The following is a 57,671-nucleotide window of genomic DNA, read 5'->3' as shown; positions in this document are numbered from 1 at the left end:
CAGAGCCTTCTAGGTACATATCTGCCGGGAAGCTTAAGTCTTCGCGTTGACGCAAGACTGCTTCATGAGATGACCCAGAGTCAAACCAAACATCCATGATATCCGTTTCTTTTGTGAATTGACCATTTGGTGAACCTGGATGAGTAAATCCTGCTGGTAAAAGTTCTTTGGCTTCACGTTCAAACCATACATTTGAACCAAATTCTCCAAATAATTGTGCCACGTGTTCAATGGTTTCTGGCGTTAAAATTGCTTCACCGTTCTCAGCGTAAAATACTGGTAATGGTACACCCCAGGCACGTTGTCTTGAGATGACCCAGTCACCTCTATCGCGAATCATATTATGCAAGCGCGTTTTACCCCAAGGAATAATCCAATTCACTTTGTCAACTTCGTCCAAAATATCTTGACGGAATTTATCTATCGATGCAAACCATTGTGGTGTCGCACGGAAAATTACTGGTTTTTTCGTACGCCAGTCATGTGGGTAACTATGGGTGAAGAAGTCTAATTTCAACAGGGAGCCTGTTTCTTTTAGTTTTTCTGTGACGATTGGATTCGCTTTTTCGTAAAACAATCCTTCAAAGCCAGGTGCTTCATCTGTATAACAGCCACGACTATCGATTGGTGATAGAATATCCAAATGATATTTTTTTCCAATAATAAAGTCATCTTCCCCATGTCCAGGAGCAGTATGCACCAGACCAGTACCGGCATCAAGCGTCACATGATCTCCAACCATAACAAGAGAAGTACGATCGTATAATGGATGCTTAGCGGTCATTAGATCCATGTCTTTTCCGGCAACTTCTTTTAATACAGTAACTGATTCCCAGCCGATTTCATTTGTAACGGCTTCTAATAAATCTTTTGCGACAACAAATTTGCGTCCGTCCGCTTCAATTTGGACATATGTGTATTTTGGATTGACAGAAATACCTAAGTTAGCAGGAATGGTCCAAGGAGTAGTTGTCCAAATAACCAATGCAGTATCAGTATCCAAAATCCCTTTGCCGTCAACAACATCAAAAGCGACATAGATTGATGGTGATTTTACATCTTTGTATTCAATTTCTGCTTCTGCTAATGAAGACTCACTAGATGGCGACCAATAGATTGGCTTCAATCCTTTATAGATGTAGCCTTTTTCAGCCATTTTCCCAAAGACGCGAATCTCAGCAGCTTCATAATCAGGAGTTAGTGTCACATATGGATGGTTCCAGTCTCCGGAAACACCTAGACGCTTAAAGTCATTTCTTTGTTTGTCGACTTGTGTTAATGCGTAGTCGTAACACTTTTGGCGGTATTCAGCCAATGACATTTCTTTTCTTTTGATTCCTTTATTTGTTAATACTTGTTCAATTGGCAGACCATGCGTATCCCATCCGGGTACATAAGGTGCGCGGAACCCAGACATTGATTTCGAACGAACGATGATGTCCTTACTGATTTTATTTAATGAATGGCCTAAATGGATATTTCCATTTGCATACGGCGGTCCATCATGCAAAACAAAGGTTGGTTTGCCCTCATTTTTTTCTTGTCGTAAACGATATAAATCTTTTTCTTCCCATTCTTTTTGCCAATCAACTTCACGATTTGGCAAATTACCACGCATTGGAAAAGCAGTTTTTCCAAGATGCAGAGTTTCTTTCATTTTCATTTCGTTCGCTCCTATCTTTTTCTGAATAAAAAAGTCCCTTCATACAAAGTATGAAGGGACGAATCAATCGTGGTACCACCCAAATTTCCAAATAGACACACCTATTTGCTTTCATGATTGATAACGAAATCACTCGTTGCTTCTTACTTTATTCTGAAGCAAAACAAATAGATGATTACTTTAGATACAGGGTTTACTAGTCTCTCACCATCACTAGCTCGCTAAAAAATTGAATCTAAACTACTGTTCTATTCTAGCTTTAGTTATTCTCTGGTCCAGGGATATCGATAATTTTTTCAGTAGCATCGACAACAACAATCGGTTCTTCGGCAACTGCTTCTTCAGTCACTTCGATAGCCGGTGTTTGTTGTGAGTTTACTGCATTTTCTTTTTCGCTGTCAAGTTCTTTTGATAAAACTTCACGAATAACAGAATGACTATCTTGTACGTAGCTAGAGAATGGTTTTAAGATTTCTTCCCATTCTGGACTTTTTACTTGTTCTAACTGAGATTCCAACATAAGTGATAAATTGCTGTGGAAGACGCGCGTCTTTTTCTTTAAGTCATTTGTTTCTGTGACAAGCTGACGGGCATTTTCAGTTGCTTCAGTTAAGATTTCTTTTGCTTTGTCCTCTGCAGCTGTCGTTAAAGCATGCGCACGTTTCTCCGCATTGGAAACTAGTTCATCGGCACGATTTTGAGCAGCAGTAACTAGTACTTCCGACTCTTTGCTTGCGCTTGATTTTACTTTATCAGCTGTGTCTTGTGCCACAATAATTGATTGATTCAATGCATCTTTTAATTCATTGAAGTATTCAAGTTTTTCTTCAGCATGTTTCAATGCTTTTTCTAGTTCACGATTTTTTTGAACCGCTGTTTCGTAATCACGTACGACTAAATCTAAAAAGTCATCTACTTCACTTTTTTCATAGCCACGCATTTTACTCGGAAAGCTCTTATTTTGAATATCTAATGGAGTTAATGCCATTTTTTACACCTCTTTATTTTTATTTGCGCAATACATCGATTGCCAAACGGATCTTTTCTTTTTTAGTTGTACCACCTTGTCGCTGAATTTGCAAACGACCAAATCCACGAATGGATACAATATCTAACAATTCTAGCATAAAGTCAGGTCTTTGTGCGACACGCCAATTTACTTTAACTTTTCCCGCCTCAATCAATTGTTTTGAACGTTGACGTGAAATGGAAAAAACATTGGCTATCACTGTATCTAAGCGCATAGAACTCACCGTCGTCGCCTCTTCAAGCCAAGCATCTTTAGGTGAAACTAAGTCGATATACTCTTTTACAAGTAAGCGTACATTGACTGAACCAATTTTCGTTACTTGCATTTGAATATAATTTTGGACTTCTTTGGCGACCAACACTTGCCACCGACTACCATCTGAGATAATATCGCCGAAATATTCACGCTTAAGACCCGAGTTCACGAGCGTTCCCAAGATTTTACCATGTGAAAGCTGCGTAAATTTTTCCGGATAATTTATTTCAAAAAGGACAATGTCAAATTCTTCTTGCGTTGGAGTATAGTAATCGGGAAAAATCAGGCATCTGGTTCGCTCTGCTTGCTCATATCCACCGTAGAACTCAAATTTTAAATCTGATTGTTGTCTGACAATCGTTTCTAAAATATATGCTTGTCGTGGATCCAAAAACTCGGTTAAGTACGGAGCATACTGCATTTGGACTTTTTCAATCCAATCTTGAACAGCATCAATAAATGGACGTTCATCGCTTCTAAAATGCTGATAAATATTTGCGTCCACCGGAATATGCTCCTTTCTAGATTAACATCATCAATAAAATTGTTAGACCTTTGCCTGCCAAATCTAATAAAATAATGGCTACCGCAATTGTAAAGTCAATCGGACCTATCTGTAAGCGCAAATGGTCAAACATGCTGAGATATGGCTCACATATTTTTCTTAAAAGCTTTCCCAAAAAACTTTGGTAGGCTCCAGGAAACCAGGAAAGTAAGGCATAAATAACTAACAAAATTGAATAGAAGTAGATTGCCTTATTTATTAATGAAACAAGTTGTATGATTAAAATATGATGCACCTCCCTTATAGATCAAATAGTTTATTATCAACGAGAGATTGTGCAGTTCCATCGATTTCAATACCTTTTGGTGTACATAAAAAGATTTCATCGGCTACTCGTTTAATATCGCCATCTTCAGCATACACGGCACCTGTCAGAAAATCAACAATTCTACGAGCTTGTGGTTCATCAATTAAGTGAAAATTAACTAATACCGATTCCCCACTGATGACATGCTTAGCGATAATCATTGCTTCAGAATAGGCTTTTGGCTCAACAATCATAATTTTATTTGAGTGAGAGACCGCTTTTTCTCTCATCGTACTTTTTTGCGTTGAAGAATGTTGCATGGTCACAACTTTTTTCGAAGGAACCGTGGTCTTATCTTCATACACTTTAGATTGTCTAGTTTCTTGTCTTGTCACTGGTCTCTTCGGTGTGTATTGTTTATTAGCTGTATGGATGGTAGCTGTTTTTTTGGATTTTGGTAAAGGCTCAATGGATTGTTTTGGCTGAGAGTTTTTAGGCTTCATCGTTGGCGATTCATTGAAGTACGGATCTTCATCCATATAATTTTCATCATCCAGACCAAAAAAATTGGTGATTTTCAATTTTAAGGACACAAACTTTCCTCCTTTTCTATTCTTTCACTAAGGCAGTTCCAACCCGAATAAATGTGGCACCTTCTTCAATCGCAACGGTATAATCATTGCTCATCCCCATGCTTAGTTCATGGCAAGGTGCGTACGTAAGTTGTTGGGCTTCGATACTCTTTTGCAAATTCCGTAATTGCAAAAAAACATCGCGTTGTTCTGATTTTGTTGATTGAAATGGCGCCATCGTCATTAAACCGACGATTTCAACCTTATCAAATTCACTAAGTTGTTCGACAAATGATGATAATTCAGATGGTTTAATGCCCTGCTTTGATTCTTCGCCAGAAACATTAACCTCAATGAAGCAACGTATTTTTTTTGTTGCTCTTTTTTGAATTTCATTTGCCAACGATAGGCTCTCTAACGCATGAAAATAGTCGACTTCATTGATAACATGCTTTACTTTTCTTCGTTGTAAATTCCCGATGAAATGCCAAGTCACATTCAAGTCTTTCATCGCTTCTTTTTTGGCTAAAAAAGGTTCTACGCGGTTTTCTGCGCAGTCTGTCACGCCATTTGTGACGACTTCAATCGTTGTTTCTAAATCGACTGTTTTAGTTACGGCTACAATCGTGACACTTTCTCTTTGACGTGAAGCAAGAGCACATGCTTTCTGTACCTCTTGCTCCACCTTCCGCAAGTTCTCAGAAATCATGTGCTCTTCCTCCTTATCTTTTACGACGGAAAAATGGGGGTGTACTTAATTCGTCGTCCGAGTTCTTTTGTTCATCACGAGAAAATGTATCAAATTCTTTTTTTTCAATCGTATCAAACTGTGTTTCGTCAACTTTAGGGCGTACAGTTTGTTCTTTACGAATATCCCAATCACCAAATGCTGTTTCTTCTTCAGCTGGCGTTGGTTGTGCTTGATCTAATTCGATTGTTGGTTTTTGTGCTTTGGGTTGGATCTGACTCGTTCTTGAAGAACGGGCAGATCGACTATCCTTTTTTGTTGGGTCAATACCTGTCGCAATGACCGTCACGCGGATTTCATCACCCATATCTTCATTGATTGATGTACCTAAGATAATATTTACATCGCCACTTGCAGCGCTTGACACAATATCAGAAGCATCTTGTGCTTCAAATAAAGTCATATCTAGCCCACCAGTAATATTTAATAACACTTGCTCTGCACCATCAATTGACGTTTCAAGTAATGGTGATGAGATTGCTTTTTTCGTTGCTTCAATCACACGTTCTTCACCACTAGCAACACCGATACCCATTAAAGCAGTACCTTGGTTAGCCATTACTGTTTTCACATCAGCAAAGTCAAGATTTACGTAACCTGGAGCTGTAATCAAATCAGAAATACCTTGTACTCCTTGACGCAATACATTATCTGCTTCACGGAATGCTTCTAACATTGGTGTCTTTTTGTCAACAACTTCTAATAGACGATTGTTTGAAATAATCAGTAAAGTATCAACATTTTCTTTTAATTTTGCAATTCCTTCCGCAGCAAAGCGGCCACGTTTTGGTCCTTCAAAAGTAAATGGACGAGTAACTACGCCGACTGTTAATGCGCCAATTTCTTTTGCAATACTTGCTACGATTGGAGCAGCACCAGTACCCGTTCCACCGCCCATACCTGCAGTGATAAATACCATATCCGCGCCTTCTAATGCTTCACGGATTAATTGTTCACTTTCTTCCGCTGCTTTTTCACCTACTTCAGGTTGAGAACCAGCGCCAAGACCTCTTGTATATTTAGGGCCTAATTGAATAACTGTTTCAGCTTTTGAATTTTTTAAGGCTTGCACATCTGTATTGACTGCGATGAATTCAACACCTTTTACATTTTCTTCGATCATACGGTTTACGGCGTTACCACCGCCACCGCCGACACCGATAACTTTGATTACAGCGCCTTCGTTTACATTATTGTCAATTGAGAATTCCATAATTTGTATTCCTCCTGCTTAATCAAAAATATTTGAAAAGAAGCCTTTCACTTTATCTGTCAAACTTTCGCCTGATTGAGATTCTTCTGGTTCTTGGTAATCTAACTCATCACTTTCTTCATAAGCGGTAGTTGGTGCTTCTGAAGTTTGGCGAATAGGTACTGTTTGGTACGATTGCGTCGGTGTGACTTTTTCACCAGTCACGGCACTTTCTGCAATCCGGTAAACATCATTTACATTTGCTGCAAAATTAACCAAACTAATGACATTCGTGAATACTGGATTGCGTAGGCCCATGTGACTTGGTACATAAAGCTTAACAGATGTTCCAAATACTTCTTGTGCTAATTCAACTACGCCTGGTAAGCTAGCCGCTCCACCAGTCAACACCACTCCACCAGGAAGTTCTAATGCTTCAATGCTGTCCAAAACTTCTTTGGACTTAGTGAAGATTTGTTCCATTCTCGCTTCAATGATCTCAGCCAAATATTTTTCACTAACTTTCACTGGATCCGTTTTACCAATCACATCTACCGGAAATTCTTCTGCTTCTGATGTGCGCTCTGGATAAGCATCTCCATAATTAATTTTTAACGCTTCTGCATTGTTAAATGAAGTGTTTAAAACAGTCGAGATATCTTTTGTAACAAACTCGCCGCCTTCTTGATTAACTTGCGTAAATTTCAATTGTTTGTCATGCATCACGGCTGTCGTCGTTTGACCTCCACCAATATCGATTACGGTCGTACCAAAATCTTTTTCACCATCAGATAAAATCATTTCAGTTAATGCTAGTGGCGTGATGATTAATTCATCTAAAATCAATCCTGCATTTGCCACACATTTTTTGATGTTATGGACAATGGTCTTAGGACCTGTATACACAAGACCAAACATTTCCATACGCACACCAATCATCCCGCGTGGATCTTTGATTCCTTCAAAGCCATCAACCGTAAATTCTTGTGGAATAATAGCCACAATTTGTCTTTCAGGTGGAATCGATCTAACCAAAGCAGCAGATGTTACATTTCGGACATCTTCATCCGTGATTTCTTTGGACTCACCGTTTACGGCAATCATCCCTTGGCAATTTTCAACTTCTAATAAGTTTGCTGGTAATCCAACGCTGACATTGCGAATTTGAATGCCCGCTTTTTCCTCTGCTTGACCAATCGCACGATGAATTGCATTCACTGTTTTTTCGATATCTACGACGATACCGCGATTGATTCCTTCTGATTTGGCATTTCCTACGCCAATAATATTCATTTGGTTATCGATATATTCAGCAACTACTACTTTTACTGATGATGTACCGATATCCAAGCCCACATAAATTCCTGATTTTGCCATGGATGGGATTCCCTCCTAATTGTATCTATATCTTATTCACTCAATCGCCAAATAAAATGGAATTTTCTTTCATTTCTACCAATTTTACCATATTTCATAGAGGATGAGAAAGGCGTTGGGATAAATAATATACAATTTTTTATTTTAAATTGCTAAATTTGCCTAATTATTCTCCTGACTAGAATCTGATGGTACTGAGTCCTCACTCGAAGAAGTGGTATCACTTGTATTGGTTGTATCAGAAGTGGAAGTCGTTGAACTTTCATATGGCGCATAAAAAATACCAACTTCCATATCAATTGTCCCTTTTTCTGTTAAATCTTTTGCTATTTGTGGATAATACTTCATTTGACTTGCTAAATTATCGATATTTACAATCACTGTATTGCCATCATTCATATACAAGTGGAGTAATTGGTCATTTGCTTTAGTAGCTTCATAAGAAATTTGCGAGATGGCACTTTGTAGTTCACTAGATAATTTTTTGTATTGGGTAATTGTTGCCAAAATTTGCTCATTATTCGTAAATTTTTCCAAAATAACTTCTTGCTTACTCGCCTCTTTACGCGTTTCAGCCAGTACTTTTCCGCTAGCTAAAATAGGAGAATAGGTACCATTTTTTGATAATTGGGCGATTTCTTCATACTCAGTGACGGATAGTTTCAATTGATTGATTCCAGTCATTTTAATGGCAACAGACTTAATACGTGGGTACTTCGTCTCAATTTTTTTTGCCGCTTGCGAGCGGTCTTGATATTGTTGCCAAAAATTTTCGTCTAGTTGTAGCTTTGATGCGGCAATAATCTCTTGTGTTGTTACTACTTGATTGCCTGATACTTCAATTTTTCCTAAGCGACTATAAGGTGAAATAAAATACCCACAAATGATTAAAGGAATTGTTAAAAGACCTAGGATGAAGGAGACACGTCGGATTAATTGCTTATTATGGTAAGAATGCAAATTTGGTAACTTGTCCATAAAAGAAACTCGTTCGCTTGCTCTATTTAATTGAATATCTTCATCATCATATGAGTCACTTTTCTCTTTTTTTTCATCAGCAACACTTACTTGATCATCGGTTTGCCCTTTTTCTTCTTCATTCTTTTTTTGAAGGTATCGGGCATGCTCCTCTTGCCATGGTGTAAGGGGCGTTTCTTCGGATTGAGATTCTTTCTTAGTCATGTGACTTCCTCCTCTCAATCTCGCATAATCGATTGGGACAATTGATACAATCTCTCTGAGGCATCTGGTATCCCCTCTTTTTTGGATGCTACCGCCATGTTTTGGCGAAGTTGCTCATCGTTCATAATTTTATCAATTGCAAAAACAAGTGATTCTGCATCTAATTCTGCATCACGAATCATGTCCACAGCACCAACCTGAACAAGGCTTTGCGCATTCTTGGTCTGGTGATCATTCGTCACATAAGGACTAGGAATTAAAATGGCTGGCAATCCCAGTGCAGTAAACTCGGCGATGGATGTTGCGCCCGCACGACCAATTAGTAACTCGCAATTAACCATTACCTCATCCATTTTAGTAATATATGGTTGGATGCTGATATTTTTAAACGCATCTTTGGTCATGCCAATTGATTCTTCGATTTCTTGGAAATATCGCTCACCTGAGGCATAAAGCACTTGATAGCTTTTTTTAGCAAGTGTAGGGAGGGCATCAATGACTGCTTGATTGATTTTTAGTGCCCCTTGACTGCCACCAAAAATTAATACAGTCGGAATACCCGGTGTTAAATTGTATTGACTCAAGATTTCAGATTTTTTTACACCTGCTACTTCTTGAGCTCTCGGGTTACCGACTAACACTGTTTTCTCTTTTGGAAAGTAGGCGGCCGCATCCTGAAAAGCTATGGCGATACGATCCACGTATCGTGCCAAAAACTTATTGGTCACTCCTGGAACACTATTTTGCTCATGGATGATTGTCGGTACGTGTAATTTTGCCGCTGCATAAACGACTGCTCCGGACACATAACCACCAGTACCGATCACGATATCTGGTTGAAATTCTTTGATGATTTTTTTCGCTTGACGAATACTGGTTAAAAATAGTTGCACTGTTTTGATGTTATCAAACGAAAGGCTTCTTTTAAAGCCTTGTATTTCTAACGTTTTAAATTCAATGCTTAGTGGAGGAACAATTTTATTCTCCAGTCCTCTTTTAGCACCAACATACATAAATTGGGCGTTGGGATCGAGTTGCTTTACATAGTTTACAAATGCTAAAGCAGGATAAATATGTCCCCCAGTTCCACCACCTGTTACAAGTACTTTCATCTTTTTCTCTCATTTCTTCCTATTTTAGCTGTTGCATCGCTTGAACAAAGCGATCGCCACGTACTTCAAAGTTAGGGTATTGATCCCAGCTGGCATTGGCTGGAGATAGTAAAATCGTGTCACCAGGTTCACTAAGCGTAAATGCCAATGGAACAGCCGATTCCACATTTTCACTAAATTTAATAATCGGTATACCTGCCTTTTGGGCCGCATCTGCCAATTTATCTTTCGTTTGACCAAACAATACAATTGCCTTAATCCCTTTTAAATCAGGAATTAATTCATCGAAAGAATTGCCTCGATCTAAACCACCAGCGAGTAATACCAATTTTTGATGATCAAATCCACCTAAAGCCATTCTTGTCGCTAGACTATTTGTCGCTTTGGAGTCATTAAAGAAACGGACATCGCCATGTGTCCCTACATATTGCGTACGATGGGGCACACCGGTAAATTGACTAAGTGCTGCTTTAATTGCTTCAGGACGGACCTGTTTTAAGCTTGCAACAGCAATCGCTGCTAAAGCATTTTCCACATTGTGCTGGCCCGGTACACCTAGTTCATCTACTGACATAATCAATTGTCCTTTAAAGAACAATTGGCCGTCTATCTCATAGGCTCCGTCGACTTGTCCTTCTGTACTAAAAGGTACAACTGTCGCTTTGGTTGATTTTGCTAATTCTCGTAATTCCGTTTGATTCCAATTGATGACCAAATAATCTTTGTCAGTCATATTTTTTTGAATGCGCCACTTTGCTTGAACATATTCTGGGCGGCTACCATGGTAGTCAATATGGGCTTCATAAATATTAGTGATAACGGCAATTTCTGGATGAAAGTCGGTAATGCCCATTAATTGAAAACTAGAAAGTTCCATTACTAATTCATCATCTGCGATTGCTTCTTGTGCAACAGAGCTAGCTGGGTAACCAATATTACCGGCTAGTCGAGCGACTGAATTGCTGCGCTCTTGATTTAGTACATGGCCAATCATCGTCGTTGTTGTCGTCTTACCATTTGTTCCAGTAATTCCAATGATTGGTGCATCAGCTATTTCATAAGCCAATTCAACTTCGGTAATAATCGGAATATTTCTTGATAAGGCTTCTTGAACAAATGGATGGGTGTATGGAATTCCGGGATTTTTTACAATTAATGTGAACCCTTCGTCTAGTAATTCTAATGGATGACTACCTGTGATAACTGTAATCCCTTCTGATAACAATTCCTGAGCATCTTTATTTTCTTCAAATACTTTTCCGTCATTAACGGTAACAAGTGCGCCCAAATGATGAAGCAATTTGGCCGCACTAAATCCGCTTTTGGCTAATCCTAGCACTAAAACTTTTTGATTTTCATATGTCTTGATTGTTTTCATGTCCATCGTCTCCTATAAGATAATCCATAGCGTTAGCATAGAACAAATTAACCCAATTGTCCAAAAGACACCATTAATTTTCCATTCAGACCAACCAAGCATTTCAAAATGATGGTGAATCGGTGACATTTTAAACAATCTTTTACCTGTCAGTTTAAAGTATCCTACTTGTAAAATAACGCTAAGTGTTTCGCACACATACACAAAGCCGATTAATAACAGTGTCCATTCTTGATGTAGGAGAATCGATACCGCTGCTAATATCCCGCCAAGAGACAACGCGCCGACATCACCCATAAAAATTTTAGCGGGCTTGTGATTGTATACAAAAAAGCCGATTAATCCACCAATCACACTTAGACACAAAATTAAAATATCTGTTTGATTTTGTGCATAGGCGATGATTGCATAGGTTGCAAAGGAAATCGTCCCTAGGCCAGCAACTAAGCCATCAATCCCATCTGCCAAATTCACCGCATTGGAAAATCCGACTAACCAGATAATGACAAACAGTCCATACAGATAACCCAGAGGAATGGTAAAACCTAATATGGCGAGTTGATTAACATTTCCATCATATAGATACACACCGTAAAAGATCAAGGCTCCGATGATTTGCCCTAGTAATTTTTGTAGCGAGTTCAGTCCTAGATTTCTTTTTTTAAAAATCTTGATGAAGTCATCTAAAAAACCAATCATGCCGTAAAGTGCAAGAATGAATAATAAAATTGCAAGCGTTGCTGTAACTTGGTTTTGCCAAAGTCCTACCCAAAGCGATGTAATAACTGTCGCCAACAAAAAGACAACGCCACCCATTGTCGGCGTACCTGCTTTCTTCTGGTGCCACTTTGGTCCTTCTTCACGTATTTCTTGCCCGTATTTTTTCATTTGAAAATAGCCAATAAACAGTGGCATGAATGCCACTGTTATCCCAAATCCACTTGCTAACGGTAAAAACATTTTTTCCCAATCCATCTTTTGCACCCCTATTACTAGTTTTCTTTTAAAACAATTGTTAATTTTTGATTGCGGATGGTTGCATATGCTTCTATGCTCTGTGAAGTAGCATATCCTTCCCCTTCAAAGGTAACATCAATATTTAATAGATCGGCTAATTTTACTATATCTGTTTTTGACCAACCTGTAATATCTGGCATCGTAACTGCATCATCATTGGTTAGTAATAGCAATTTTTCACCCGGTAATACTGTCTTGCCGACATCAATCGATTGTGATTTCACTTTGCTTCCTTCACCTAGTACAACTGGGTCAAGCCCACTTTTTTGAGCAGCCGTTGCGGCGGTCGTGGTCGATAAATTACGATAGTCGTCAACGGTAATTTTTTCAGTCGATATCTCTGTCGATTCACCATCAGTCGTTGCATCAGAACTCGTTAAGTCCATCGCTCTTTTTAAAATGGCATTGGTGATATCTGATAACGCATTGTAATCATAATTTTTCGGTTGTTTAATCGTCAAATAGAAAATATATTCAGGATTTTCAGAAGGAACAATGGAAACAGCGGAATAAATATAATCATTTGCGCCAGTTAAATATGCGCCATTTTCTGATATTTGAGCCGTCCCGGTCTTCACACTGACGTGGTAACCAGGGACACTGTACTTACCATATGCAATCCCATATTCCTCATTTTCAGTGGTATCTCGCATGTATTCTCTTACTTGTTCTGTCGATTCTTTGGTAACCGGATTTCCGACTACTTCAGGCTCCATCACGGTTATCTTGTTTGTATTTGGATTAACAATTTTGGTTATATATTGCGGTTTTAGCATCGTACCATTGTTGGCAATTGCGGTAAAAGCTTGCATCATTTGAAAATTGGTTACCCCGATACTTTGTCCGAATGAACTCATCGCAGTATCGACAATATTCGTCGAAGGGAGCGTACCTGATTTTTCATTTGCTAACCCTGAATACGTACTTTGACCAAATCCAAATTTTTTCAAATATTGACGCCATGCATCTGGCATTTTTTGTTCTAAGATGACCATTCCTTTATTACTAGACCAAGACAAGGCTTGGCGCATCGTTAACGTACCTTTTTCCCCATGGTCCCAGTCATCGATTGTCGCATCTGCAATTTCAATTTTCCCACCTTGATATGTCTCGTTGGGATCATATACGCCTTGAGTAATTGCCGCTGCGGTGGTCAAAATTTTCATTGTAGATCCCGGCTCATACGGATCTTCAACTAATGTATTCGCCCAGTTAAAGTTTGAATCGTAGTCAGTGCCTAGTCCTTTTTTGGTTTCAGGATCAAATGACGGCTGCTGGTCAAGTGCTAAAATCTCACCAGTATTTGCTTTGACAAGCATGGCAGTCATACTTTTTGCACCTAATTTTTCATAATATTCTTTCATATACTTCTCTAGATAGACTTGCAAGCGACTATCTAACGTCGTATAAATATCTTTTCCATCTTTGGCAGCCACGGATTCAGATACAGTACCAGGAAGTGGATTTTGATAATTGTCTCGTTGGTAGACAATTTTTCCATTGGTTCCCTTAAGAATATCGTCATAGGCGGATTCAATTCCCATTTTGCCGACAAGTTCTTTTTCTCCAGATTTATTTTCTACCAAATCAGTATACCCAATTAAGTGAGAAGCAAACTCTCCATTTGGATACATTCTAGCTTGGCTTTCATTAAAATAAATGCCGACTAAATTTTCTGCTTTCAAATCTGCTTCAATTGCTGTTCGTTGCTTCAAGGTTAAGTTTTTTGCTTGACTAAATTCTACTAACCAAAGATTTTCTTTGGCACCATTTTTTAAAGCAGTCAAAGCTTTTTTTTCGTCAAATCCACTAACTTCTTTGGCTAAGATTGCGACGAGTTTTTCAAAGTCTTTTTCTTGGGCATATAGTTTTTTATTTCCACTCGTATAGGTCTTTGATAGTGTTGCGTATGCCGAATAGGAAGTCGCATCCTCAGCAATGGCAATACCATTTCGATCATAAATAGTTCCTCGCTTAGCCTTGACAACGGTACTTCCTTGATACAATTGTTTTGTTTTTTCTGCTAGTGATACATTATTGACTTTCCCTATAACGGCGATTTTTGACAGCTGAATAACAAATAAAAAGAACATCACAAATGTCATGGAAAATAAAATAATTCCCACAATTTTGCGATTGTTCTTTGGTGATTTGTTTTTCTTATTGAAATATCGCTTCATCTTTTTTTTTAAACTCATTTACTTCACATTCCTTAAATTATCCTCTTTGATTGACAATCCTTTTTCTTCAGCGATTTTTTGAATTCTCTCGGTTTTTGACAACTCATTTTTTTCTTGTTGCAAATCTGTTTTCGTTGTATTTGCATCATCAATTTTGTTTTGAATCGTCGTAATTGTATTTTCAACTGAGCTAATTTGTGTCCGTAAATTGATTGCCAAAAGTCCCAAAGCAATCGCTCCAAAAATGATAGCAGATGTCAACCATTTTTCAAGTTTGCTTAGTTTTGCTAATCTTGTGAATGGAGAAGTTGGTACATGGATCACTTCTGGGCGATGAATTTCTTCATAGACTTTCTGTTGATCTGGCTGAAGATTGGTATCATATAATTGTGTATGTAAGTCTTTGATTTTCAATTCAGCCATACCTTAACTCTCTCCCTCTTTTACTTTTTCGACAATTCGTAGCTTGGCACTACGAGACCGATTATTTTCTTCTAGCTCCAATTCACTTGCCGTGATTGGCTTACGATTAATTACTGTCAGCATTGGTTGATATTCATCAGGAATAACGGGCAAACCAGGCGGTAACTCCTTGACTTGACTGTATTCTTTAAACATATTTTTTACTAAGCGATCTTCCAATGAGTGAAAGGTAATAACACTAATGCGGCCATGGATTGCAAGCAATTCTATGGCCTGCTCTAGTGACTCTTCAACTGCACCTAGTTCATCATTCACAGCAATCCGTATTGCTTGGAAAATCCTTTTAGCTGGATGTCCACCCTTGCGTCTAGCTGGAGCCGGTATAGCTGTCTTAATAATTTCCACTAACTCAGATGTTGTCTCAATTGGTTGATTTGCCCGTACTCGTTCAATTTCACGAGCAATTTGTTTTGAAAATTTTTCTTCTCCATAGCGGAAAAAGATTTTAACTAACTCGTTGTAGGAATATGTATTCACCAAATCATGAGCTGAGAAACTCGCTGATTGATCCATTCGCATATCTAATGGCGCATCTTGATGGTAACTAAATCCCCGTTCAGCTTCATCTAATTGTGGTGACGATACACCTAAATCGTATAAAATACCATCGACTTTCATAACGTCTAATTCGGCTAGTTTTGATTTCAACTCACGAAAATTACTCTTAATAAAGGTCACTTGACCTTTATCGACAAAGCTTTGTAGACGTTGTTTAGCAAAATCCAGCGCTTTTTGATCTTGATCAAAGGCGTATAAATGTCCATCTGGTCCTAATTGGCTTAATAGATATTCACTATGGCCCGCACCTCCTAGTGTGCAATCCACATAAATGCCATCTGGTTTAATAGCTAATCCTTCTACTGTCTCTTTCTTTAAGACCGTATAGTGCTGAAATTCCAATGCTTTTCCTCTTTCTACAACCCAAAATCAATCATGGTTTCTGCTATTTCATCAAAGTTTTCTTCCGCTTCTTCAGAGAAAGCGTGCCATTTTTCTTCATCCCAAATTTCAATACGATTGGCTACCCCAATAATTACACAAGCTTTTGTCAATTTTGCATGCTCTCGCAACGTCGTGGGGATATTGATTCTTCCTTGTTTATCTATTTCACATTCAGTAGCTGCAGAATAAAAGAAACGAACGAATGTCCGCGCATCTTTCTTTGCAAGGGGCATTTCACTTAGCTTTGCTTCAAGCTGATTCCATTCACTCAACGGATAGCCAAATAGACACCCATCTAGTCCTCGCGTCACAATAAACTTCTCACCGAGCTGTTCACGTAATTTTGCAGGGACTATTAGGCGACCTTTTGCATCAATCGAATGTTGAAATTCACCCATCAACATCGCTAGGACCCCCTATCTACCACTTGATAAATAAAGTCTACCACAATCCCCCACTTTCTACCACAAAATATCTGAAAAGTTAAGACTTTTTTTGACTTATTTTTACCTTTTAAGTTTGAGCTATTTTTCTAATCCAAAATGAACCAAACTTAAGCAACTAAAGCGAAAATATTCCAGCATAACAGGACACCATATAAAAAAATTGTAAGCAAAAATGTCATTCGCCAATACATTTTAAATAGTCGCCCATAATGTACTTCGTCAAAAAAATAAGCGTGAATCAATACTAAGCCCATCCCTAATAAAATAATGGAAATAAAATAATACGCAATCACACTTCTTCCTAGTGCTGCAGTCGAGAAGAAATACAGACCAATCATCAACAGAGGTGTCGCGATATCCGGTGCTTTCAATTGATATTTTTGATTTAAGTGAAAAAAGGAAACGATGAATTTAGCCCCGATAATTGCTATAATAGGGTAAATGTACCAAACAAGTAAATCTAGAGTAAAAGGTTTCATTAGGATAAATCCTTTCTATTGTATTAGCTATACTATACTTCATTTTGTTTACACGAGTATTTCATTTTGTTAAAAATTCCAACTATTTCGAAACTATTTAGGAGGTTACTATGATTCATTATTACGCTCTTAATCAAGATCAGTTAAAAAAACAGGATGCTGACACGAAAGAAGTTTTTTGGTTACATATTGAGAATCCGACTTCCGACGAGTTGACGACAATTTCTACAAATTACCATTTACCTATGGATTATCTAACTGCGATCTTAGACGATGCCGAAAATTCTCGGTATGAAGGATTGGAGCAGACGATTTTTGAACGAGCAGCATTATTGCTGTTACAATACCCGCATGCCTTAACAAGTCCCAATGGCTATCCTCAATACGAAACCTATCCATTGGCAATCATCTTTACACCTGAAAAAAAAGTCCTAACCGTCTCAAAATATCCGCCGATTTTTTTCGATGAATTGCCCGACGTCTATCTTCAACAAAATGATATGTCTGTCGAAATGAATTTGGTCCTTCAAATTTTATGGAAGCTTGTTTTGTCTTTTAACCGTTATCTGAAAAAAATAAAGTTGCAATTATCAGAGCTAGAAGGCCAAATCAAAGTATCCACTGAAAATAAGCAATTGTATCAAATGTTAGACATTCAAAAAAGTTTGGTATTAATTGAATCAGCTACAAAAAACAACTTAGCAACTCTATCTGATTTCTCGGAGATTGCTTTACTGAAAAAAAATCATGCCGTACACAATCACTTACAAGATGTCCTAATAGAAACAAAGCAAGCAGTAACCTCTGCTACAATTCATCTGCGTTTAGTCAGCCAAATTACCGATACCTTCTCAGCGATTGTTTCAAATAATTTGAATAACGTCATGAAAATCCTCACTTCGTTAACACTAGTCTTAACCATTCCTACGATAATCGGAGGAATATACGGAATGAATGTCTCTCTTCCATTTGCCAACTCAAAGGGAGCTTTTTGGCTCATTGCTGGCGGAACTGTTTTGCTTTGCGTCCTTGCCATGCGCTATCTTAAAAAGAAAAATCTTTTGTAATTCTCCCCTCTGGCTTGAGTTATCGTATAGAAGGTTGTAAAATGACTCTAATGACAAAAAAAGGATGAATACAATGAGCGAAAAAAAGAAAAAAAGTAGATTTGCTAAAATTACGATGGTGGTTGTTTGGACCATGTTAATTCTTACAATTGGATCGATTGTTCTGGGTGCTATTACAAGTATTCAATAAAAGAGAAGCTGAAACGATGGCAAAAAAATCGTTTCAGCTTCTTTTTTTATCTCTCAATCGGCTAAAATTTGCTATCTGTTACTTTTTTGAGCTAATCGTAAGAGCTCTTTTGCATGCTCTTTTGTTAACGTCGTGACTTCAGCACCCGCTAACATGCGGGCAATTTCTTCCACGCGTTCCTCTTTCGTCAGTTCAACGACGGTGGTCTTGGTTCGATTATTCTGAACCGTCTTTGAGATAAAATATTGAAAATCAGCAAAAGCCGCAACTTGAGGCAAATGCGTAATACATAGAACTTGCGAGCGGCGACCAATTTGCGAAATTTTTTCAGCAATTGCTTGGGCTACTCGTCCACTCACACCAGTATCTACTTCATCAAAGACAATACTTGTTAATTCCTGACTGGTTGAAAAGACCGTCTTTAAGGCTAGTAAAATCCTAGATATCTCACCACCACTAGCTACTTTTTCTAGTGGGCGCAACGGCTCACCTGGATTAGCAGATAAATAAAACAAAACGTCATCTTTTCCAAATTCGTTGTATCCTTGAGATAGCGCCTCAAAACGGACGGCAAATTGCGTATGCTCCATGTACAGTTCACGTAACTCGTTCATGATTGCTTTTTCTAAACGACGCGCAATTTCTTTACGATTTTCATGCAGGATTGCTGCTTTTTTCGCTACCTGCTCCTCTTTCTCTTTTAATAGCGATTCAAGCTGATCAAGCTGCCCATCAGATTGTGCGGTCTCTAATAGTTCAAGGGAAATCTTCTCATAGTACGCTAAAATAAATTCTACTGACTCACCATACTTTCTTTTAAGCTGATGAATGATCTCCAGTCTATCCTCGATTTGATGCAAGCGTTGCTCATCAAACTCAAGTATGTCCATTTGACGGGACAAATCAGCTGCAACATCTTGTAGTTGATAATAAACAGTCGTTAGTGACTCTGACAATAATTCATACTCTTTCCCAAACGACGCTACGCTTTCTAATTCATTCGCTGCCAGACTCACATTGTCTAAGACACCATGATCATCAGTACTAAGTAGCTGATGTACACTTGCAAATGCATCAACTATTTTTTGAAAGTTTAGTAATTTGTCACGTTCTTCAGTTAAAGACTCTTCCTCACCAGAAACCAATTCTGCCTGCTCAATTTCATCAACTTGATACCGTAACATATCCAATCTTTGAACATAAGACTGTTCATTTTTCTTGCGAGAAAGTACTGTTTTGGCTAATGCTTGCCATTCTTTATACAAGGCTTTGTATTCTGTGAGAGCAAGCTGAAAGTCACTACCACCAAATTCATCTAACAAGCGCTGGTGTTGATCGGCCTGCAAGAGTGATTGATGTTCATTTTGACCTTGTATATCCACCAAAAAACGACCAATGCGTTTTAAATTGGCTAATGTCATGACATGGCCGTTGACACGACAAATTGACTTACCATTCAGCGCAATGTCGCGCTGTACGACCAGATAGTCTTCTTCTTGATTCACTAGTAGTTCTTGCATGAGTGCAAAAAATTGTGGGTTTTTCGGCCAGTCAAAGACGCCTTCTAGATGGCAGCGATCTGCCCCCTGACGAATCACATCGACCGAAGCACGGCTACCTGCTAAAAGACCTAGCGCATCAATAATAATTGATTTTCCTGCACCTGTTTCACCTGTCAATGTCGTCATGCCTTCATGAAAAGAAAGCGTCAACGACTCGATAATCGCAAAATTTTCAATCGTCATTTCGACTAACATTTGCTCACCAACCTTTTAGTGCTCGTATTGTTTTAACCATGTAAACAAGTCATTACATGCCTCTTGTGAGTTTGAAATCATCAATACTTTGTCATCATCTGTTAAAATACCAAATAACTCATCGTTGTATTGACGATCAATTAGTGGTGCAATGGCTACTGCATTACCTGGAATTGTCTGTAACAGAACAAATTTGTCCATCTTTTTAACATGAATAAAGGCGTTTTTTAATAATTTATCTAATTTCATCGCCTGTTCTTCTTCATTTTGAGCAGGAAGACTATAGCGGTACCCACCCAATTCTGAAGGGACTTTGACTAATTTTAATTCTTTTATATCTCTTGAGACAGTTGCTTGCGTCACATGAATGCCACGTTCTTGCAACACTTGCACAAACTGTTCTTGTTTTTGGATGTCCATCTCTAGCAACAGTCGCGTAATTAGACGATGCCGTTCTTTTTTTTTCATCCGCATCCCTCCTTCTATTTCTCACTTATGATAGCGTATTTTTTACTTATTGAAAAGGTCTATTAGAAAGCATGAAAGAAAACTAATTGTTCGTGATTTTTGGGAAAAAGAAAAAATACATATCACAAATGGCTTCATCCATTTTACTCAAATGGTTTTACCTTTCGTGTAACATGTATTTTCACTTCTTTAAGTTAATTGATTGTGTGCTTCAGTAACGACAGCGTCAATGGAAACAGTTGGAGCTAATTGGCCTTTTTGGCTAGCTTTTTTCAAATGAATCAAAAACTCAATGTTGCCTTCCCCACCTGTAATTGGTGAATAGGACAAATTTTCTACATCAAAGCATTCATTCGTGGCAAACGAAACAATCATCTCAATCACTGCTCGATGCGTCTGCGGATCGCGGACTATTCCGTGCTTCCCTACAGCTTCACGGCCAGCTTCAAATTGAGGCTTAATCAATGCCATCACATCACCTCTATCAAGCAAAATCTGATGCAACTTCGGCAAGATTAATTTTAATGAAATAAATGATACATCAATTGTAGCGACTTCTGGCGTACCAAATTGAAAATCCGCAGGTGTTGCATAGCGAAAATTCATGCGCTCCATGACAACGACGCGTTCATCTTGACGCAACTTCCATGCCAATTGGTTGTATCCTACATCCAAAGCATAACTTAATACAGCCCCATTTTGCAATGCTACATCCGTAAAGCCCCCGGTCGAGGCGCCGATATCAAGAACGCGCTTGTCCTTCACTGAGAAATCAAATTGTTTTAAGGCCTTCTCCAACTTTAAGCCACCTCTTGAAACATATGGTAACTTTTTGCCTTTTATTTCAAGAATTGTTTGATTGTCGATCTTCTCGCCTGGTTTATCAAGACGTTCTTTATTTTTTTCGATATAGACTAGCCCCGCCATAACACCTCGTTTGGCTTGCTCTCGTGTTTCAAATAACCCTTGTTGAACAGCTAAAACATCTACCCGTTCTTTCTTCATCGTTTTCCTCTTTCTATCATAAAGTGAACTTTTCCATCATTGCTTCTAATGCATCCGTCTGATAGCCTTTTTCAGCAAAGTCTTGTACAATCGACCGTGCCTCGTTCACTTGCTTAGTTAACTCGTCTTTTGCTTTTTGGACACCCAATAATTGCGGATAGGTACTTTTTTGTAAGACACTGTCTCGACGGGCTGTCTTTCCAAGTTCTTCAGTGGTAGCTAAGACATCTAACAAATCATCTTTAATTTGAAAAGCCAATCCTAGTTTACGTGCAAAACTATCTAACTGCGCTTGCTCTTTGGCTGAAGCCCCACCGATAATGCCTCCAGCGATTACCGAAAAACGAATCAACTCGCCTGTTTTTCGTGCATGAATTCCTTGCAATTGTTCAAGTGACAGTTGTTTTCCTTCTGCTTCAATGTCCGCAGCCTGACCTGCCACCATTCCCAATGTTCCGGCCGTTTGAGCAAGCAAAGTCAGACAGGCAACTTTCTTGTCATCGGCTAGTTCCGCTTGGCCTAACACTTGAAAGGCTAAAGTCAATAGTCCATCACCTGCTAAAATCGCTAGTGCTTCACCAAACACTTTATGATTGGTTGGTTTTCCTCTTCTTAAGTCATCATTATCCATTGCTGGCAGATCATCATGAATTAATGAGTACGTATGAACCAATTCAACCGCCGCAGCAACTTGGCACACCGCCTGCGACACATTTTTTTGATACAACGCATATGTACTAGCCAAAAGAAGTGGTCGAATTCGTTTCCCACCAGCCTCAACTGAATAACGCATACTTTCAGCCAATTGTTCCTCATTGGTTTGTTCACTAATTGCAGTAAGCATCGTCATTTCGACGGACTCTAAGAAGGCTTGCTTTTCGATCATTTAGCATCGCCTTCTTCAAAAGGAACTTCTTCGTTGTTATCCGTCATTAGTTTTGTTAATGTTTTTTCTGCATTTTCCAATGTTTCCTTGCATTGTTTGCTTAAAACCATCCCTTGCTGAAAAACATCCAGTGCTTCTTCTAATGGCACATCACCTTGCTCAAGGCGTGCGACAATTTTTTCTAATTCTGCTAATGATTCTTCAAATGTTGCGGTCATTCTTTCCCCTCCTCATGCGTTGCCACTACGGTCGTTTGGATTGTGCCATCACTTAGATGAATAGTTAATAAATCATCTACAGCAATATCTACTACCGATTTGACGATTTCGTCATCTTTAGAAACATAGCTATAGCCTCGGTTCATAATCTTCAACGGACTAACCAAATCAAGCGATTGAATGGCATGATTGACTCGTTGTGTGTGAGCTAAATACGCTTGATTCATTGCTTTTTTTAAGCGTTCATCCAAATACCGTTGTTCTTGTACCTCACGCTCATACACACGCATCAATGGTTGATAGGACAAGCGATTCATCACTACAGTCGCCGATTGTTTTTTTGCGAAAAACACGCTTTGCATTTGCTGACTAAGGCGTTGCGAAGCTATATCTAACTGTTGTGCCTTAGATTCGTACAGACGATTTGGTTGCCGAAAAACATAGGAATGAATGGCTTTTGCGTAGCGTTGTTTTTGTCTTTCTAGCTGATACAAAAAGGCTTGCTGCACCCTCATTTTTATTTCTTCTACTCTCAGTAGCTCCTGACTTAAAACAGGTACGGCTAGTTCAGCTGCCGCAGTCGGTGTCGCAGCACGGACATCAGCAACCAAATCAGCAATTGTCGTATCCGTCTCGTGACCCACTGATGAGATAATTGGCGTCTTGGCCGCTACGATGGTGCGAGCCAAGTGTTCATCGTTAAATGGCCATAAGTCCTCAATCGATCCACCACCACGACCAATAATCATCGTATCAAACTGTCCATCCTCTTCCACCCGCTGAATATTCTTGATCAATTCACCGGCAGCTTTTTCCCCTTGAACCACTGTCGGATATAACACAAGCTGCACAATTGGGTAACGTCGGCGCACTGTCGTAATAATATCCCGGATGACTGCCCCACTAGGTGAAGTCAAAATCGCAATTCGCTTCGGATAGGCTGGTAGGGTTTGCTTAGGCAGTTGAAACAAGCCTTCTTTGGCCAATTTCTCTTTTAATTGTGCGTAAGCTTGATACAATGCTCCCACGCCATCTGGCTCCATGTGTTCAATATACAGTTGATAACTCCCACTCGACTCAAATAAAGATATGCGGCCAATGACCAATACCTTCATCCCTTCCTCTGGTTGGAAGGACAACTTCTGAAATGCTCCCTTAAACATGACCGCTGAGAGTTTTGCATGTTCATCTTTAAGGCTAAAATACTGATGATTGGGTCTTAAACGAAAATTAGAAATTTCACCCGTCAGATACACACGTTCTAAGTAAGGATCTGCATCAAATTTACGCTTTAAGTAGGCGGTCATCGCGGTAATACTTAAATATTGTTCACTCACACTGCATTCTCCTGCCTTTTGGCTGCTTCGTACGTTTGAATCATCAACATGGTGATCGTCATTGGACCAACCCCTTTCGGTACTGGCGTAATAAATGATGTCATTGGTGCCACTTCGTCAAATGCAACATCTCCAACCAGCTTGCCATCTTGATCTCGATTCATCCCTACATCAATTACAACAGCTCCTGGCTTAACAAATTCTTTGGTAATAAAATTTCCTCGACCAATGGCTACAATTAAGATGTCAGCCGTTTGGGTCAATGCTGCTAAATCTTCCGTACGAGAGTGGGCAATCGTTACCGTCGCATGACGGGCCAAAAGTAGTTGCGCCATGGGTTTTCCGACAATATTACTTCTACCTACTACAACCACTTTTTTCCCTTCAAGCGGAATGTGGTACGCATCAAACATCTTCATGATGCCATAGGGTGTACAAGGAATCATTTCGGGCTTCCCTAAAAATAATTTCCCTAAATTTAACGGATGAAAGCCATCGACATCTTTCTTCGGATCAATCGCATCCAACACTTTTTCTTCGTCAATCTGAATCGGTAAAGGCAATTGCACCAAAATACCATGAAACGCCGCATCACGATTGTATTGATCAATTCTTGCCAATAACGCTTCTTCTGTCACCGAGGCAGGCAGACGATCCACTTTGGAATGAATGCCAATTCGTTTCGCTGCTAGTTCTTTGTTACGGACATACACCTGGCTCGCAGGATTGTCACCGACTAAGATAACGACCAAGCCTGGTGGATTCTCGAGAGAATCATTGGCGATAGTTTCTTTTAATTCTTGTTGCAATCTTTCTGCTAACCCTTTACCGTCAATAATTGTTGTCATAAAGTTGCCACACCCCTTTTATTTTTTTCATTTTACCATAGTCATAGTAGAGTGAGTAGAGTTGACTCATTTTTTCTCATTTGATAAATCTAAAAAGAAGAAGCTGGGCTATTCGCCATCAGCTTCTAATTTGTTATTAATTGAAGACAAGACACCATTTACAAATTTGCGAGATTGATCATCACTGAATGTCTTTGTTAATTCAATCGCTTCATTCAAAACAACTTTATTCGGAACATCCTCAGCATGTTGCATCTCAAAAATTGCTAGTCTTAAGATCGTAACATCCATTTTCGCCAAGCGACCAATTTTCCAGCCTGGACGCAAAAAAGATTCGATTTCCTTATCAAGTTCATTTTTGTGCTCGCACACACCGGATACCAGCCAATCAAGATAATCAGGGACAAAGTTTTCTTCCTCTTCATCCAACAAATCATATTGATTCACTTCAATCGCATGTGCAATCGCATCTTGTTTTGAAAATTCTGTATTAAAATCTAGAGGGAATAACGACTGTACTGCCATCTCCCGAATATCATGTCTGGATAATTCTTTACTCATTTTCGTCCTCATCATTTTCAAATAATTCATTTAAATCCAACTCTTCAGCCTTTTCAGGAACAATGGCCACCACGTGGATGTTCACTTCCATCAACTCTACATCAGTCATAAATAGCACTTGTTGCTTCACGCTTTGTTGGATATCCATCGCTACTTTCGGAACGGACACGCCATATTTCATATAGCAATACAAATCCACCTTAATCCCATCTTCGTCAATGGTCAGATGAACGCCCTTGCCATGAGCTTTACGTCCTAATAGTTCATTTACATTTGTCGTGAATGTGCCTCTCATACCATAAACACCTTCAACAGTAGCCGCAGCAATACCAATAATTACTTCGATGACTTCAGGCGCAATGACTATTTCACCTAGTTCATGATTCGTATCTAATACGAAGCTTTTTTCTTCAACCATTATGAATTCCTCCATCTCTTTGCACTTTCGATACTGATATGAGAATACTCCATGCGTTCTCGAAAACCATCCATCATTTTTTAAACTAAACAGAAAGAATGTGCAAGAACTTCGGTACTAGTGTATCATTTTCTAGCCTTTTTCGCTATAAAAACTACTAGCAGAACTAGCTAACTATTATAAAATCATGAATTCTTTTGAAGACTTCGTTAACACTTCATTACCAGTGCTTGTGATTAGCAAGTCATCTTCAATTCGCACGCCACCGATTCCAGGCAAGTAAATTCCGGGTTCATCAGTAATAATATTACCTGGAACAAATCGTTTATCCGCACGGAACGATACATTAGGTCCTTCATGAATCTCAAGACCAATGCCATGACCGGTCGAATGACCAAATGCTTCACCATAACCAAATGACGCAATATGATCACGGGCAATTGCATCTAGCTCAATACCTGACATACCTGGTTTTGCTGCATCAATCACTTTTAAATTCGCTTCTAGCACGATTTGGTAGATATCTTTTAGTTTTTGACCTGGATCACCAACGGCAAATGTTCTTGTTTCATCTGAAACGTAGCCGTCATAATAACAACCAAAGTCAATCGTAATTAAATCGCCTTTTTCAATAACTTTTTCACTGGCAACACCATGTGGCATCGCAGAGCGTAAGCCACTAGCAACAATCGTATCAAATGACACACACGTCGCGCCCAGTGAACGCATATAAAAGTCTAATTGATTGGCTACTTCAATTTCAGTCATCCCTGGTTTGATTGTATTCCAGATATGTTCGATTCCTTTATCTGCAATTTCGCAAGCTTTTCTGACTGTTTCAACTTCATGATCTTCTTTCATTTCACGCAATTCTTCAATCATACCCGAGATTGGCACTAATTCAGAGGTTTCGATTAGGTCTTCTAACTGGCCATATTGCGCAAAACTGACAAAGGCTTCCTCAAAACCTAATGATTTAATCCCATCTTTTTGGCAAAGTTGGGCGACTTCGTCAAAGATTGGGCCTGTATTTTTCACGATTTTATATTCTTGCGCTTGTTTTGCTGCTTGTTCAGTATAACGAAAATCCGTTACAAAATAAGCGTTTGTCAAGGTAATGACTGCTAAACCAGTCGTACCTGTAAAATTGGTTAAATAACGTAAATTGTAAGGACTTGTTATTAAAAAGCCATCAATTCCTTCATTTTTCATCGCAGAACGTAATTTTTCTACTCGTGACATTGTTCTTCCTTCTTTCATAAAGTAATCTATCTTATTATAACAAACTTTAAACAAATAAGTTAAAAGACACAAAAAAAGATTGATTTTCATCAATCTTTTTCTTTCTTTTGTCTTTTTTTGCCGATTGCTTTAAAAGAATTGTTTAAAACATCAAAAAAACCTAATGATCGCACCATTTTGTCAGGATGAACATATTCTCTAATTGCACGTAACACTTGCTTGGGATTTTTTGCGGAAAACGTATACGTGCCACTCTTTTTAGTCTTTAGTGCAAAGCGCGGAATCCATTTCCCTTTAAATAGCACTGAGGCCACGACACAATCCACCTCTTCCCATGGAATTTGAATAAATTTTTTTGCATCGCGATCACTATAAAATTCAAATGCTTTGTCGCCAATCATGATCTTGCCATATTCATTTAATCCTGTAAATGACGTACCATCTTTTACTAAATCCACTTTCGCATTCAGTGATTGAACCATTGCCATCCTCCTAGTTTGTCTCAGTATAACAAAAAAAACAGAGCAATGCCACTTAGCGCATGGCATCGCCCTAGTCTAGTTTTTACATTAACCCAATCAAGTGAGCGACAATACCGATAACAAATAAGCCTAAAATAATCAAGATTGGTGAAACTTTTTTCTTTAATAACCACATACAAGCAAGGGTAATTAATAAAGCAGCAAGACCTGGTATTAAACTATCTAAGTTGTTTTGCAAAGTTGTTACTTTTGTATCAGACAAAGATAAGCCTGCACTTTGTTGCTCTAATGCCGATTTGATACCAGCGGCACCCGAAGGCAATTTGTCCCAATCAATATATGCACCTGTGTCTAATTTAACGGAAGATACGGTTGGTTTGAACGAAACAGAAACCCAGCGATTTACTAGGGCACCTAGGATAAACATCCCTAAAATCGACGCACCTTTTGTAATATCTTGTAAGACACCGCCTGATAAATCTTCCGTGATTTTTGATCCAGCTTTGTAACCAAACTCTTGTGTATACCACATGAAGGCCATCCGAATCGCATTCCATGCGACAAAGTAAAGAATCGGACCAATGATACTACCACCCATAGCCAAAGATGCTGCCAAAGCGCCTAGGATTGGTTTCACTGTGAACCAAAATACCGGATCACCAACCCCTGCTAAAGGTCCCATCATCCCAACTTTTACCCCTTGAATCGTAACATCGTCGACTGGAGCACCATTTGCACGTTCTTCTTCAAGAGCCAAAGTCACCCCAATAATTGGTGATGCTACATAAGGATGGGTATTAAAGAATTCTAAGTGACGCTTCAATGCCGCAATTCTATCTTCCTTATTTGGGTACAATCTCTTGATAGCCGGAATCATTGTATATGCCCAGCCACCATTTTGCATCCGTTCATAATTCCATGATCCTTGAAGGAATGTAGAACGCCACCAAGTAGAGATACGATCTTTTTTCGTTAATTGAATTTTATTTTCCATAACTTGTGTCGCCTCCTTCTTTAATAGTTATCAATAATATCGCCTAGAGGATCACCTGTATTACCACCATTTGATCCAGATCCACCTTGTTTCGATAGTGCCAAGTAAATAAGTGCCAATGATACACCAATTGCTCCTAGTCCAATTAAAGTAATTTGTGAAACGGTTGCTAAGACAAAACCAATGGCAAAGAATGGCCAAACTTCACGGGTTGCCATCATATTGATAACCATCGCATAACCAACCGCTACAACCATCCCCCCACCAATTGCTAGACCACTTGTTAACCAAGTAGGCATTGCTTCTAACATGGCTTTCACAGGACCTTCACCAACTGCTAAGATTAATGCAGCGGGAATAGCGATCCGAATACCTTGCAAACAAATGGCTGCAATTTGCCAAAATTCAATTTTAGCAATGTTTCCTTCATTGGCCGCTGCATCCATAAAATGAACAAAGGCTGTCGTAATTGTTCTCACGATGATAGTTAACAATAATCCAGCGACAGCTAGTGGTACGGCAATCGCGATGGCTGAAGACACACCAGACTCACCTTGTCCACCTAAAATAAGAATAATAGCTGAAGCGACTGCTGCTAAAGCGGCATCAGGTGCTACAGCAGCACCAATATTTGACCAACCTAGTGCAATCATTTGTAATGTTCCACCTAAGATTAGACATGGCAATAAATTACCTGTTACTAATCCAATCAGTGTACAAGCAATAACTGGTTGATGGAAATGAAATTCATCGAGGATTCCTTCCATCCCTGCCAGAAATGCTACAACAATGACTAATATAATCTGAATAAAATTTAATTCCATAATTGTTGTTCCTCCATTTCTTTAAGATTCCCCTATTTTTGTCGGTTTAATTCTTCCTGTGCTTTACGCAAGATATCATCCATATCACCTTTTGAATCATTCGGCACTTTTCTAACATCAAACGTTATACCAGCTGATTTCAGCTTTTTAAATGTATCAATATCATTTTGATCAAAAGCTAATACTTTATTCGGTTGAACTTTTCCGATTGAATGTGCCATCGAACCAACATTAATTGTCTTCAATGGAACGCCACCTTCGACTGCTCGCAAAGCATCTTGAGGGTTTTCAAATAATAACATTGCTTTTTGACCACCAAAATGTTTATCATCTTTTGCTAATTCAATCATCTTCTCTACTGGTACAACGTGTGCTTTCACACCAGGAGGAGCTGCTTGTTGAATTAATTTTTTCCGTAATTCATCTTTTGCTACATTATCGGACACGACAATAATTCTTGTTGGTTGTGTTTCTTTCGTCCATGCAGTAGCAACTTGTCCATGTAAAAGTCGTGAATCGATACGCGCTAAGACATACTTGAATGTACCTGGTGCACCGGCTGATGATACTTGTTGAACGGCAGCTGTCGTTGTTGGTGCCAATGAATCCGGACGAACCTTTACCCCTTCTTTCGCTGGTGAAAGTATTTGAGCGGCGATTTTTCTTGCGGAAGTTTCACTTAATCGACAAGCAAATGCTTCAATAACCATTGGTAAATTCATACCTGCAACAATTGCCCACTGATCTTTGTGTTCTTCATACAAACTATTCGCTTGATTAAAAGGGGTCCCACCCCATAAATCAACTAAGAATAAGACTTCATCTTGGTTTTCAAAGCCCGCAACAGCTTGAGTCATTTTTGCTTTTACGTCATCAGGACCTTCACTAGGCATTAATGTAACTGCGGTAACATCTTTTTGTTCGCCAAAAATCATCGTTGCTGATTGTAGTATTCCTTTGGCAAATTCGCCATGGCTAGCTAAGATAATTCCTACCATTCTTTTCCCTCCTATACATTTTTGTTTGCAACATTCTTTTCTTTCTCTAACAAGTCCATCAAGTTCACTTTGCGATCTGCTGGTACTTTACGCAATTCCAGTTCAATTCCTCGATGGTTTAAATAATAAAAGGCCTGTCTGTCTTTTTCATCAATTGACACAAAGTTCGTCACCATATGCTTGCCTGCTTGAAATCGCATCCCACCAATGTTCACAGAATGAATAAACATCCCTCCTTGTACCAAACGAACGACATCTTGCGGATTTGTAAATAAGAGCATAATCTGTTGTTGCATGAATAAATAATGCGTACAAACCCTTAAGAGCTGTTCAATCGAAACAACATTCGTCCGGATACCCGGCGGTGCTGCTTCATTAAGCAATACTTTTCGAAATGGATCTCTTGCTACTTCATCACCGACTACGATGATTCGCTCGATTCCAGTTGCTTTCGTCCAAGCTGTTGCCACCTGACCATGAATCAACCGATCGTCGATGCGTGCCAAACGGATCGTCATGACTTGTTCCCTCCATTTCGTTTTTCTGACGAATGTCGCCACACTCCTTTCACCTTTATCATAAGCAATTTCTATGCCAACTTTTCATACACTAAAAAAGATCGATATGACGCTTTTTTTTAAAGAAATAAAAAAAGCAATACACTAATTTTAGTGTATTGCTCAGTGTATAATTAACTCGAACTTATACACTACCCCTCTCTTCTCGACGGTAGCGTATCATTTCACTTAAATAATATTCTTCGGCAATAGGAATGGTCAATTGAAATATAGCCCTTAGTTGCTGCATAAATTCGTGAAGCGCTGGATATCCCTCCCAAGCCATCGCTTCAGCTTTTTCACTCTCACTGACATTTAGTGGCTGTTTAAGCAAAATACGTTCCAACATACTACTGCAATGGATTGAGACGTTTGTTTGAAATGAATAATCTGTATCTGGCAAAGAAAATTGTTTGACCATCTCCGCAGACATCTTCCATAATGCATCAATCACCTTATCAGGATTCAAAAAGGTGACGGTTTCAGAAATAAATTGTTTACATGCTTGTTTTCGTACAGACTCATTAGTAGTTTCATAGGAAAAATCTTGCTGAATCGCATCTTCTTCTTGTTCAAAGAAAAGATATTCTATTAGTTCATCGATGTCGGAATTGATAAAATGCTCCAATGAAATAAATGGTGCCCCGATATTCGGATTCACAACGCCAGTAGACGCCACGACATCATATTCTTTTAAGAGCTTTGGCAATTCATTCGTTAGATTAACAATCGACAGTGTTTCTACGACGACATCGTGAATATAGTGCTGGTTTAAAGCCTCTACAATAATTTCTTTTACTTGCTTAGCCGTCCCTTCACCAGAGGCACAGATTGCTAAAATAGCTTTAACTTTTATTTCTTTCGGTACCACAACACTTTTTTCTCCTAATTGACCGTAGCCTCTGAACTCTTTTAACGATTCGTAGATATTTTCCAAATCATTTCCAGGGACTGAAGCTTTTCTGGCTGCCTCTAATACACTTGGTGTAGTGACCATATCAAGCGACCGAATGGTGATACCTGTTTCTCGTTGGATACGGTCTTGGAATGTCGCAAGCGAACCCATATCGACTAATAATAAGACCCCACTGCGCTGGTTCACCTTTTGCACGGCTTGAACAACTTTTTCATACGCTATTTTGGGCGACATGTCTAGCGGCATATCTACGGCGGCAATGTGGTCTACCTCTAATAATTTTTTGACGACCTCGACCATGCTTGTCGCCGTACTGTCCCCATGCGCAGCAACTACGACCCCTATTTGGCCATGTATCGTAGCATTCTTTAATGAAATTAAGAGTACCGCCAAATAGTCCTCCTCTACTTGCGGAATATCCAACCGGAAGTATTCAGATAAATAGAGGCGAATTTCTCGCGCCATGGCCAATTCTTCCGGATAAGTAGCCACCATTTCACGAATATTGTCGTTGGAATATCTTAAGTCACCCAACTGTATTTTTTTCATAAATGAACTAATATGGAGACTCATTGCATATAAAAAGTTCTGTTGGAAAACGTCGCCAATTTTTTCAACCACCATTGTATAAATCTTATTGGTTACATCAATTACTTTTGCATCGACAAATTCACTTAACTTATTCTCTGATTGAAAGGAAAAACCATGATTTTTGTAAAACGACTTCAAATGAATATTAATGTCGGTCGAAATAAAATGGTGAATCGCCTCTTGGTCGACACCCTCCGCTTTTAATAACGCAGCTTTATCCCCGATAATATCGTACAAATTATAAGGTAATTCATACGAATCCGTCTGAATACTGCTTTTAGAATCACCCGGATGTACCACCATCTTAGGATTAAGTAGTTTAGCAAGTGACACTTGGGTCTGACGTTTGTTGGCAATTTGAACTAGTCCACTGCGCACCCCTTCTGGTATATCCTCAAGTGTGATATCAATTTGATCATGATACATGTGATTTAAAAATCCTCGAGCGCAAACCAGTTGGACATTTGATTTTAGTTGACCGATATTGCCAAACGTAACGCCACCAATCAATGCTTTGACGACATCTTCAGTTAACGAAATGGTTCGTTCAATTCGGTTGGCTTCTTGCGCGACCATTACTTGGACTAAATCAATCTTTTCTGCGTCGGGTCGCTCTTCAAATGATGGAAGCTGAATCGTGATCGGAATCCTTCGTAAAAATGTCCCCAACAGTGCTGAAGTTGGATTTTCTGTCGTTGCGCCAATAATTCGCACATTCGCCTGACGATTTTTGCCACTTTCTCCGAGACGACTATATTTGCCATGATCCATAAAATAAAAAATCATTTCTTGTCCTTCTGGGGGCAAGCGATGGATTTCATCTAAAAAGAGCATACTTTGATCTGCTTCTTCGATAATCCCTGGCTTATCATGATCCGCCCCAGTAAAGGCACCCTTAGCATAGCCAAACAAATGACTCATCAATAATTCCGGATTATGAGCATAGTCTGCACAATTAAAAACAGTTAATTCTTTCGTTGCGCCGATGACTTCATTTTGACGGGCAAACTGAAACATCGCGTGAGCAAAAAAAGTCTTACCTGAACCAGTCGGACCAGTTATCAGACAATTTAAGCCTTTAGGTGGATACAAAATGGCCGCTTTTGCTTGTTCACCGGCATTTTTCATCGAACCATTAATCCCTATCACACTGGCAAACACATCTTGCTTAGAATGAAGCAAATGGTTTGTTGGTTTTTTGGGAGGATCTTCTTTGTAACTTTTTACGTATTTTTCTTGCTGAAAAAGGCGACCGACTTGAGCGTCAGAAGAAATATGCTGTGAATCTAGTAAGTGATACGTTACAGGACGGCCATCCGATTTTTTTAACTTTCCTTGCCGAACTAATTCATTTAAATCCTTACTGACATTGGAACGCTGCATAGCCAGTTTTTCTGCCAATTCTTTCGTTGTCCAACCGATTCCACCTTTTTTGTTTTCTCTGTCAGCAACCATAAATTGATAGATTGATTCCATACGATTTGACAATTCTTCTCACGCTCCTCTTTCTCACCGCGCTGACTAGCTATTCATACATACCATAAACAAAACTACTAAGTAACACAATTAAAACAACGACCGTTATGCCCACATAGAGCCAATCTTTTTCTTTGGCGAATGACCAGATAGATACAATGACACGTAGGACTGGTGTCAGAATCAATAAAAACAAGCCGGTATAAATAATTGCTTGTGCTTGCAAACCAAGCAACTGATTTAAATAAAAAGAAAACGACAATAATTGTTTAGCTTGTATGTCTGGTTGATTTGGGAAAAGAAGTGATAAGACAAAACCAAAAATAAGGACACAAGCTGAACCATATGTACCAATGGCCAGTATCTTCCCAATGAGTGCTTCAACTCGCGCTAACTCTGCCTCTTCTGAACTCAATTAAGCCACCCCATTCCTTTCACAACCATTTGGACACCCAAATACAATAAGACTGGCACAAACAACATTCGTAGTGTCCGGGCTTTAAGTCTAGGCATAACTCTTGTCCCAACACTAGCTCCTACTAACACCCCAATGGCAATTGGCCCAGCAATTAACGGCTGAATTGATCCATTAAACAAGTAAATCGTCGCACTTGCTGCAGCTGTTACCCCCATCATTAGATTACTTGTCGCACTTGAGGGCTTTAAGGGCATTTTCATAATCGTATCCATGGCTAGCACTTTAAAGGCACCACTACCAATACCTAATAACCCACTAGCAATCCCGGCACCAAACATCATAGAAAACCCGCCAGTCAAATGAGTCAGCTCATAAGAGATTTCTCGCTGCTCCTGTTTGTCGTAATAACGTCCATTTAAGTTTAACCGAGCGACTGTTTTACTCACTGGACCTTGATAGAGATGGTCTTTTTTTATAAAGAGAATTTTCTTCGCCATATTGTACGCTGAAAATAGCAACAATGCCCCAAAAAAGACATATAAAATCTGTGGGGCAAAGATGCCTGTCAATAACGCGCCGACAATGGCTCCGATAGTCGTCGCGATTTCTAAAAACATGGCTACTCTAAGATTCAATAAATCATCTTTAAGATACGCAATACTAGCACCTGAACTTGTAGCAATAACCGAAATGACACTTGCACCAATTGCATATTTGATATCTAAGCCAAAAGCCAACGTCAGCATAGGGGTAATAATAATGCCTCCCCCTAGTCCCAATAATGCTCCTAAAAAGCCGGCGACTATGCCACATGCCACATATAACAAACTCATTTCCTACCCTCCAACAAATTCATTTGGTATAAATGGATTTGGACTTCCCTGTATGGGTTGCAATTCTTTTTGCATCCATAATACATCTAACCATTCACCATTTTTATACCCTAAATTAGGAAAATATGCGACTTCACGATAGGCGAATTTTCCATGAAAACCGACACTTTCGGCATTACCAGCAGTGATACAAGCAAGCAAAACATAGACATTTTGCTTTTTGAGCTGTTCTTCAAGTGCATGATGCAATACACTACCCCCACCTCGACCTTTCAATGATTGATCCATATAAATACTTGTCTCCACAGTCCAATCATACGCTGTCCGACCTTTATAGGTACTCGCATAGGCATAACCTACTATCTCACCTTCACTTGATTCGCAAACCAAATAAGGATATCTCTGCTGAATCGTTTTGACGCGTTGGGTAAATTCGTCTATAGACGGCACATCGTATTCAAATGTGATTGCGGTCTTCTCCACATAAGGTGTATAGATTCGAAGTAACTCCGCCACATCTGTCAGTTCAGCACTTCTTACAATCCATTGCTTATCTGCCATTCATTCTTCACTTCTCTTCTCCATAAAATACAGTCAAATGATTTTCTAATACTTCTACTTTAATTGGTAAATTCTCACCTGGATCGCCGTCGATATTGGTTTCCAATTCTCCATCTGAAAGCAAGGCAATTTCTCCTTTTTTAAATGTTTTGTACGTCACATTTTCAGAAGAAATTTCGACGCCTTTGATTAGCTCAGGTACACTTTTCACCATATCCAAAAAGGATTGATCATTCAAATACATCAGGTGCAAGTTGCCATCATCGACGTCTGCTTTTGGCAATAATGTTTCAAAGCCACCGATTGAATTCGTCAATCCAATTAATAGCAAGCTGCTTTTGACTTGCTCTGCTTCATCATCTAACACTAAATCAAATTCATAGCGATCGCTTTGCAACAAATACTTCACACCTGAAACGAAATAAGCCAATTTTCCCATCTTCGTTTTATCTTCTGAATCAACATCATTGATAGCCTCTGGAATTGTTCCAACCGCAATCACGTTCATAAAATAGGCATCGTTCACTTTACCAATGTCCAATTTTTTTAAACGATCCAATGACAATTGTTCGATGGCTTCTTTTGCATCCATTGAAAAGTTTAGCGCTCGTCCTAAATCATTCACAGTCCCTAATGGTACGAACCCGAAAAGAGGGCGGTGTTCTTTTTCTGCCAACCCATTAATGACTTCGTTGACCGTTCCATCGCCACCCATCGCAAACACTGCATCATACGCTTGATCTGCTGCTAAGCTAGCAAATTCTTTTGCATCGCCTTCTTTTTCTGTTTCTTTTACCTCGACCTCTTCAAACATCGTCTTTAATTTTGCTTCAATCTGCTTACGGTACTCACCCGCTTGTTCTCCACCTGAGCTAGGATTGATAATAACCATTGCTTTCTTTTTCATAAGTTTTTCCTCCCTCATTAGTTAATCAAGAGCTTTTTTAAAATGATTTGATCCTTGACTGGCAACTGATTTTCAAAAATTGGCTGTTCGTAGTGCCTTAAGAAATAATTTGGTACAATTTCACTGCAACGAAACCCTAGCTTTTGATACAAGTATAATTGTTTCAAACTAGTCGTACTCGTTTTTATCACGATACTCTGTTTTGCTTGTTGTCTAGCAAATTGTTCAGCAAAGGAGAGTAAAAAAGATCCATATCCTTGATTTTCATAAGAAGGCTTGATAACAAGATTTACTATTTCTACTGAATCGGGCTGCTGATTTCCCAAAACAATCGCGCCTACAAGCTCATCGGCTACCGCCAAGACAAAATAGCTTACCTCACCATAATTGGCAATCTGCAAAGGATCAGGATCGGCCGATAATAACAGCTCCATTACCTCTTTGTTTGGTTGTTCAACGGGGTAAATGGTCTTGCTTGAATTTTTTTTAATCAAATATTGTTCCTTCGTGACACCATACATCACTTGATTGACAATGCCTTGGTTGTTTTTACTCCGTTGGGGGTGAACTCCTTCAAACTTCATACCCGCTTTAGCCATCACCATACCCGAAAATTGATTTTCTTCGTCATGAGTGGCCTCCACACGATTGGTATCCGTAGAATCAAATAAAAAGGAGATAACTGCAGTCAACGCTTCTGTCATATAGCCATGGTGCCACCAGTTCTTCCCTAAAACATAGCCAATTTCTTTGACTTTTACCTGCTCATCGCACGCAATGACATCCAGGCGACCAATCATCTTTTGGGACTGTTTCTCAACAATCGCCCAATGAAATAACCCATCTATCTGGTTTTCAGCAATCATCAGTCGCAAATGTTCCTCGACCGTCTCTATAGACCGATGTGGTGGCCAAGTGAGATACTTTGTCGCTTCCTCATCGCTTGCCCAGTGATCAAACATCTCTTTGGCATCTGATTGCTCAAATTTCCGTAAAAGTAAACGATCTGTTTCAATTTTTTGATCCATATACTCCCCACCTTTTTCTTTAGTATACCAAATAGATCATGAGATAGAAAAACAACTAGTAGCCGATCTCCAGAATTAATTGAGTGTCAACTACTAGTTGTTTTTTATTTTTGCTGTACTTTTGAAACCTGTTCAACAAACTCTTCTAACGTGAGATTGTTTTTAACCATGTACTCGGCATTCTCTTTACCGACATAACGAATATGCCACGGTTCATAATCAATTTTAGTAATTGCCATTTTCCCTTCAGGATAACGAATGATAAAACCATACTGCGCTACGTTTGCCGCTAACCACTTGCCACCGTCAGTTTGTCCAAAATTCGAATGCAATAACTCTGGTGAATAGTTCGTGTACCAACTTTGATCCACTACATCTAAAGCCAGGCCGGTGTGATGTTCACTGTACCCAGGTTCGGTCATTGTTTGTTTGGCATCGGCAAGCGCTTCGTCATACGTCATCCCACTCGCCATTTTTTGTTGAATCGCAGCATTTAATATCTTTTCTTGATAGGCGACTGAACGATACGCCGAAACGATCACTAAAGGATAGCCTGCCGCTTGGGCCGCTGCCTCTAACTCTCCAAAAGCTGGCACAATATTTTTGTTCATTTGAAATGCGCCAACTGTTGCTAATGTCGTAGCTTCATCAATGCTTGTCGTTAGCTTATGATCTGGACCGACTAACAGTATCTCCCACGACTGTAAATCAACATTTTTTAAAAATTTTTGCTCAGCTGTCTCGGTTTGCGAAGTTGTTGTGCTACTTATAGTAGATTGGGACGTGGCTTTTTCCGTTGTCCGCCCCATCCTTGCGACCCACATAATCCCAATAACAACGACCAAAAGAATCGTTGCTAGGGTAATTTTTTCTAGTTTTTTCTTTTTTTGCAGTTTCTTTCTTTGTTGATTTCTACCCATTGATCTGACCACCTATTTTTTGTTCATCTTTAAAGGTTGCTAACCAAAAATCGCTGCCTGCTATTTTTTCTGGTAGTTGCTTGGTTACACGTTCAATAAATTGATTCGTCACATCCACACTTCTTAACCAGTGAATGCCATGAAAATCAATGGTTTGCTCTCTCTCGGATGGATTCACGAATAAGACCGTCCATTCATCTTCATAAATACGCAAGCAACCAAATAGTTCTCCTTGATAGAAAAAATTGGTATCGCCCCTTTGTAACGAACGATGTGCCTTTCTATAATTGATCCACCGTTGACAAAATTGCACAACTCGTTGGTTTTCATTATGCCAAGGAAAGAATGCTCGATTGTCCGGATCTGCCTCACCTTTCATCTGCCTCTCATCGCCATAATACAAACAAGGAACACCTGGAAGGACAAATAATAAGCTTAACGCTAATAAAAATTTGTGTTCATTTTCGTAAAGCTCAGAATAGATACGCTTGGTATCATGTGTTCCGACATTTGTTAACGACTGCAAAACAAACTGAAGCGGATAATTTTCAAGCAGACGAGTTAGTTTTAGGCATATCTGATCGACTGAAGAGCGATGCAACAATAAATCTAATACTGCTTCACGAAACGGATAATTCATAACGCCTTGCAGATTATCGCCAAAGACATAGTTTCTACGATTTCCATACGAGACCTTATTTGAGGCATCTTCCCAGACTTCCCCAATCAAAATTTTGTGTTCGTACTTAGCCAATGTGGCTCGGATGCCTTCAATGAACACGTCCGGTAGCTCATCTGCCACGTCTAAGCGCCATCCATCAACCCCCATCGACGTCCAATAGTCAATCACATTAGTTTCGCCAGCATAAATCATTTCTTGAAAAGACTGACACTCTTTATTGACTTCAGGCAAATCTTTAATCCCCCACCAAGATTGATAATCGGAAGGATAATCAGTGAAGGTAAACCATGGATAGTACTCACTCGCTTGAGTACGACTAGCACCTACATTATTCCCATAGCGTCCATCTTGATTGAAATATCTACTATTTTTCCCCACATGACTAAACACCCCGTCCAAAATCACTCGGATATTATTTTGATGTAGTGCTTGGATAAGCGACACGAAATCTTCCTTCGTGCCAAGCAATGAATCAATTTCAAAATAGTCGTTTGTGTCGTAGCGATGATTGCTATCAGCCAAAAAAATAGGATTTAAATAGACAATCGTGACACCTAAGTCTAGCAAGTAGGGAATTTTTTCTTCGATTCCTTTTAATGTTCCCCCGAAAAAATCCCACCGAACGACATCTCCCGCTTGATTTTTAATATACATCGGACTGTCTGATTGATTGCCGTAAATAAAGGTCTTCTTTCGATCAACTAGCAATTGATGATTCGCGAGATGACTGTGAAAGCGGTCTGGAAAAATTTGATAAGCCACGCCATCTACATACCAAGGAACATACTCCTCTTCGTCATAGCAAGTCAACTGAAATTCTTTTAGCTGATGCAATTGATCGACAGACTTGCCGATACCATCGGAATTGTCCTCTTCACCATAATAAACGGTCGTAAGCGATTGATCAAATGATTCTTGAATCATAAATGAGTAAAAATACAACCCTTTCTCCGTTAATGAGAAGCGGCACTCATACCAATGAGTGTCAATTTTTGCCATGGGAAGTTGCAAGATTTCCGAACCTTCTTTGCGATAACGACAATAGACATATGGCTCAACACTAGAGGCCACATAAATTCGGATAGTCACTTCATGATGGGTAGCAATCGCGCCAAATGGCTGTTTGTAATAATCCCCCCAAGGATTAAAGCGTATATGGGACATACTTCTCATCCTTTGCTTTGCGACTCTTTGGCTTCGCTTCGATTTGCCAAATATCTTCTGCATATTTCATCACCGTATAGTCAGCTGAAAAGCGACCAGCATTGGCGACATTGATTAAACTCATTTTTAACCAACGTTCTTGGTTCTGGTAGGCTTTTTCTATTTCTTTTTGCGCGTTAACATAGGCTTCGTAATCTCGCAATACAAAAAATTCATCGTTGTATGTCAAAAGAGAATCAAAAATTTCTTTCCCTTCTTGGTAAATATTGGCAATCGTGCCATCCACAAAAGAATCCACGACTCGTTTTAGTTTAGGTAAGGCTTCGTAGTAACTATACGCATGGTAGTTTGCTTGCTCATAATAGTCATAGACCTGTGATTCAGTCAGACCAAAAATAACAATATTTTCGTCTCCTACTGCATCTCTAATTTCGATATTCGCCCCATCAAGAGTAGCTATCGTAATCGCGCCATTTAACATTAATTTCATATTGCTCGTACCCGATGCTTCCTTAGATGCTAATGAAATTTGCTCACTTACATCGGCCGCGGGTATAATGACTTCCGCCAAACTCACACTGTAATCTTCTAAAAAGACAATGCTTAATTTATCAGATACTTCCGGATCTTCTTGAATCATTTTCCCTACTTCATTAATGACCTTAATAATCGATTTCGCATAATGGTAACTAGGAGCCGCCTTCGCACCAAAGATAAAGACGCGCGGCTGAATATCTGTAAACCCTTCTTCTTTGATTTCAAAATAAAGAGTGAGAATATGAAGTAAGTTTAATAATTGCCGCTTGTAGGCATGCAATCGTTTGATTTGAACATCAAAAATAGCATGTTCATTGATTCTAACCCCTGTCTCTTGCAAGATAAAGGCTGCCAACCGTTCTTTATTGGCTTGCTTTGCTTGTTGCAGTTGCTTATGCACAGCTTTATCCTCACTATAATTCATTAAGAGATGCAAGTCATTGGCCTCATAGCGCCATGTTTGACCAATTGTTTTATCAAGGACAGTTGAGAGAGAGGGATTAGCTAGTTGTAACCAACGACGCTCTGCAATGCCGTTTGTTTTATTGTTAAAGCGATCTGGATAAAGTCGGTAAAAGTCATGCAACACGACAGTTTTTAATAAATCAGAATGCAACTTGGCAACACCGTTTGTACTATGACTTCCGATAATTGCCAAATGTGCCATGTGAACCAAACCGTCAGAAATAATTCTGGTCCGCTGAATCAATTCCCAATCAACAACACCCGTCATTTCTTCTACGAAACGACGATCAATTTCTTCGATTATTTGATAAATACGAGGTTGCATGGATTGCAACATTTCCACAGACCACTTTTCTAGAGCTTCTGACATAATCGTATGGTTCGTGTAACTCATTACTTTGACAGTTAAATTCCACGCACGCTCCCAGCTCATTTTTTCCTCATCTAATAACAGACGCATGAACTCTGCCACACACATGGCAGGGTGCGTATCATTAATATGAATTGCAACAAATTCATCCAAATTTTGCATTTTTTGCTGCTTCGTTTTGAAATGGCGTAAAATACTTTGTACACCTGCAGAAACAAAGAAATATTCTTGCATCAAGCGTAAACGACGACCTTCTTCGTTGGAATCATCTGGATATAAGACAGAAGTCAAATCTTGGATAGCTCTTCGTTGCTCGATACTACGATAATGGCTCTCTTCCGAAAGTGGAATCTCAGCATCCCACAGCCTTAACGTATTGACTGTTCCATTACGGAAACCAACCATTCCCGTATCATAAGGAACCGCACGAACAATCGTTGGATCCTCATGAACGGGAACGATGGTGCCATCATCAAGCTTATTTAGGCGGACATAGCCATTAAAATAGACATCCACCGACTTACTTTCACGACGAACTTCCCATAAATTCCCTCGTGCTAGCCATTCATTTGGTAGTTCCACTTGGTATCCATCGATAAATTTTTGTTTAAATAAACCATATTTGTAGCGGATGCCATTGCCATTACCCGGCAGTCCTTCAGAAGCAATCGAGTCCATAAAACATGATGCTAATCTTCCTAAACCACCATTTCCTAGCGCCATATCTGGTTCTTGCGCTACGACATCGTCTAATTGAATCCCTAAATCAGCAAGAGCAGCTTGAACCGTGTCCAGCCACCCCATATTTAATAAATTACTTTTCATCATTCTTCCAGGTAAAAATTCAATCGAAAAATAATAAACCTGTTTTTGTTGCTCATAATCGTAGTTACTCCATGTATGGCGCCAATCTTTTGCGTAACTAGAGCGAATGAGCGTGCCAAGTGTCGTGTAGATTTCAAAAAGTGAGGCATCCTCAACGGAAATCGCAAATTTTTCCGTTAACAAATCCAAAAATTTCTTTTTAAAAGCCGTTTTATTCATCGTTGTCACACCCATCTTTTGATTTTAAAATATGAGCAAAGCTGGTCACAATGGATTCCCCTTGAGGCCAGCTTTACTCACTTTCAATTTGTAAAACGATTGTCGTTATAGTTTTTCATATAAATCCACATAATGTTTGGATGCCGTTTCCCAACTAAAATCTTTTGTCATTGCTCGAGTGACTAATGTTTGCCAAACTTCTGGTACGGCTTTAAAAATATGAAGTGCTAGATTCAAGCTTTCATTCATATGGTAGGAATCAAATGCTGAAAAACCAAAGCCATCCCCTTCATGTGTGACAGGATTAAATGGAAAAATCGTGTCTTTCAATCCACCTATTTCGTGTACAACAGGCAAGGTACCATAACGCATCGCCATCATTTGTGATAAGCCACAAGGTTCAAATGCAGATGGCATTAAGAAAATATCCGCTCCTGCATAGATTTTTTGGGCCAAATCAATATCAAACATGATACAAGAGCGAATCTTATCTGGAAATTCTGCTTCAAAATAGCGGAACCCTTGTTCAAAATCTGGATCACCTGTGCCGAGTACGATGATTTGCACTTGATTTTGTAAAATCTCCGCTAAACGCTCCAATACTAAATGAAATCCTTTTTGATACGTCAAGCGGCTGACAATCCCAATGAGTGGAATATCAGCAGAAATCGGTAAGCCAAGCTGCTTTTGCAACTGTGTTTTGTTCTCTACTTTACCACTTATATCCGATGCGTCAAATGCCGCGTATAGATGCGAATCAGTCGCCGGATTAAGCGAGTCATAATCAATGCCATTTAGGATGCCACTCACCTTGCTGGATTCTTGCCGCAAAATGCCATCTAGCCCTTTACCAAAGGCTTCTGTCTGGATTTCATTGGCATAGCTTGGTGATACAGTATTGACCCAGTCAGCAAAAACAATCGCCGACTTCAACCAATTCACTTGCCCATTTTGTTCGATTTTGCCATTGTCAAAATCTTCCAATCCCATCGAAAATAATTCACCCAGTGTCTCTTGATCGTAGTTACCTTGAAATTCAATATTATGGATTGTTAAAAGAGTTTTAATTGATTGGTATGCTTGAATCCATTGATATTTGGTCTTTAACAAATAGGGAATAAAGGCTGTATGATAATCATTGACATGCATCAAATCTGGAATAAAGTTAATTTTCTCCAAGGATTCGATGATGGCTTGTTGGAAGAACGCAAATCGTTCTCCATCATCAAAGTAACCATAGACATTTGGACGATTAAAGTAGTATTCATTATCAATGAAGTAATAGCGTACACCTTCAAATTCTAAGGTTTTAATCCCACAATATTGCTTTCTCCAACCAACGGATACCGTAAATGAAGTGACATCTTGTACTTGCTGTTTGTATTGTTCTGGTATTGAAGCCATATATGGCAAAAAGACAACAACTTGATGACCAGCTTTTTGAATATATTTTGGCAATGAACCCGCAACGTCTCCTAGTCCACCCGTTTTAAAAAAAGGCGCGCATTCTGCCGAGGCAAATCCAATTTTCATTCCACATCACCCACTAATTTGTCTTCTGTCACGATAGTTCCTTTCTTTATGACGATTGGTTGAGCAGGTGTCCCCACAATCCGCACGCCTTCTTGAACCGTGACATTTTTATCTAGTATAGCATACCGGACTTCAGCATCTTTACTGACATGTCCATTCGCCATGACAATTGCTCCTTCAACTATAGCACCGGAATCAACAGTTGAGCGGCGCGAAACCAAACTTTTATGAACCGTACCTCGAATCGTACTACCGGTGGCAAATTGACTCGAATGCACATCTGATTCTTTCGAGAAATAGGTAGGTACTTCATTTTTAGCTTTGGTAATGATGTGTTGACTCGAGTAAAGTAATGCATTGAATTTTCTAGGATCCAGCATATCCATATTCGCATCATAAAAACTTTTCGTTGTATGGATATTGCTTAGATAGCCAGTATACTCATACGTCCCCACAGTTGTTTCGGTTGTTTCATTGGCAGTTTCCCAAAGAAGTTTTTCTAGACTAGTCGTTTCTCTGAGTTGTTGCGCTTTTTCTAGCAACTCAATCAACCACTCCGTTTTCACAACAAAGATATTCATTCCTAAATTGAATAATCCTTGATCAGCGATTGTATCAGAGAAGAGTTGGTTACCCATATAAGCTCCTTCTTCGTTAAATGACAACACATGATCTGTTTCATAAATCAACTTAGACGACACACGCTTAAATACAATCGTGCATTCCGCTTGTTGGGCTTCATGAACTTTGATTACCGAACGAAAATCTAGGCTACATAACATTTTATTGCCTACATAGACTGTGTAGGTCGATTTTGATTTCTTTAAAAAGTCAATCATCGCATCAAAATACGCTTCGTTGTTTTCTTTTTTGCGATCGATGTCTTCTTGAAATGCCATGAAATAGTGGCTCAAAATACTATTCAGGTGCCACTCTCGCCCTCCACCAATATGATCAAAAAGCGATTGCATTTTTGCTTCACTGAAAACCATATAGATGGATTGAATATTGGCATTTACTAAGTTGGATAAACTAAAGTCCATTAGGCGATATTTACAATCAAAATGTAGTGTTGCTAAAGGGCGATGTGCTGTAAGTTCACCTAATCCTCTTCCATCATACTCATTTCCCATTATGGCTGAAACTTTATTAGCTTTCATCAATCAACACCCCAATCCCTTCTCCATATCCTACAACTGCGATTTCATCAGTACCATCAATTTCCGCATTGTCACCGATAATGGCATTTTCTCCAACAATCACCCGATGCAAAATCGCATTTTTACCAATCGTCGCTCCCGCCATGATAACACTATCGCTAATTTTGGCTCCTTCTTTGATCTTCACATCATTTGATAACAAACTATGATCGACATTGCCCGCAACGTAGCAACCATCCACCACAAGAGAATCGGTAACAGAAGCTTGATGTGTTAAAAAATTTGGTGGTGAAATAGGGTTCTTTGAATAAATTCTCCATGAGCTGTCGCGCATATCTAGCTCGTTATCTAGCTCAATAAACTCCATGCTGGCTTGCCATAATGATTCAATCGTGCCGACATCCTTCCAGTATCCTTGGAAGCGATACGCGAAGACATTTTCACCACTATCGATGTAGGCCGGAATGACGTGTTGCCCAAAGTCGAGCATTTGATCGTCTTTATTGTAGCTATTTAATAGCACTTCTCGCAAACGCGACAAGGTGAAAATGTAGATTCCCATTGAAGCCAAATTATTTTTGGGATTGGCTGGTTTTTCTTCAAATTCGACAATTCGGTCATGCTCATCCGTATTCATAATGCCAAAGCGAGAGGCTTCATCTAAAGGTACTTCAATTACCGCAACGGTTAAAGCAGCATGATTTTTTTTGTGTGCATCCAACATTTTTTCGTAATCCATTTTATAAATATGGTCACCAGATAAGATCAATAAATATTCTGAATCCATTTGATCGATATAGTCCATATTTTGATAAATTGCGTGTGCGGTTCCTTCAAACCATTTGCTACCTTCATTGCTCGAGTATGGCTGTAAGATTGTTACACCTGAATGAATGCCATCCAATCCCCAACTCGAACCATTCCCAATATGATCATTTAAAGCTAGTGGTTGATATTGTGTGACCACACCGACATTTCGGATACCTGAGTTCACACAATTACTTAACGTAAAATCAATAATTCGGTAGCGTCCACCAAATGGGACTGCTGGTTTGGCAATTGTTTGAGTCAATTTACCTAGCCGGCTCCCTTTTCCTCCTGCTAAAATCATTGCTAGCATCTCTGTTTTCATACGTTTGATGGCAACTGCCATCTTCCCTCCCCTCATCTTTTGGTAGATAATGAAATCTTTTTAGGCTTAAGAATCACAGCCCCTAACGCTGGAACAACCAAATTAATTGCATGTTGATATTTTTTATTGTTGACCGGCTGACTCTGCAAGTCTTCTTGTATTTGTGTCCAAGTTCCGCCAAATTCGGCCAGTTCTGTATTGAAAATCTCTTCATACGTCCCAGCAAATGGTACCGGTAGTTCAAATGTCGGATACTCGACTGCTGAAAAATTAAATACAAAAATCAAAAAGTCTTTTTTTCGCTTACCCTTGCGGATAAAACTTAATACGACTTGTTCATGATTGTCGGCATCAATAAATTCAATACTCGCTTGGGGCGTTTCTTCTAGCTCCCACAATGCGGTCTCAGAACGATACACCTCATTGAGTTTTTTTGTATACTGTTGCATGGCATAGTTCATTGGATCTGCCAAATCATGCCATTCCAGTCCTTCATTGAATTTCCACTCAAGGAACTGTCCCCACTCTCCCCCCATGAAAAGTAATTTCTTTCCAGGATGAGCCATGAGATAAATCAGTAAGGTGCGCAATTGCGCAAATTGCTTGTAGCGATCCCCCCACATTTTATGCATGAGACTTTTTTTACCATGTACTACCTCGTCGTGTGAGAGCGGCAAAAGATAATGCTCATCTGACATATACATGAAAGAAAAAGTTAGTAAATTTAGTTTATTGCCCCGATCAATTGGATCCATTTCAAAAAATGCCAATGTATCGTTCATCCAACCTAAATCCCATTTAAAATCAAACCCTAAGGCATCGTCCTCTAGCCGTCCCGTTACTTTTGTAGCAGAGGTACTTTCTTCGGCAATCATGATGGCATTCGAATGGGCTAATTTAACCACAGCATTCAATTTTTGTAAGAAATAGATGCCATCTAAATTTTGATTGGTGCCTAGATGATTGGGTTGCCACTGCTTCTCATCATAATCGAGATAAATCATATTTGAGACGGCATCCACGCGTATCCCATCTACATGATAGAACTCTAGCCAAAAAAGCGCATTGGATATTAAGAAACTTTGGACTTGTGGTTTGCTCAAATCGAAGTTTAAAGCCCCCCAACGAACATTTTCTGCTCGTTGCCGATCTGTGTATTCAAAAGTTGCCGTGCCATCATAATAGGCAATCGCATCCGAATTAACACAAAAATGTCCCGGAACCCAATCAATAATTACCCCGATATTAGCCAAATGACATTCTTCTACAAAAGACTGAAATTCTTCCGGCGTGCCATACGTATTGCAAAGTGCAAAATAGCCAGTTAATTGGTATCCCCATGACTGATCAAGCGGATGTTCCATAACTGGCATCAATTCAATATGCGTATAGCCCATTGTTTTGACATATGGAACTAACTCTTTTGATAAATCTTTAAATGTAAATGGCGTGCCATCCCAATGAAATCGCCAAGAACCCGCATGTAACTCATAAATATTTAGGGGACGCTTAAAATAATTGCTTCTTTTGGAACGACCTCGATAAAGGCCATCTTTCCATTTTTTTTCGGGGATTGTGTAGACGATTGCCGCAGTTCCAGGTCGCGGCTCGAGCCGAATCGCGAATGGATCCATTTTGTATTGTTTTTGTCCATCTTCTTGTTGGATTTTGTATTTATAAAGCTCTCCTTCTGATGGTAGATCCGTTTGAACTTCCCAGATACCAGTCTGCTCATCACGTTGCATAGGCAATGATTCCGACCACTCGTTGAATGTTCCGACCAACCACACTTGCATTGCATGTGGGGCCCATACTCGAAACACATAATAACTGCGTAACTTATGCACACCTAAAAGATGCTGAGCATAGAAGTTTTCTCCGGTTAAAAAAGAATTTTTAGCCTTTTTGATCTGTTCATTTTCCATCCTTTATCCCACCTTTTCTAGAAGAGAACACTCTATCTTTATCTGTATCATAACATATTAATAGACGCGAATTCTATTCAATTTTAAATAAAAACTCACTATTTTTTCATATTTATTTAATCATTTTATGTATGATTTAGACACAAAATGATAGTTATTTTAGATTATGGTTTTTCATTGAAATCAACTTAAAAATAGTTAAAAACCAACTCATTCACAGTTGCTTTTTTAACTAGAATTGGCTAGACTTTATACCAACTAACACCTGAAAGGAATCCACCATATGACACGCTCAGATATGCATTTTCAAAAAAAAAAAAAAAAAAAAAACAATCGAAACCCAAGCACTCTGTTTTAGTACGGTTATTTATTTGCGCTTTACTTGGAATTATGATTGGGGCATCGATAGGAAAGAGTCTTGGTTCTTCCTTTATATTGATTGGGGCAGTTTTAGGGTTAAGCTTTGGACTACTAATCGGGACATATCTAACGAATTGAAATTAAAAAAGCTGACACCAAAGTAACTTTGGTGTCAGCTTACGACTAGCTTTGTTATTAAGCTTCTTGTGCTGCAGGGTAGACAGAAACTTGTTTTTTGTCGCGGCCTTTACGTTCGAAACGTACAACGCCATCAACTTTGGCAAATAATGTATCGTCGCCACCGATTCCAACGTTTACTCCAGGGTAAATTTTAGTTCCGCGTTGACGATAAAGAATAGAACCACCAGTAACAGTTTGGCCATCAGCGCGTTTTGCACCTAGACGTTTTGACTGAGAGTCACGGCCGTTAGAAGTAGAACCGCCCCCTTTTTTGTGGGCGAATAATTGTAAATTCATATTCAACAACATGGGATGCACCTCCTATTTTTTAAGTGTTTGAATGCTTATATTTTCTGTATGTTCAGCCTGAATCGCTTGTAACCCAAGCAATAAATTTTCAAGTAAAACTTGTGAAATATTATTTTGCTCCTGCGTAATATAAAGAGGTAGTTCAACTGCTAAGTATCCTCCAGCTCTTTCATCGGTCTTTACAGTCGGTGTCACACCAGCAAGTGCATCAATACCATTCGTTGCACTGATTGCGAGCGCTGATACTGCAGCACAGACAATGTCTGAACCATATTCACCTGCATCTGCATGACCAGATAAGTCAAAAGAAGAAATATTTCCTGTTTCATCTCGTTGAAAGATTGCTTTAATCATGACGATTCATCCTACTTTTCTAGTAATTAAGCGTTGATTGCTTCGATTACTACTTTTGTATAAGGTTGACGATGACCTTGTTTGCGGTGAGAATGTTTTTTAGGTTTGTATTTAAACGTAACAACTTTCTTTTGTTTGCCATGTTTTTCTACAGTACCTTCAACAGTTGCACCTGCGATTGTTGGAGCGCCAACTTTTGTTGATTCGCCACCTACTAAGATCACTTCGTCAAATGTAACTTTTTGTCCTGCTTCTGCGTCTAATTTTTCAACGTAGATTGCTTGACCAACTTCAACTTTGACTTGTTTGCCACCAGTTTTAATAATTGCGTACATGCTATACAGCACCTCCTTCATTTAGACTTAGACTCGCCATCCCAAGTGACTTTCGTTCTTAAAACTTGTTCTGTGCGGTTGTAGCTGTGGAGTCCACAATTACAACAATACTACTTTAGCAAATCCTACGTAGATAGTCAATAAAAATCCTTTATTTTTACCAATAACTTGGAATAGTTTTTTCATAAGCCAAAATTGCTTCATCTTCTTGCATCGTAATAGAAATTTCATCCAAGCCATTGACCAGTTTGTACTTCCACGTGCTATCGATATCAAATGAATAACTTTGATCCCCGGCTTTTACCTTTTGGTGTGGCAAATCAATCGTAATTTCTTGCTCAGCTGGTAGTTCAGCTATTGCAGTACGGGCAGCGAGTGGCAATACAACAGGTAGTAAGCCATTTTTAGTCGCATTCATATAGAAGATATCACTAAAGCTCCCTGCGATAACCGCGCGAAAGCCGTAATCTAGTAATGCCCAAGCAGCATGCTCACGTGAAGATCCTGAACCAAAGTTATCACCTGATAATAAGATTGTTGCTCCTTGATAGCGCGGTTCATTTAAAACAAATTCTGGATTAGGCTGACGATTACGTAAGTAACGCCAATCATCAAATAGAAATTCACCAAAGCCCGTTTTTTCAATTCGTTTCAAATAATTTTTCGGAATAATTTGGTCAGTATCAATATTGTCATTCATAAAGGGTACCGCACGCCCCTTGTATACTTTAAACGGCTCCATGTGTTTTTCCTCCTAGAATTTCTCTAACATCAATAAACTTTCCGTTGATTGCGGCAGCAGCTGCCATCGCTGGACTACATAGATGTGTTCGTGAATTTTTTCCTTGTCGACCGACAAAATTGCGATTTGATGTCGAAGCACAGTGGACGAACTCGGGTACTTTATCCGGATTCATCCCCAAGCACATTGAACAGCCTGGCTCACGCCATTCAAATCCAGCATCTTTAAAGATTTGATCAATTCCTAGCGCTTCTGCAGCGTGACGTACGGGTCTCGATCCCGGAACGACAATACCTGTTACTCCCTCTTTGATCTTTTTGCCTTTCACAATTTTGGCTGCTTCTTGCAAATCAGACAAACGACCATTCGTACAAGAACCAATAAAGACGTATTCAATCGGGATATCGGCTGCTTTTTGACCTGGTTTTAGATTCATATATTCATACGCTAACTCATCATTATGATCTCGGATTTCTGGGAAGGATTCGTGAATGGCCACACCCATCTCTGGATTGGTTCCCCAAGTGATATAAGGTTCAAGTGTTGACGCATCCAATTCTAAAACACGATCAAACTCGGCATATTCATCTGTATAAAGCGTTGACCAATCTTTCACTGCTTCTTCAAAATCTTTTGGTGCATATTCTTTATCGCGAATAAATTCAACTGTTTTTTCATCTGGCGCCATCATGCCCATTTTCGCGCCACCTTCAATCGACATATTACAGATTGTCATCCGCTCTTCCATCGTCAAATTACGAATTGTGTCACCATAAAATTCAGCCGCATACCCCACACCAAAGTCGACACCGTATCGTGCAATCAATGCTAAAATAATGTCTTTGGCATACACTCCTGGTTGCAACTGCCCCGAAACATGAATACCCATCCGTTTTGGTTTCTTTTGCCAAATTGTTTGTGTCGCTAGAACATGTTCGACTTCACTAGTACCAATACCAAAAGCAATAGCCCCAAATGCACCATGCGTTGCCGTATGGGAATCGCCACATACAATAATTTTACCCGGTTGAGTCAAGCCCACTTCTGGCCCTACCATGTGCACAATTCCTTGACGCAATGAACCATTATCACATAAGGTAATTCCAAATTCCTCACAGTTTTTTCGAAGTGTATCCATTTGCTTTTTTGAGACCAAATCCGTAATTGTAAAAATATCTTTCGTCGGTACATTGTGATCCATAGTTCCAAATGTTTTATCTGGACGTCTTACTGTCCGGTTGGCTTGACGCAAGGCTTCAAATGCCTGCGGTGAAGTCACTTCATGAATGAGTTGCAAATCCACATACAACAATTGTGCTTGCCCTTCTTCTCCAGTGACGACGTGACGTTCCCATACTTTATCAAATAGTGTTTTTCCCATTATTTTCACCTCTATGCGATAGTTGCTACGTTACTTACTTCATCAATAATTGCTTGTGTCATTTGTTGAGTTGTTGATTTTCCTCCTAGGTCAGGAGTCAAAATTCCTTTTTCCATCGTGTTGTAACAAGCATCCTCAATGCGCTTGGCTATGCCTTCTTCTTGGAAAGACTGGCGCATCATCATCGCCACTGATAACACCATAGATACTGGATTGGCACAATTTTTACCCGCAATATCTGGTGCCGAGCCATGGATGGGTTCATACAATGAAGCCCCCGCGACACTATGACTTGCACTCGGTAGCACTCCTAAAGTCCCCGGTAATACTGACCCTTCATCACTTAAGATATCACCGAAAAGATTTTCCGTTACAATCACATCAAAAGCAGTAGGATTGGTTACTAATTTCATCGCTGCCGAATCAACATATTGATGCTCTAGCGTAATATCTGGATACTCTTTTGCTACTTGCTCAGCGACTTCGCGCCATAATTGACTTGTAGCTAAGACATTCGCTTTATCGACGGATGTGACTTGTTTTTTTCGACCACGAGCAATCACAAATGCTTGATGCATGATTCGTTCAATTTCTTCTACTGTATAGCGATTAGTATCGTAGGCTTGTTGTATTTCTTTCGCTCTCGGTTCACCAAAGTAGATACCACTTGTTAATTCTCTGACAACGACAAAGTCCGTTTCCAATACAATCTCTGGTTTTAATGGTGACAGATGAATCAAGCTATCAGCGACTTTAATCGGACGAATATTCGCATACAATTGCAGCGCTTTGCGTAACGCAAGTAGTCCTTTTTCTGGCGTTTGTTCGGCTTGAGTCCAACGCGGACCGCCAATCGCTGCTAATAGTATCGCATCCGCTTGTTTACAAGCAGTTAAAGTTTCACTTGGCAAAGGTGTCCCCGTCGCATCAATCGCTGACCCACCAAACAATTCATTTTCAACTTCATAGTCAAAGTCTGTTGATTGGGTAGCCGCTTTTAAGACTGCCAATGCACTTTCCATAATTTCTGGTCCAATCCCATCGCCAGCTAGGGCAACAATTCGCTTTGTCATTTTGAAACACTCCTATTTTTTAGTAGACTACTTGCTTGTACATATGCTTTGGCTGAAGCTTGTAAGACGTCAAAATCAACGCCAATACCACTTACAATTTCATGGGTTTCCGTACATTCAATCGTCACATGAACTTGTGCTTGTGCATCTTCACCTGCTGTCAATGAGGTAATTTCATAATTCGTTAAATACGGCTCTTGATCAAATACTTGGTTAATGGCATTGTAGATAGCTTGAATACTTCCTGAGCCAACAGATGAGGCACTCTTTTGTTGGCCATTTTCCTCAATCGCTACAACCGCACATTGATATCCATCTGATACATATTGCACTTGCAAGGCTGTCAGATGACAGTCCGGTTGCTGACGAGCTTCATCAGCAACGAGTGCCAACAAATCTTCATCGGTTACTTGTTTTTTCTTATCAGCTAATGCTTTGAAACGCTTGAACAAGGCTTTTAATTCCTCGCCTTCCACATCATAACCTAGATCTTTTAACTTTTCTTGGAATGCGTGACGCCCGGATAGCTTTCCTAGTGGCAAGGAATTCGTTGCTACTCCGACTAATTGGGGCGTGATGATTTCATAGGTTTCTGGATTTTTTAATACGCCATCTTGATGAATTCCTGATTCATGTGCATAGGCATTACCACCAATAACCGCTTTGTTTCTCGGCACTCCGATACCAGAAAGACGAGCAACTAGATCACTGGTTCGTTTTGTTTCATTTAATACGATGTTGGTTTCGCATTGATAGAAGTCTTTACGAATGTGTAGGGCGACTGCGATTTCCTCTAATGCAGTATTGCCTGCTCTCTCACCAATGCCATTCACCGTTCCTTCCACGCGGTTTGCACCATTTTCGATTGCCGCTAACGCATTCGCTGACGCCATCCCCAAGTCATCATGACAATGAGAAGAATACGTGATTGGTTGATTCGAACGAACATTTTCGATTAAATACGCAAACATCGCACCGTACTCTGTCGGATTGGCATAACCAACCGTATCAGGAATATTAATAATCGTAGCGCCCGCATTGACAGCTGTTTGGACAGCTTTTAAAAGAAAGTCTTTGCTAGTTCTTGAAGCATCTTCTGGAGAAAATTGCACGATATCAAATAATGAACGCGCATAAGTCACATATTCATGGATAGAAGACAATACTTCTTCTGGTGTCATTTTTAGTTTGTCCCGCATATGAATTTCGCTAGTTGCTAGAAATACATGGATTTGAGGATGTGCACAATCCCCGATAGCATCATAGACACTATCAATATCCGCTTTTTGACAGCGAGCTAGTCCGGCTACCGTTGCTTTTTTTACAGCCTGGCCAATTGCTCTTACGGCTTCAAAATCACCTGGTGATGCGATGGGAAACCCAGCTTCAATGGTATCAATCCCCCATTTTTCTAATTGCAAAGCTAGTTGAACCTTTTCTTTTGTATTAAAGTTTACACCTGGTGTCTGCTCACCATCTCGCAATGTTGTGTCAAAAAATTGAACTTTTCTCATTTTCACTCGCTCCTTTTAATAGAAAATTTGTATAAAAAAAGCACTCCACAAAGGTAATTTCCTTCATGAAATGCGAATAGGACTCTTCTGATGTAGCTAAAAGAAAAGAGTCCTGATCTATAATAATAATAATAATGAAAATACGTCGCTATATTTTACTGTCTTTCTAATTTTTATTCTCATCGTTTTCACCTTTTTCAATCGACTTGTTGTTAGCAGAATACGCCCTTTTTGGAAGCTTGTCAATTGTTTTTTTACAATTTTCTGAATATTTCGTAAAAAAGAATGCTTTCTTTCGTAAAAAACGAAAAAAATATTCCTTTTTTACTTGCATATGAAAAATTCAATCAAATACCAGACACTGTTTGCCACTTACTTGTTTAGTCTCAATCTCTTGTAAGACCGTTTTAAATGATTTGTAAGAAGAGACTCTCCCAAATGAAGAGATGTGTAATTGATGACTTAACACCAAATCAAATAACTGCTGAAAGGCTAGTTCTTTTTGGGCATAAGTTGCTTCATCCAGCCAATGACGAAGATGAAAAATCTTTGTATTTATTGGTAGTGCCGCAACATAGGACCAGTCAATTTGCTTACCTGATAGTAACCCCAGTAAGAAAAAGTGCCCATTATTTTTCACACAGGTTGCTAAAGTCGTCCCGTGCTCTCCGCCAATTGAATCGATGGCATAATCCACGCCGGTACCATTTGTTATTTTCTTGACAGCGACGGATACATCTTCATCACTGCTGTTAATCACATCCGTAGTTCCTAGATCAACTAACTCTTTTGCCGCCTGCTGATGACGAACGACTGCAATCAAGCGCGCGCCTTTTTTTGAGCCAACTGTAAAAATAATTTACCAATCGCAGAGTTCGCAGCATTAACTAGCAGTGTTTCCCCCGGGCTAAGTGACATCCATTCCATACATAAAACCCATGCAGTCAATGGGTTGATATACATTTGGCATGCCAATTCATCCGGCAGCGAATTTGGCACAAGTATGAGTTGCTCGCGCTTGCTTACAACATATCTTTGCCAAGTCCCCCCATCTAAAGACAATGCTCGCTGACCAATAAGTTCCTTTAATTCACTTGAACCCACTTCTACTATGGTCCCCACTCCTTCATAACCAACAACAGCTGGTAGCGGAGTCCGGTGAGCATAGGCACCAGTAATCGGAATTAAATCAGAGGGATTCACAGAAACATGTGAGATAGCTATGCGTACTTCATCGGCTTGTAATGGTTGGGGCTCTGATCGCACGAGCTGTACGACAGCACTCGGCTGACCAAATTCAGTATAAAGCAAGGATTCATTTTCCACTCGGTATTACTCCAATACTCAATTAGTAAGAGCTAAATAAACAAAAAAAACCGCTTAGGAGTAATCCTAAGCGGTTATTAGCGTCACAGGAGGGATTCGAACCCCCGACCGTCCGCTTAGAAGGCGGATGCTCTATCCGGCTGAGCTACTATGACATTTCAGCAACAAACAATATTATAGGGAATTCACCTTCGAAAGTCAATGTATTTTTGTTATTTATTCCATCAATCATTGTTTCCCTAAGCTAAGTAAGAATGAAACTTATGCTTGTCACTGTTTTTCTTATAAATCAAACTGAACGTCATCAGCTTCTTTGGTAATCAATGCAACGCCATCGCCCAAGGGTACCAAAGATGTCGTTAAGTCAGGATGCGTATTAATCACTTCTAAAAATTGATTTAATTTGCGATGAATGGCGCGTTTTCCTCTAGGGATTTCTTCAATCGGATCTAAAATGGTACCACCTTGGAAAATATCATCCACCATTAAGACTCCGCCTTTTTTAAGCAAGCGAATGCAGTCTGGTAAAAAAGTAATGTACTTGGACTTTGCGCTATCCATAAAAATAAAATCATATGGACCTGTCAATTCAGCTAAAATATCAGCTGCTTGACCTTCCAATAACGTTACTTTATCTTCTAAGTCCAGACGTTTGTACGTTTGCTTGGCTTTAGCAATCATCACATCATAACGATCAATCGTCGTCACATGACCTTCTCCTATTGTCTGAGCCATCAGACTTGAAGAAAAACCAATCGCTGCCCCGACTTCTAATATTTGTTTGGGCTTTAATTGCCCTAATAGGAATTTTAAAAAGACCACTGTTTCATGAGGAATAATTGGAACACCTTGTTCATTCGCCTCGCGTTCAACTTGGCCCAACTCACCCGGTAACGCTTTTTGCTGCGTCCGTAGATAATCGACAAGTTCCGGCTTTACGACCGGCCGATGCATCATTTCGTTTCTCATTTCTCTTTTGTCTCCCCTTTAGATAGAATCATCCCATTATACGAATTTTCCTGTCAGACTGCAAATTTCTCTCCTTTTTAAGGAAAAGGACTTGCTTTTTAGAAAACAATTGAGTAGTCTTAAGACAGGATTTGGACAAGTAGCAAAAAACGATTGTCTTAGAGAATCGAAGCAAGGCTGGAACTTCGATACAATAACTTTTGTGAACCTACCAATGGTATTTATTGTGAAAGCAATAGGGATGGACTCCTTATCGTCTGGCAAGTGGGGTTGCAAAAGGTAACCAACTAAGGTGGTACCGCGAATGTTCAAGCATTTCGTCCTTTTTAAGGATGGGAGGCTTTTTCTTTTGCCTTCATTTATTAATTTTAAGGAGCTGATAGTATGTCAGAACAAACAAATGATTTTACACAATGGTATTTACAAACAGTCCAACAAGCTGAACTAATGTCTTATTCTCCCGTCCGTGGATCAATTATTTTCCGTCCAGATGGCTTTGAATTGTGGGAGCATATTCAAGAAGAATTCAACAAATTTCTTAAAACACAAGGGATTCGCAATGCATATTTCCCTATGCTCATTCCTAAAAGCTTTTTCATGAAAGAAGCCGATCATATTGAAGGCTTCGCCCCTGAGCTTCCTTGGGTTACTGAAGTCGGAGATGAAAAGTTAGAAGAACCATTAGCATTAAGACCGACGTCAGAAACGATGATTGGTTCGGCCTTTTCTGATTGGATTCATTCTTA

Annotated in this window: 58 protein-coding genes, 1 tRNA gene and 3 other annotated features (2 of these 62 cut by a window edge); of the genes, 3 read left to right on the top strand and 56 right to left on the bottom strand. The window is 39.4% G+C overall.

Annotation, left to right across the window (positions count from 1 at the left end):
• The 17 genes from ileS to NE257_RS10465 form a co-directional block, all read right to left on the bottom strand.
• Positions 1 to 1,663, bottom strand: the 5' portion of a protein-coding gene (gene ileS / locus NE257_RS10545) for an isoleucine--tRNA ligase (protein WP_251886410.1). Its footprint begins 1,130 nt before the window's first position; only the first 1,663 of its 2,793 coding nucleotides appear in the window; its start codon is at positions 1,661 to 1,663; its stop codon lies off the left edge, out of view.
• A gap of 51 nt (positions 1,664 to 1,714) precedes the next feature.
• Positions 1,715 to 1,927, bottom strand: a binding site (T-box leader).
• The gene (locus tag NE257_RS10540; protein ID WP_251886409.1) at positions 1,923 to 2,651 is read right to left on the bottom strand and encodes a DivIVA domain-containing protein; all 729 of its coding nucleotides are present in this window, start codon (positions 2,649 to 2,651) and stop codon (positions 1,923 to 1,925) included. Its footprint overlaps the feature before it by 5 nt.
• 19 nt (positions 2,652 to 2,670) lie before the next feature.
• A complete protein-coding gene (locus tag NE257_RS10535; protein ID WP_251852370.1) occupies positions 2,671 to 3,453 on the bottom strand; it encodes a YlmH family RNA-binding protein in 783 nt (260 codons plus the stop codon).
• A 16-nt stretch (positions 3,454 to 3,469) separates the two neighbouring features.
• A complete protein-coding gene (locus tag NE257_RS10530; RefSeq protein WP_052607498.1) occupies positions 3,470 to 3,730 on the bottom strand; it encodes a YggT family protein in 261 nt (86 codons plus the stop codon).
• A 23-nt stretch (positions 3,731 to 3,753) separates the two neighbouring features.
• On the bottom strand, positions 3,754 to 4,353 hold the full coding sequence (locus NE257_RS10525; RefSeq protein ID WP_251886408.1) for a cell division protein SepF: 600 nt from the start codon (positions 4,351 to 4,353) through the stop codon (positions 3,754 to 3,756).
• 16 nt (positions 4,354 to 4,369) lie between these two features.
• Complete coding sequence (locus NE257_RS10520) at positions 4,370 to 5,041, bottom strand: YggS family pyridoxal phosphate-dependent enzyme (RefSeq protein ID WP_251886407.1); 672 nt, start codon at positions 5,039 to 5,041, stop codon at positions 4,370 to 4,372.
• Positions 5,042 to 5,054: 13 nt separating this feature from the next.
• Positions 5,055 to 6,293 (bottom strand): cell division protein FtsZ, encoded by a 1,239-nt coding sequence (gene ftsZ, locus NE257_RS10515; RefSeq protein ID WP_007207102.1) that lies wholly within the window; start codon positions 6,291 to 6,293, stop codon positions 5,055 to 5,057.
• A gap of 18 nt (positions 6,294 to 6,311) precedes the next feature.
• A complete protein-coding gene (gene ftsA / locus NE257_RS10510; RefSeq protein WP_251886406.1) occupies positions 6,312 to 7,649 on the bottom strand; it encodes a cell division protein FtsA in 1,338 nt (445 codons plus the stop codon).
• Between the two features lie 162 nt (positions 7,650 to 7,811).
• Complete coding sequence (locus NE257_RS10505; RefSeq protein ID WP_007207104.1) at positions 7,812 to 8,831, bottom strand: cell division protein FtsQ/DivIB; 1,020 nt, start codon at positions 8,829 to 8,831, stop codon at positions 7,812 to 7,814.
• 14 nt (positions 8,832 to 8,845) lie between these two features.
• Positions 8,846 to 9,943, bottom strand: a complete 1,098-nt coding sequence (gene murG, locus NE257_RS10500) for an undecaprenyldiphospho-muramoylpentapeptide beta-N-acetylglucosaminyltransferase (RefSeq protein ID WP_251886405.1) — start codon at positions 9,941 to 9,943, stop codon at positions 8,846 to 8,848.
• Positions 9,944 to 9,962: 19 nt separating this feature from the next.
• Positions 9,963 to 11,321 carry a UDP-N-acetylmuramoyl-L-alanine--D-glutamate ligase gene (murD, locus tag NE257_RS10495; RefSeq protein WP_040365982.1) on the bottom strand — a complete coding sequence of 453 codons (1,359 nt, stop codon included), beginning with the start codon at positions 11,319 to 11,321 and terminating at the stop codon, positions 9,963 to 9,965.
• Between the two features lie 12 nt (positions 11,322 to 11,333).
• Entirely contained in the window at positions 11,334 to 12,296 is a 963-nt protein-coding gene (mraY, locus tag NE257_RS10490; protein ID WP_007207107.1) for a phospho-N-acetylmuramoyl-pentapeptide-transferase, read from the bottom strand.
• A 17-nt stretch (positions 12,297 to 12,313) separates the two neighbouring features.
• Entirely contained in the window at positions 12,314 to 14,536 is a 2,223-nt protein-coding gene (locus NE257_RS10485) for a penicillin-binding transpeptidase domain-containing protein (protein WP_251886404.1), read from the bottom strand.
• Positions 14,537 to 14,941 (bottom strand): cell division protein FtsL, encoded by a 405-nt coding sequence (gene ftsL / locus NE257_RS10480; protein ID WP_007207109.1) that lies wholly within the window; start codon positions 14,939 to 14,941, stop codon positions 14,537 to 14,539.
• A 3-nt stretch (positions 14,942 to 14,944) separates the two neighbouring features.
• The gene (gene rsmH / locus NE257_RS10475; protein ID WP_007207110.1) at positions 14,945 to 15,901 is read right to left on the bottom strand and encodes a 16S rRNA (cytosine(1402)-N(4))-methyltransferase RsmH; all 957 of its coding nucleotides are present in this window, start codon (positions 15,899 to 15,901) and stop codon (positions 14,945 to 14,947) included.
• Positions 15,902 to 15,915: 14 nt separating this feature from the next.
• Positions 15,916 to 16,347 (bottom strand): division/cell wall cluster transcriptional repressor MraZ, encoded by a 432-nt coding sequence (gene mraZ, locus NE257_RS10470; protein WP_007207111.1) that lies wholly within the window; start codon positions 16,345 to 16,347, stop codon positions 15,916 to 15,918.
• Positions 16,348 to 16,496: 149 nt separating this feature from the next.
• A complete protein-coding gene (locus tag NE257_RS10465) occupies positions 16,497 to 16,868 on the bottom strand; it encodes a DUF3397 domain-containing protein (protein WP_007207112.1) in 372 nt (123 codons plus the stop codon).
• 110 nt (positions 16,869 to 16,978) lie between these two features.
• On the opposite strand from NE257_RS10465, the gene NE257_RS10460 reads away from it, so the two are divergent.
• Together NE257_RS10460 and NE257_RS10455 are read left to right on the top strand one after the other, a co-directional pair.
• Positions 16,979 to 17,935, top strand: coding sequence for a magnesium transporter CorA family protein (locus NE257_RS10460; protein WP_251854476.1), 957 nt, complete (start codon positions 16,979 to 16,981; stop codon positions 17,933 to 17,935).
• A gap of 73 nt (positions 17,936 to 18,008) precedes the next feature.
• Positions 18,009 to 18,125 (top strand): DUF4044 domain-containing protein, encoded by a 117-nt coding sequence (locus NE257_RS10455; RefSeq protein WP_071859021.1) that lies wholly within the window; start codon positions 18,009 to 18,011, stop codon positions 18,123 to 18,125.
• Positions 18,126 to 18,196: 71 nt separating this feature from the next.
• Here the strand turns inward: NE257_RS10455 and recN are convergent, their stop codons facing one another.
• From recN to NE257_RS10260, 39 genes are all read right to left on the bottom strand, one after another.
• Positions 18,197 to 19,882, bottom strand: coding sequence for a DNA repair protein RecN (gene recN, locus NE257_RS10450; protein WP_251854475.1), 1,686 nt, complete (start codon positions 19,880 to 19,882; stop codon positions 18,197 to 18,199).
• A 15-nt stretch (positions 19,883 to 19,897) separates the two neighbouring features.
• On the bottom strand, positions 19,898 to 20,350 hold the full coding sequence (locus tag NE257_RS10445; protein WP_251852359.1) for an arginine repressor: 453 nt from the start codon (positions 20,348 to 20,350) through the stop codon (positions 19,898 to 19,900).
• Between the two features lie 189 nt (positions 20,351 to 20,539).
• Positions 20,540 to 21,355, bottom strand: a complete 816-nt coding sequence (locus tag NE257_RS10440; RefSeq protein ID WP_251886403.1) for a TlyA family RNA methyltransferase — start codon at positions 21,353 to 21,355, stop codon at positions 20,540 to 20,542.
• Between the two features lie 16 nt (positions 21,356 to 21,371).
• On the bottom strand, positions 21,372 to 22,241 hold the full coding sequence (locus tag NE257_RS10435) for a polyprenyl synthetase family protein (RefSeq protein WP_251886402.1): 870 nt from the start codon (positions 22,239 to 22,241) through the stop codon (positions 21,372 to 21,374).
• Entirely contained in the window at positions 22,238 to 22,459 is a 222-nt protein-coding gene (locus NE257_RS10430; protein ID WP_007207119.1) for an exodeoxyribonuclease VII small subunit, read from the bottom strand. The genes NE257_RS10435 and NE257_RS10430 overlap by 4 nt, the downstream gene beginning before the upstream one ends.
• Positions 22,456 to 23,796: an exodeoxyribonuclease VII large subunit gene (gene xseA / locus NE257_RS10425; protein ID WP_251854473.1), complete on the bottom strand. Its 1,341-nt coding sequence runs from the start codon at positions 23,794 to 23,796 to the stop codon at positions 22,456 to 22,458. The genes NE257_RS10430 and xseA overlap by 4 nt, the downstream gene beginning before the upstream one ends.
• Positions 23,793 to 24,644 (bottom strand): bifunctional methylenetetrahydrofolate dehydrogenase/methenyltetrahydrofolate cyclohydrolase, encoded by an 852-nt coding sequence (locus tag NE257_RS10420; protein ID WP_007207121.1) that lies wholly within the window; start codon positions 24,642 to 24,644, stop codon positions 23,793 to 23,795. Before NE257_RS10420 ends, xseA begins: the two co-directional genes overlap by 4 nt.
• Positions 24,645 to 24,752: 108 nt before the next feature.
• Complete coding sequence (gene nusB / locus NE257_RS10415) at positions 24,753 to 25,205, bottom strand: transcription antitermination factor NusB (RefSeq protein ID WP_251852354.1); 453 nt, start codon at positions 25,203 to 25,205, stop codon at positions 24,753 to 24,755.
• Complete coding sequence (locus tag NE257_RS10410) at positions 25,198 to 25,623, bottom strand: Asp23/Gls24 family envelope stress response protein (RefSeq protein ID WP_251854472.1); 426 nt, start codon at positions 25,621 to 25,623, stop codon at positions 25,198 to 25,200. The genes nusB and NE257_RS10410 overlap by 8 nt, the downstream gene beginning before the upstream one ends.
• Positions 25,624 to 25,800: 177 nt before the next feature.
• A complete protein-coding gene (locus tag NE257_RS10405) occupies positions 25,801 to 26,865 on the bottom strand; it encodes a M24 family metallopeptidase (RefSeq protein WP_251854471.1) in 1,065 nt (354 codons plus the stop codon).
• 89 nt (positions 26,866 to 26,954) lie between these two features.
• Positions 26,955 to 27,347 (bottom strand): DUF956 family protein, encoded by a 393-nt coding sequence (locus tag NE257_RS10400; protein WP_040365987.1) that lies wholly within the window; start codon positions 27,345 to 27,347, stop codon positions 26,955 to 26,957.
• 82 nt (positions 27,348 to 27,429) lie between these two features.
• Entirely contained in the window at positions 27,430 to 28,341 is a 912-nt protein-coding gene (locus tag NE257_RS10395; RefSeq protein WP_251852351.1) for a PTS system mannose/fructose/sorbose family transporter subunit IID, read from the bottom strand.
• A 20-nt stretch (positions 28,342 to 28,361) separates the two neighbouring features.
• Positions 28,362 to 29,165, bottom strand: a complete 804-nt coding sequence (locus NE257_RS10390) for a PTS mannose/fructose/sorbose transporter subunit IIC (RefSeq protein WP_251852350.1) — start codon at positions 29,163 to 29,165, stop codon at positions 28,362 to 28,364.
• A 32-nt stretch (positions 29,166 to 29,197) separates the two neighbouring features.
• Complete coding sequence (locus NE257_RS10385) at positions 29,198 to 30,163, bottom strand: mannose/fructose/sorbose PTS transporter subunit IIA (protein WP_251852349.1); 966 nt, start codon at positions 30,161 to 30,163, stop codon at positions 29,198 to 29,200.
• An 11-nt stretch (positions 30,164 to 30,174) separates the two neighbouring features.
• Entirely contained in the window at positions 30,175 to 30,681 is a 507-nt protein-coding gene (locus tag NE257_RS10380; RefSeq protein WP_040365989.1) for a mannose/fructose/sorbose PTS transporter subunit IIB, read from the bottom strand.
• A gap of 184 nt (positions 30,682 to 30,865) precedes the next feature.
• Positions 30,866 to 33,715: a sigma-54-dependent transcriptional regulator gene (locus NE257_RS10375; protein ID WP_420871131.1), complete on the bottom strand. Its 2,850-nt coding sequence runs from the start codon at positions 33,713 to 33,715 to the stop codon at positions 30,866 to 30,868.
• 37 nt (positions 33,716 to 33,752) lie between these two features.
• Complete coding sequence (locus NE257_RS10370) at positions 33,753 to 34,118, bottom strand: DUF1634 domain-containing protein (RefSeq protein ID WP_007207131.1); 366 nt, start codon at positions 34,116 to 34,118, stop codon at positions 33,753 to 33,755.
• Positions 34,115 to 34,954, bottom strand: a complete 840-nt coding sequence (locus tag NE257_RS10365; protein ID WP_007207132.1) for a sulfite exporter TauE/SafE family protein — start codon at positions 34,952 to 34,954, stop codon at positions 34,115 to 34,117. Before NE257_RS10365 ends, NE257_RS10370 begins: the two co-directional genes overlap by 4 nt.
• A gap of 3 nt (positions 34,955 to 34,957) precedes the next feature.
• Complete coding sequence (locus NE257_RS10360) at positions 34,958 to 35,515, bottom strand: GNAT family N-acetyltransferase (protein WP_251852348.1); 558 nt, start codon at positions 35,513 to 35,515, stop codon at positions 34,958 to 34,960.
• 7 nt (positions 35,516 to 35,522) lie between these two features.
• Positions 35,523 to 36,422: a diacylglycerol/lipid kinase family protein gene (locus tag NE257_RS10355; protein WP_040365990.1), complete on the bottom strand. Its 900-nt coding sequence runs from the start codon at positions 36,420 to 36,422 to the stop codon at positions 35,523 to 35,525.
• A gap of 17 nt (positions 36,423 to 36,439) precedes the next feature.
• Positions 36,440 to 37,450, bottom strand: a complete 1,011-nt coding sequence (locus NE257_RS10350) for a GNAT family N-acetyltransferase (RefSeq protein ID WP_251852347.1) — start codon at positions 37,448 to 37,450, stop codon at positions 36,440 to 36,442.
• Positions 37,451 to 37,554: 104 nt separating this feature from the next.
• The gene (locus NE257_RS10345; protein WP_251886401.1) at positions 37,555 to 38,370 is read right to left on the bottom strand and encodes a M15 family metallopeptidase; all 816 of its coding nucleotides are present in this window, start codon (positions 38,368 to 38,370) and stop codon (positions 37,555 to 37,557) included.
• Complete coding sequence (locus NE257_RS10340) at positions 38,363 to 40,216, bottom strand: glycoside hydrolase family 13 protein (RefSeq protein ID WP_251886400.1); 1,854 nt, start codon at positions 40,214 to 40,216, stop codon at positions 38,363 to 38,365. The genes NE257_RS10345 and NE257_RS10340 overlap by 8 nt, the downstream gene beginning before the upstream one ends.
• Entirely contained in the window at positions 40,197 to 42,632 is a 2,436-nt protein-coding gene (locus tag NE257_RS10335; RefSeq protein WP_251886399.1) for a glycogen/starch/alpha-glucan phosphorylase, read from the bottom strand. The genes NE257_RS10340 and NE257_RS10335 overlap by 20 nt, the downstream gene beginning before the upstream one ends.
• A gap of 105 nt (positions 42,633 to 42,737) precedes the next feature.
• Positions 42,738 to 44,165: a glycogen synthase GlgA gene (glgA, locus tag NE257_RS10330; protein WP_007207139.1), complete on the bottom strand. Its 1,428-nt coding sequence runs from the start codon at positions 44,163 to 44,165 to the stop codon at positions 42,738 to 42,740.
• Positions 44,162 to 45,325 carry a glucose-1-phosphate adenylyltransferase subunit GlgD gene (gene glgD, locus NE257_RS10325; protein ID WP_007207140.1) on the bottom strand — a complete coding sequence of 388 codons (1,164 nt, stop codon included), beginning with the start codon at positions 45,323 to 45,325 and terminating at the stop codon, positions 44,162 to 44,164. The genes glgA and glgD overlap by 4 nt, the downstream gene beginning before the upstream one ends.
• Positions 45,315 to 46,457 carry a glucose-1-phosphate adenylyltransferase gene (locus tag NE257_RS10320; protein ID WP_040367074.1) on the bottom strand — a complete coding sequence of 381 codons (1,143 nt, stop codon included), beginning with the start codon at positions 46,455 to 46,457 and terminating at the stop codon, positions 45,315 to 45,317. Before NE257_RS10320 ends, glgD begins: the two co-directional genes overlap by 11 nt.
• Before the next feature lie 32 nt (positions 46,458 to 46,489).
• Positions 46,490 to 48,382, bottom strand: a complete 1,893-nt coding sequence (gene glgB, locus NE257_RS10315; protein WP_007207142.1) for a 1,4-alpha-glucan branching protein GlgB — start codon at positions 48,380 to 48,382, stop codon at positions 46,490 to 46,492.
• Positions 48,383 to 48,937: 555 nt separating this feature from the next.
• Entirely contained in the window at positions 48,938 to 49,231 is a 294-nt protein-coding gene (rpmA, locus tag NE257_RS10310) for a 50S ribosomal protein L27 (protein ID WP_007207143.1), read from the bottom strand.
• Positions 49,232 to 49,243: 12 nt separating this feature from the next.
• Positions 49,244 to 49,585, bottom strand: coding sequence for a ribosomal-processing cysteine protease Prp (locus tag NE257_RS10305; RefSeq protein WP_007207144.1), 342 nt, complete (start codon positions 49,583 to 49,585; stop codon positions 49,244 to 49,246).
• A gap of 26 nt (positions 49,586 to 49,611) precedes the next feature.
• The gene (gene rplU, locus NE257_RS10300) at positions 49,612 to 49,920 is read right to left on the bottom strand and encodes a 50S ribosomal protein L21 (RefSeq protein WP_040365994.1); all 309 of its coding nucleotides are present in this window, start codon (positions 49,918 to 49,920) and stop codon (positions 49,612 to 49,614) included.
• Positions 49,921 to 49,939: 19 nt separating this feature from the next.
• Positions 49,940 to 50,010, bottom strand: a sequence feature (ribosomal protein L21 leader region).
• Positions 50,011 to 50,077: 67 nt separating this feature from the next.
• A complete protein-coding gene (leuD, locus tag NE257_RS10295; protein ID WP_251886398.1) occupies positions 50,078 to 50,662 on the bottom strand; it encodes a 3-isopropylmalate dehydratase small subunit in 585 nt (194 codons plus the stop codon).
• Positions 50,649 to 52,043, bottom strand: a complete 1,395-nt coding sequence (leuC, locus tag NE257_RS10290) for a 3-isopropylmalate dehydratase large subunit (protein WP_251886397.1) — start codon at positions 52,041 to 52,043, stop codon at positions 50,649 to 50,651. Before leuC ends, leuD begins: the two co-directional genes overlap by 14 nt.
• A gap of 11 nt (positions 52,044 to 52,054) precedes the next feature.
• Positions 52,055 to 53,116 (bottom strand): 3-isopropylmalate dehydrogenase, encoded by a 1,062-nt coding sequence (leuB, locus tag NE257_RS10285; RefSeq protein ID WP_251886396.1) that lies wholly within the window; start codon positions 53,114 to 53,116, stop codon positions 52,055 to 52,057.
• Entirely contained in the window at positions 53,113 to 54,630 is a 1,518-nt protein-coding gene (locus NE257_RS10280) for a 2-isopropylmalate synthase (RefSeq protein ID WP_007207149.1), read from the bottom strand. The genes leuB and NE257_RS10280 overlap by 4 nt, the downstream gene beginning before the upstream one ends.
• A 343-nt stretch (positions 54,631 to 54,973) precedes the next feature.
• Entirely contained in the window at positions 54,974 to 55,453 is a 480-nt protein-coding gene (locus NE257_RS10275) for a zinc-binding dehydrogenase (protein WP_251886395.1), read from the bottom strand.
• Positions 55,450 to 55,956 (bottom strand): alcohol dehydrogenase catalytic domain-containing protein, encoded by a 507-nt coding sequence (locus tag NE257_RS10270; protein WP_007207152.1) that lies wholly within the window; start codon positions 55,954 to 55,956, stop codon positions 55,450 to 55,452. The genes NE257_RS10275 and NE257_RS10270 overlap by 4 nt, the downstream gene beginning before the upstream one ends.
• 81 nt (positions 55,957 to 56,037) lie before the next feature.
• Positions 56,038 to 56,111: transfer RNA gene (locus NE257_RS10265), tRNA-Arg, on the bottom strand.
• A gap of 127 nt (positions 56,112 to 56,238) precedes the next feature.
• Positions 56,239 to 56,925 (bottom strand): O-methyltransferase, encoded by a 687-nt coding sequence (locus NE257_RS10260; RefSeq protein ID WP_251854882.1) that lies wholly within the window; start codon positions 56,923 to 56,925, stop codon positions 56,239 to 56,241.
• A gap of 117 nt (positions 56,926 to 57,042) precedes the next feature.
• Positions 57,043 to 57,253 (top strand) — a binding site (T-box leader).
• Between the two features lie 56 nt (positions 57,254 to 57,309).
• On the opposite strand from NE257_RS10260, the gene proS reads away from it, so the two are divergent.
• Positions 57,310 to 57,671 carry the 5' portion of a proline--tRNA ligase gene (gene proS / locus NE257_RS10255; protein ID WP_251869916.1) on the top strand. The gene runs 1,075 nt beyond the window's last position, so only the first 362 of its 1,437 coding nucleotides appear in the window; the start codon lies at positions 57,310 to 57,312; its stop codon lies beyond the right edge, outside the window.

Origin of the sequence: Enterococcus italicus, assembly GCF_023743875.1 — a bacterium.
GTDB lineage: Bacteria > Bacillota > Bacilli > Lactobacillales > Enterococcaceae > Enterococcus_G > Enterococcus_G italicus.
The sequence above is the reverse complement of the archived record's forward strand: the minus strand, read 5'-3'. Positions and strand labels throughout refer to the sequence as shown.

Bases quoted from the DNA above. Each gene is read 5' to 3' on its own strand.
- NE257_RS10540 (WP_251886409.1), bottom strand. From the start codon at position 2,651: ATGGCATTAACTCCATTAGATATTCAAAATAAGAGCTTTCCGAGTAAA.
- NE257_RS10520 (WP_251886407.1), bottom strand. From the start codon at position 5,041: ATGATTTCTGAGAACTTGCGGAAGGTGGAGCAAGAGGTACAGAAAGCA.
- ftsZ (WP_007207102.1), bottom strand. From the start codon at position 6,293: ATGGAATTCTCAATTGACAATAATGTAAACGAAGGCGCTGTAATCAAA.
- ftsA (WP_251886406.1), bottom strand. From the start codon at position 7,649: ATGGCAAAATCAGGAATTTATGTGGGCTTGGATATCGGTACATCATCA.
- NE257_RS10505 (WP_007207104.1), bottom strand. From the start codon at position 8,831: ATGACTAAGAAAGAATCTCAATCCGAAGAAACGCCCCTTACACCATGG.
- murG (WP_251886405.1), bottom strand. From the start codon at position 9,943: ATGAAAGTACTTGTAACAGGTGGTGGAACTGGGGGACATATTTATCCT.
- murD (WP_040365982.1), bottom strand. From the start codon at position 11,321: ATGAAAACAATCAAGACATATGAAAATCAAAAAGTTTTAGTGCTAGGA.
- mraY (WP_007207107.1), bottom strand. From the start codon at position 12,296: ATGGATTGGGAAAAAATGTTTTTACCGTTAGCAAGTGGATTTGGGATA.
- NE257_RS10485 (WP_251886404.1), bottom strand. From the start codon at position 14,536: ATGAGTTTAAAAAAAAAGATGAAGCGATATTTCAATAAGAAAAACAAA.
- ftsL (WP_007207109.1), bottom strand. From the start codon at position 14,941: ATGGCTGAATTGAAAATCAAAGACTTACATACACAATTATATGATACC.
- mraZ (WP_007207111.1), bottom strand. From the start codon at position 16,347: ATGTTGATGGGTGAATTTCAACATTCGATTGATGCAAAAGGTCGCCTA.
- NE257_RS10465 (WP_007207112.1), bottom strand. From the start codon at position 16,868: ATGAAACCTTTTACTCTAGATTTACTTGTTTGGTACATTTACCCTATT.
- NE257_RS10460 (WP_251854476.1), top strand. From the start codon at position 16,979: ATGATTCATTATTACGCTCTTAATCAAGATCAGTTAAAAAAACAGGAT.
- NE257_RS10455 (WP_071859021.1), top strand. From the start codon at position 18,009: ATGAGCGAAAAAAAGAAAAAAAGTAGATTTGCTAAAATTACGATGGTG.
- recN (WP_251854475.1), bottom strand. From the start codon at position 19,882: ATGTTAGTCGAAATGACGATTGAAAATTTTGCGATTATCGAGTCGTTG.
- NE257_RS10445 (WP_251852359.1), bottom strand. From the start codon at position 20,350: ATGAAAAAAAAAGAACGGCATCGTCTAATTACGCGACTGTTGCTAGAG.
- NE257_RS10440 (WP_251886403.1), bottom strand. From the start codon at position 21,355: ATGAAGAAAGAACGGGTAGATGTTTTAGCTGTTCAACAAGGGTTATTT.
- NE257_RS10435 (WP_251886402.1), bottom strand. From the start codon at position 22,241: ATGATCGAAAAGCAAGCCTTCTTAGAGTCCGTCGAAATGACGATGCTT.
- NE257_RS10430 (WP_007207119.1), bottom strand. From the start codon at position 22,459: ATGACCGCAACATTTGAAGAATCATTAGCAGAATTAGAAAAAATTGTC.
- NE257_RS10420 (WP_007207121.1), bottom strand. From the start codon at position 24,644: ATGACAACAATTATTGACGGTAAAGGGTTAGCAGAAAGATTGCAACAA.
- nusB (WP_251852354.1), bottom strand. From the start codon at position 25,205: ATGAGTAAAGAATTATCCAGACATGATATTCGGGAGATGGCAGTACAG.
- NE257_RS10410 (WP_251854472.1), bottom strand. From the start codon at position 25,623: ATGGTTGAAGAAAAAAGCTTCGTATTAGATACGAATCATGAACTAGGT.
- NE257_RS10405 (WP_251854471.1), bottom strand. From the start codon at position 26,865: ATGTCACGAGTAGAAAAATTACGTTCTGCGATGAAAAATGAAGGAATT.
- NE257_RS10400 (WP_040365987.1), bottom strand. From the start codon at position 27,347: ATGGTTCAATCACTGAATGCGAAAGTGGATTTAGTAAAAGATGGTACG.
- NE257_RS10395 (WP_251852351.1), bottom strand. From the start codon at position 28,341: ATGGAAAATAAAATTCAATTAACGAAAAAAGATCGTATCTCTACTTGG.
- NE257_RS10390 (WP_251852350.1), bottom strand. From the start codon at position 29,165: ATGGAATTAAATTTTATTCAGATTATATTAGTCATTGTTGTAGCATTT.
- NE257_RS10385 (WP_251852349.1), bottom strand. From the start codon at position 30,163: ATGGTAGGAATTATCTTAGCTAGCCATGGCGAATTTGCCAAAGGAATA.
- NE257_RS10380 (WP_040365989.1), bottom strand. From the start codon at position 30,681: ATGACGATCCGTTTGGCACGCATCGACGATCGGTTGATTCATGGTCAG.
- NE257_RS10365 (WP_007207132.1), bottom strand. From the start codon at position 34,954: ATGAGTTTGTTATATGTGGCATGTGGCATAGTCGCCGGCTTTTTAGGA.
- NE257_RS10360 (WP_251852348.1), bottom strand. From the start codon at position 35,515: ATGGCAGATAAGCAATGGATTGTAAGAAGTGCTGAACTGACAGATGTG.
- NE257_RS10355 (WP_040365990.1), bottom strand. From the start codon at position 36,422: ATGAAAAAGAAAGCAATGGTTATTATCAATCCTAGCTCAGGTGGAGAA.
- NE257_RS10350 (WP_251852347.1), bottom strand. From the start codon at position 37,450: ATGGATCAAAAAATTGAAACAGATCGTTTACTTTTACGGAAATTTGAG.
- NE257_RS10345 (WP_251886401.1), bottom strand. From the start codon at position 38,370: ATGGGTAGAAATCAACAAAGAAAGAAACTGCAAAAAAAGAAAAAACTA.
- NE257_RS10340 (WP_251886400.1), bottom strand. From the start codon at position 40,216: ATGTCCCATATACGCTTTAATCCTTGGGGGGATTATTACAAACAGCCA.
- NE257_RS10335 (WP_251886399.1), bottom strand. From the start codon at position 42,632: ATGAATAAAACGGCTTTTAAAAAGAAATTTTTGGATTTGTTAACGGAA.
- glgA (WP_007207139.1), bottom strand. From the start codon at position 44,165: ATGAAAATTGGATTTGCCTCGGCAGAATGCGCGCCTTTTTTTAAAACG.
- glgD (WP_007207140.1), bottom strand. From the start codon at position 45,325: ATGAAAGCTAATAAAGTTTCAGCCATAATGGGAAATGAGTATGATGGA.
- NE257_RS10320 (WP_040367074.1), bottom strand. From the start codon at position 46,457: ATGAAAACAGAGATGCTAGCAATGATTTTAGCAGGAGGAAAAGGGAGC.
- glgB (WP_007207142.1), bottom strand. From the start codon at position 48,382: ATGGAAAATGAACAGATCAAAAAGGCTAAAAATTCTTTTTTAACCGGA.
- rpmA (WP_007207143.1), bottom strand. From the start codon at position 49,231: ATGTTGTTGAATATGAATTTACAATTATTCGCCCACAAAAAAGGGGGC.
- NE257_RS10305 (WP_007207144.1), bottom strand. From the start codon at position 49,585: ATGATTAAAGCAATCTTTCAACGAGATGAAACAGGAAATATTTCTTCT.
- rplU (WP_040365994.1), bottom strand. From the start codon at position 49,920: ATGTACGCAATTATTAAAACTGGTGGCAAACAAGTCAAAGTTGAAGTT.
- leuD (WP_251886398.1), bottom strand. From the start codon at position 50,662: ATGGAGCCGTTTAAAGTATACAAGGGGCGTGCGGTACCCTTTATGAAT.
- leuC (WP_251886397.1), bottom strand. From the start codon at position 52,043: ATGGGAAAAACACTATTTGATAAAGTATGGGAACGTCACGTCGTCACT.
- leuB (WP_251886396.1), bottom strand. From the start codon at position 53,116: ATGACAAAGCGAATTGTTGCCCTAGCTGGCGATGGGATTGGACCAGAA.
- NE257_RS10280 (WP_007207149.1), bottom strand. From the start codon at position 54,630: ATGAGAAAAGTTCAATTTTTTGACACAACATTGCGAGATGGTGAGCAG.
- NE257_RS10260 (WP_251854882.1), bottom strand. From the start codon at position 56,925: ATGAGAAACGAAATGATGCATCGGCCGGTCGTAAAGCCGGAACTTGTC.